46 protein-coding genes (1 of these 46 running past the window's edge) are annotated in these 57,671 nt (G+C 62.8%); 31 read left to right on the top strand and 15 right to left on the bottom strand.

Annotated elements, in window-relative coordinates; genetic code table 11:
• From AACY45_RS13730 to glnE, 6 genes are all read right to left on the bottom strand, one after another.
• Positions 1-42: the beginning of a lipopolysaccharide kinase InaA family protein gene (locus AACY45_RS13730; protein ID WP_339545984.1), read on the bottom strand. 711 nt of this gene lie to the left of the window's left edge; only the first 42 of its 753 coding nucleotides appear in the window; its start codon is at positions 40-42; its stop codon lies beyond the left edge, outside the window.
• Positions 42-848: a lipopolysaccharide core heptose(I) kinase RfaP gene (rfaP, locus tag AACY45_RS13725; protein WP_339545983.1), complete on the bottom strand. Its 807-nt coding sequence runs from the start codon at positions 846-848 to the stop codon at positions 42-44. The genes AACY45_RS13730 and rfaP overlap by 1 nt, the downstream gene beginning before the upstream one ends.
• The gene (locus AACY45_RS13720) at positions 848-1,969 is read right to left on the bottom strand and encodes a glycosyltransferase family 4 protein (RefSeq protein ID WP_339545982.1); all 1,122 of its coding nucleotides are present in this window, start codon (positions 1,967-1,969) and stop codon (positions 848-850) included. The genes rfaP and AACY45_RS13720 overlap by 1 nt, the downstream gene beginning before the upstream one ends.
• Positions 1,969-3,030 (bottom strand): lipopolysaccharide heptosyltransferase I, encoded by a 1,062-nt coding sequence (gene waaC, locus AACY45_RS13715; RefSeq protein WP_339545981.1) that lies wholly within the window; start codon positions 3,028-3,030, stop codon positions 1,969-1,971. The genes AACY45_RS13720 and waaC overlap by 1 nt, the downstream gene beginning before the upstream one ends.
• 1 nt (position 3,031) lies before the next feature.
• Entirely contained in the window at positions 3,032-4,066 is a 1,035-nt protein-coding gene (gene waaF, locus AACY45_RS13710; protein WP_339545980.1) for a lipopolysaccharide heptosyltransferase II, read from the bottom strand.
• 111 nt (positions 4,067-4,177) lie between these two features.
• Entirely contained in the window at positions 4,178-7,117 is a 2,940-nt protein-coding gene (gene glnE / locus AACY45_RS13705) for a bifunctional [glutamate--ammonia ligase]-adenylyl-L-tyrosine phosphorylase/[glutamate--ammonia-ligase] adenylyltransferase (RefSeq protein WP_339545979.1), read from the bottom strand.
• Between the two features lie 382 nt (positions 7,118-7,499).
• Here glnE and aceE point away from each other — a divergent pair, with 382 nt between their 5' ends.
• From aceE to msrA, 5 genes are all read left to right on the top strand, one after another.
• Positions 7,500-10,145 (top strand): pyruvate dehydrogenase (acetyl-transferring), homodimeric type, encoded by a 2,646-nt coding sequence (gene aceE, locus AACY45_RS13700; protein WP_339545978.1) that lies wholly within the window; start codon positions 7,500-7,502, stop codon positions 10,143-10,145.
• Positions 10,146-10,156: 11 nt separating this feature from the next.
• Entirely contained in the window at positions 10,157-11,800 is a 1,644-nt protein-coding gene (aceF, locus tag AACY45_RS13695; protein ID WP_339545977.1) for a dihydrolipoyllysine-residue acetyltransferase, read from the top strand.
• Between the two features lie 318 nt (positions 11,801-12,118).
• Positions 12,119-13,543, top strand: a complete 1,425-nt coding sequence (locus tag AACY45_RS13690) for an alkaline phosphatase D family protein (RefSeq protein WP_339545976.1) — start codon at positions 12,119-12,121, stop codon at positions 13,541-13,543.
• A gap of 191 nt (positions 13,544-13,734) precedes the next feature.
• Positions 13,735-16,428 (top strand): sensor domain-containing phosphodiesterase, encoded by a 2,694-nt coding sequence (locus AACY45_RS13685; RefSeq protein WP_339545975.1) that lies wholly within the window; start codon positions 13,735-13,737, stop codon positions 16,426-16,428.
• A 73-nt stretch (positions 16,429-16,501) separates the two neighbouring features.
• Positions 16,502-17,152: a peptide-methionine (S)-S-oxide reductase MsrA gene (msrA, locus tag AACY45_RS13680; RefSeq protein ID WP_339545974.1), complete on the top strand. Its 651-nt coding sequence runs from the start codon at positions 16,502-16,504 to the stop codon at positions 17,150-17,152.
• Between the two features lie 81 nt (positions 17,153-17,233).
• Here msrA and AACY45_RS13675 read toward each other — a convergent pair whose 3' ends face one another.
• Together AACY45_RS13675 and putP are read right to left on the bottom strand one after the other, a co-directional pair.
• The gene (locus AACY45_RS13675; RefSeq protein ID WP_339545973.1) at positions 17,234-18,073 is read right to left on the bottom strand and encodes a 23S rRNA (adenine(2030)-N(6))-methyltransferase RlmJ; all 840 of its coding nucleotides are present in this window, start codon (positions 18,071-18,073) and stop codon (positions 17,234-17,236) included.
• Positions 18,074-18,372: 299 nt separating this feature from the next.
• Positions 18,373-19,857 (bottom strand): sodium/proline symporter PutP, encoded by a 1,485-nt coding sequence (putP, locus tag AACY45_RS13670; RefSeq protein WP_339545972.1) that lies wholly within the window; start codon positions 19,855-19,857, stop codon positions 18,373-18,375.
• A 461-nt stretch (positions 19,858-20,318) separates the two neighbouring features.
• On the opposite strand from putP, the gene putA reads away from it, so the two are divergent.
• Positions 20,319-24,272, top strand: coding sequence for a trifunctional transcriptional regulator/proline dehydrogenase/L-glutamate gamma-semialdehyde dehydrogenase (putA, locus tag AACY45_RS13665; RefSeq protein WP_339545971.1), 3,954 nt, complete (start codon positions 20,319-20,321; stop codon positions 24,270-24,272).
• A gap of 180 nt (positions 24,273-24,452) precedes the next feature.
• The gene (locus tag AACY45_RS13660; protein WP_339545970.1) at positions 24,453-26,255 is read left to right on the top strand and encodes an acyl-CoA dehydrogenase; all 1,803 of its coding nucleotides are present in this window, start codon (positions 24,453-24,455) and stop codon (positions 26,253-26,255) included.
• A gap of 141 nt (positions 26,256-26,396) precedes the next feature.
• Here AACY45_RS13660 and AACY45_RS13655 read toward each other — a convergent pair whose 3' ends face one another.
• Together AACY45_RS13655 and AACY45_RS13650 are read right to left on the bottom strand one after the other, a co-directional pair.
• Positions 26,397-26,699, bottom strand: coding sequence for a cell division protein ZapA (locus AACY45_RS13655; RefSeq protein WP_339545969.1), 303 nt, complete (start codon positions 26,697-26,699; stop codon positions 26,397-26,399).
• Entirely contained in the window at positions 26,696-26,926 is a 231-nt protein-coding gene (locus tag AACY45_RS13650; RefSeq protein WP_095167165.1) for a hypothetical protein, read from the bottom strand. Before AACY45_RS13650 ends, AACY45_RS13655 begins: the two co-directional genes overlap by 4 nt.
• Positions 26,927-27,245: 319 nt before the next feature.
• Here AACY45_RS13650 and AACY45_RS13645 point away from each other — a divergent pair, with 319 nt between their 5' ends.
• The 3 genes from AACY45_RS13645 to selO are packed head-to-tail and all read left to right on the top strand — an operon-like array spanning position 27,246 to position 33,885.
• Complete coding sequence (locus AACY45_RS13645; protein ID WP_339545968.1) at positions 27,246-28,988, top strand: potassium/proton antiporter; 1,743 nt, start codon at positions 27,246-27,248, stop codon at positions 28,986-28,988.
• Between the two features lie 34 nt (positions 28,989-29,022).
• Positions 29,023-32,373: a mechanosensitive channel MscK gene (gene mscK, locus AACY45_RS13640; RefSeq protein ID WP_339545967.1), complete on the top strand. Its 3,351-nt coding sequence runs from the start codon at positions 29,023-29,025 to the stop codon at positions 32,371-32,373.
• 48 nt (positions 32,374-32,421) lie between these two features.
• Positions 32,422-33,885 (top strand): protein adenylyltransferase SelO, encoded by a 1,464-nt coding sequence (selO, locus tag AACY45_RS13635; RefSeq protein WP_339545966.1) that lies wholly within the window; start codon positions 32,422-32,424, stop codon positions 33,883-33,885.
• Positions 33,886-33,964: 79 nt separating this feature from the next.
• Here the strand turns inward: selO and AACY45_RS13630 are convergent, their stop codons facing one another.
• Complete coding sequence (locus AACY45_RS13630) at positions 33,965-34,399, bottom strand: hypothetical protein (RefSeq protein WP_143501166.1); 435 nt, start codon at positions 34,397-34,399, stop codon at positions 33,965-33,967.
• A gap of 214 nt (positions 34,400-34,613) precedes the next feature.
• On the opposite strand from AACY45_RS13630, the gene trxC reads away from it, so the two are divergent.
• The gene (gene trxC / locus AACY45_RS13625) at positions 34,614-35,048 is read left to right on the top strand and encodes a thioredoxin TrxC (RefSeq protein WP_339545965.1); all 435 of its coding nucleotides are present in this window, start codon (positions 34,614-34,616) and stop codon (positions 35,046-35,048) included.
• 15 nt (positions 35,049-35,063) lie between these two features.
• On the opposite strand, the gene AACY45_RS13620 is transcribed toward trxC, so the two are convergent.
• Positions 35,064-35,834 (bottom strand): ParA family protein, encoded by a 771-nt coding sequence (locus tag AACY45_RS13620; protein WP_166592758.1) that lies wholly within the window; start codon positions 35,832-35,834, stop codon positions 35,064-35,066.
• Between the two features lie 355 nt (positions 35,835-36,189).
• On the opposite strand from AACY45_RS13620, the gene AACY45_RS13615 reads away from it, so the two are divergent.
• Genes AACY45_RS13615 through AACY45_RS13525 form a run of 19 tightly spaced genes read left to right on the top strand, consistent with a single transcriptional unit; the run spans position 36,190 to position 53,532 of the window.
• Positions 36,190-36,909, top strand: a complete 720-nt coding sequence (locus AACY45_RS13615) for a beta-ketoacyl synthase chain length factor (protein WP_339545964.1) — start codon at positions 36,190-36,192, stop codon at positions 36,907-36,909.
• Positions 36,885-37,694 carry a lysophospholipid acyltransferase family protein gene (locus tag AACY45_RS13610; protein ID WP_339545963.1) on the top strand — a complete coding sequence of 270 codons (810 nt, stop codon included), beginning with the start codon at positions 36,885-36,887 and terminating at the stop codon, positions 37,692-37,694. Before AACY45_RS13615 ends, AACY45_RS13610 begins: the two co-directional genes overlap by 25 nt.
• Positions 37,675-37,935, top strand: a complete 261-nt coding sequence (locus tag AACY45_RS13605; RefSeq protein ID WP_095167183.1) for a phosphopantetheine-binding protein — start codon at positions 37,675-37,677, stop codon at positions 37,933-37,935. Before AACY45_RS13610 ends, AACY45_RS13605 begins: the two co-directional genes overlap by 20 nt.
• A gap of 9 nt (positions 37,936-37,944) precedes the next feature.
• Positions 37,945-38,199 (top strand): acyl carrier protein, encoded by a 255-nt coding sequence (locus tag AACY45_RS13600; protein WP_007947135.1) that lies wholly within the window; start codon positions 37,945-37,947, stop codon positions 38,197-38,199.
• Entirely contained in the window at positions 38,196-38,741 is a 546-nt protein-coding gene (locus AACY45_RS13595) for a hypothetical protein (protein WP_339545962.1), read from the top strand. Before AACY45_RS13600 ends, AACY45_RS13595 begins: the two co-directional genes overlap by 4 nt.
• On the top strand, positions 38,738-40,420 hold the full coding sequence (locus tag AACY45_RS13590) for an AMP-binding protein (protein ID WP_339545961.1): 1,683 nt from the start codon (positions 38,738-38,740) through the stop codon (positions 40,418-40,420). The genes AACY45_RS13595 and AACY45_RS13590 overlap by 4 nt, the downstream gene beginning before the upstream one ends.
• Entirely contained in the window at positions 40,413-41,147 is a 735-nt protein-coding gene (locus AACY45_RS13585) for a glycosyltransferase family 2 protein (RefSeq protein WP_339545960.1), read from the top strand. The genes AACY45_RS13590 and AACY45_RS13585 overlap by 8 nt, the downstream gene beginning before the upstream one ends.
• Positions 41,144-42,091 carry an LpxL/LpxP family acyltransferase gene (locus AACY45_RS13580; protein WP_339545959.1) on the top strand — a complete coding sequence of 316 codons (948 nt, stop codon included), beginning with the start codon at positions 41,144-41,146 and terminating at the stop codon, positions 42,089-42,091. The genes AACY45_RS13585 and AACY45_RS13580 overlap by 4 nt, the downstream gene beginning before the upstream one ends.
• Entirely contained in the window at positions 42,072-43,616 is a 1,545-nt protein-coding gene (locus AACY45_RS13575) for an HAL/PAL/TAL family ammonia-lyase (RefSeq protein ID WP_339545958.1), read from the top strand. The genes AACY45_RS13580 and AACY45_RS13575 overlap by 20 nt, the downstream gene beginning before the upstream one ends.
• Positions 43,609-44,034 (top strand): acyl-CoA thioesterase, encoded by a 426-nt coding sequence (locus AACY45_RS13570; RefSeq protein WP_339545957.1) that lies wholly within the window; start codon positions 43,609-43,611, stop codon positions 44,032-44,034. Before AACY45_RS13575 ends, AACY45_RS13570 begins: the two co-directional genes overlap by 8 nt.
• On the top strand, positions 44,034-44,720 hold the full coding sequence (locus AACY45_RS13565) for an outer membrane lipoprotein carrier protein LolA (protein WP_339546091.1): 687 nt from the start codon (positions 44,034-44,036) through the stop codon (positions 44,718-44,720). The genes AACY45_RS13570 and AACY45_RS13565 overlap by 1 nt, the downstream gene beginning before the upstream one ends.
• The gene (locus AACY45_RS13560) at positions 44,704-47,046 is read left to right on the top strand and encodes an MMPL family transporter (protein WP_339545956.1); all 2,343 of its coding nucleotides are present in this window, start codon (positions 44,704-44,706) and stop codon (positions 47,044-47,046) included. The genes AACY45_RS13565 and AACY45_RS13560 overlap by 17 nt, the downstream gene beginning before the upstream one ends.
• Positions 47,040-48,200 (top strand): sodium:proton antiporter, encoded by a 1,161-nt coding sequence (locus tag AACY45_RS13555; protein ID WP_339545955.1) that lies wholly within the window; start codon positions 47,040-47,042, stop codon positions 48,198-48,200. Before AACY45_RS13560 ends, AACY45_RS13555 begins: the two co-directional genes overlap by 7 nt.
• Entirely contained in the window at positions 48,187-49,434 is a 1,248-nt protein-coding gene (locus AACY45_RS13550) for an NAD(P)/FAD-dependent oxidoreductase (RefSeq protein ID WP_339545953.1), read from the top strand. The genes AACY45_RS13555 and AACY45_RS13550 overlap by 14 nt, the downstream gene beginning before the upstream one ends.
• On the top strand, positions 49,431-49,931 hold the full coding sequence (locus tag AACY45_RS13545) for a hypothetical protein (RefSeq protein WP_339545952.1): 501 nt from the start codon (positions 49,431-49,433) through the stop codon (positions 49,929-49,931). The genes AACY45_RS13550 and AACY45_RS13545 overlap by 4 nt, the downstream gene beginning before the upstream one ends.
• A complete protein-coding gene (locus AACY45_RS13540) occupies positions 49,928-51,124 on the top strand; it encodes a beta-ketoacyl-[acyl-carrier-protein] synthase family protein (RefSeq protein WP_339545951.1) in 1,197 nt (398 codons plus the stop codon). Before AACY45_RS13545 ends, AACY45_RS13540 begins: the two co-directional genes overlap by 4 nt.
• Entirely contained in the window at positions 51,121-51,585 is a 465-nt protein-coding gene (locus tag AACY45_RS13535; RefSeq protein WP_339545950.1) for a hotdog family protein, read from the top strand. Before AACY45_RS13540 ends, AACY45_RS13535 begins: the two co-directional genes overlap by 4 nt.
• Positions 51,578-52,306, top strand: coding sequence for a 3-oxoacyl-ACP reductase FabG (gene fabG / locus AACY45_RS13530; RefSeq protein WP_339545949.1), 729 nt, complete (start codon positions 51,578-51,580; stop codon positions 52,304-52,306). Before AACY45_RS13535 ends, fabG begins: the two co-directional genes overlap by 8 nt.
• Positions 52,306-53,532 (top strand): beta-ketoacyl-ACP synthase, encoded by a 1,227-nt coding sequence (locus AACY45_RS13525; protein WP_339545948.1) that lies wholly within the window; start codon positions 52,306-52,308, stop codon positions 53,530-53,532. The genes fabG and AACY45_RS13525 overlap by 1 nt, the downstream gene beginning before the upstream one ends.
• Positions 53,533-53,541: 9 nt before the next feature.
• On the opposite strand, the gene AACY45_RS13520 is transcribed toward AACY45_RS13525, so the two are convergent.
• The gene (locus tag AACY45_RS13520) at positions 53,542-54,441 is read right to left on the bottom strand and encodes a LysR family transcriptional regulator (protein ID WP_339545947.1); all 900 of its coding nucleotides are present in this window, start codon (positions 54,439-54,441) and stop codon (positions 53,542-53,544) included.
• Between the two features lie 119 nt (positions 54,442-54,560).
• On the opposite strand from AACY45_RS13520, the gene AACY45_RS13515 reads away from it, so the two are divergent.
• Positions 54,561-55,838, top strand: a complete 1,278-nt coding sequence (locus AACY45_RS13515) for an MFS transporter (RefSeq protein WP_339545946.1) — start codon at positions 54,561-54,563, stop codon at positions 55,836-55,838.
• Between the two features lie 44 nt (positions 55,839-55,882).
• On the opposite strand, the gene AACY45_RS13510 is transcribed toward AACY45_RS13515, so the two are convergent.
• Both AACY45_RS13510 and hemE read right to left on the bottom strand, forming a co-directional pair.
• Positions 55,883-56,230 carry a YgiW/YdeI family stress tolerance OB fold protein gene (locus AACY45_RS13510; RefSeq protein ID WP_339545945.1) on the bottom strand — a complete coding sequence of 116 codons (348 nt, stop codon included), beginning with the start codon at positions 56,228-56,230 and terminating at the stop codon, positions 55,883-55,885.
• Between the two features lie 118 nt (positions 56,231-56,348).
• Positions 56,349-57,416, bottom strand: a complete 1,068-nt coding sequence (gene hemE / locus AACY45_RS13505) for a uroporphyrinogen decarboxylase (protein ID WP_339545944.1) — start codon at positions 57,414-57,416, stop codon at positions 56,349-56,351.
• Between the last annotated feature and the right edge of the window lie 255 nt (positions 57,417-57,671).

The following is a 57,671-nucleotide window of genomic DNA, read 5'->3' as shown; positions in this document are numbered from 1 at the left end:
TTCGAACCGCTCGCGGTCCTCGGCGGCCAGAAAATCAGTCATCAGAGCGCATCCCCATAGCGCTGTTTGCGCTCGTACAGTTTGTTCGCCTTGCCCTCGAGCCAGGCCAGCAGCGAGGCTTCCTCGCGTAGAATCTGGCGCAGCGGCCGCAGGAAATAGCCCTTGAGGAAGCGCAGCTTGTCGCGGCGGGTCAGGCCAATGTCCAGCGCCGAGAAATACAACGCGGCCAGGTCCTTGTTGCGCCAGCGCCGGGTGATCGCCGGGCGGGTCTGGGCCCGGTGCAGGTCGATGATCGAGAGCTTGAAGTCCCCAGCGGTGACCGGCTTGTCGGTGTGCAGCAGGAAATGGCAGATGTAGCAGTCGCGATGATTGACCCCGGCGCGGTGCATCATGCCGGTCATGCGCGCCACTTCGGCGATCAGCGCACGCTTGAGCCGGGGCTCCGGCGCTTGCCTGGCCCAGTCGATGCTGAAGTCTTCCAGGCTGACGGTCGGCGCCAGCTCTTGGGTGATGATGAACGAATGCTGGTCCGCCGGATTGCTGCCTTTTTCGCCATAGGCCACGGCGGTCATGGTCGGCACTGCGGCCTCGTGCAAGCGCTGGATCGCCCGCCACTCCTGGCCCGCACCGAGCACTGGCAGCTTGGCCGTGAGCAGGTTCTTGAAGATCTCGCCCCAGCCAATGCCCCGGTGAATTTTCACGAAGTAGCCGTTGCCGGCGACTTCGGTACGCAGGGTACGACGCGCTTCGAGCTCACGGTAAACCTCGCCCTCCAGGCCTTCGACGGCGCTGAACGCATCGCGTCCGGCCCACAGGCTCTTGAACGGTTCGGCCAGAATCAACTTCATCAGTGCTGCTCCGCCAGAATCACATCCGCCGCGTGCTGCGGCATGCTGTAAAGGTCGGCCGTGTCGGCGAAGGCCAGGCCATTACGGCTCCAGGCCGCGCGTGCGGCATCATCGCTCAACATGGTCGTCAGGTACTGCGTGAGTTGCGCCTGCTCGAAGGGTTCGTCCAGCACCAGGCCACAGTCGGCCTCGGCGATGTAATGGGCGTAACCGCACACCGCGCTGACCAGCACCGGCAACCCGGCCACCAGCGCTTCGAGCAGTACCGTTCCGGTGTTTTCGTTGTACGCCGGGTGGATCAACAGGTCGGCGCCGAGCAGGAACCGCGGGATATCACTGCGGCCCTTGAGGAACTGCACGTTATCGCCCAGGCCCAGTGCGGCACTCTGCAACTGGAATACTTTGGGGTCATCCTGGCCAATTACAAATAGCCGCGTGCGTTTACGCAACTCGGCCGGCAGCGCGGCCAGGGCCTTGAGACTGCGGTCGACGCCCTTGGTCTTGAACCCGGAGCCGATCTGCACCAGCAGCAGCTCGTCGTCGGCCAGGGAGAACTCGCGGCGAAAATCCGCGCGAATCTCGGCGGCGTTCGGCGGTGCGCGCCGGTCCTGGGCAATGCCCGGCGGCAGCAGGTGGAAGCGTTCCAGCGGCGTGCCGTAATGCTTGATGAACAGCGGCTGCTGGACTTCGGAGATCATCAGCACTTCGGTTTTCGCGTCCGTGGCGAACACGGCGCGCTCGTACTCGGCGAAATGCCGGTAGCGGCCCCAGCGCCGGTACAACGAATTGCGCAGGTTCTGCGCCTTGTCCTCGAAGCAACCGTCAGCGGCATAGTAGACGTCCAGGCCCGGCATCTTGTTGAAACCGATCAGGCGGTCCACCGGGCGCTTGGCCAGGTCCTCGGCCATCCAGGCGCTGAGCTTTTCGTTGCGCCGATGATTGAAGATCGCCTTCACCGGCGCCACCAGCACTTCGAAGCCCGGCGGCACGTCGCCTTCCCAAATAAGCGTGTAAACGCGAATCTGGTGCCCGCGCTGCTGACATTCCAGGGCAATGCGCATGAAATCACGCTGCAGGCCGCCAAACGGGAAATATTTGTACAGTACAAAAGCCAATTGCATCAGCGCAGCTCCTCAGCCATTAACAACGTGCTCAGTCGGCTCGCGACACGCTCGGGGTTCAGGCGAGTGAAGCACAGTGGCCACTCGCGCTTGAGATCAAACCGACGCTGATCTTCAGCCGTCGGTTGGTAGGTACATTTCTTTTGCAGGCATGGCGCACAGGGGAAATCACTCGCCATGTGCACCTGGCTACGACCATAGGCGCCCGTCAGGCCCGGGTTGGTCGGGCCGAACAGCGACACCGTCGGCACGTCCAGCGCGGCAGCCAGATGCCCGAGGCCGGTATCCACCGCCACGCAGGCTTGCGCGCCGGCCAACACTTTGGCGACGCCCGCCAGGTTCAGCTTGGGCAGCACCTCGGCGTTGCGCAGGCCCTGGGCGATACGTTCGGCGCGCGCCTTCTCGGCCGGGTTACCCCACGGCAACTTCACCGCCATGCCCAAGTGCCCCATGCGCTCGGCCAGTTCGCGCCAATAGGCTTCCGGCCAGTGCTTGGTGTCCCAGGTGGTGCCATGCAGGAACAGCACGTACGGATTCTTGCGCGGCAGCTCCACCAGGCGTTCGACGTTCAGGCCGTAGTCGCCCAGGCCTTTGGGCAAGTCATAGCCCAGGGCCACGGCGAACAGCTGGCGCAAGCGCTCCACCGCATGTTGCCCACGGGCCACGGCCAGGCGCCGCGAGTAGAAACGCGACGCCAGGGGCTCGCGAGCCGAATGTTTGTCCAGGCCGGCCACCGGGGCCCGCACGTAACGGGTCAGCAAGGCGCTTTTGAGCAGGCCCTGGGCATCGATCACCAAATCGTATTTGGTCGCCTGCAGGTTTTGCTTGAAGCGCTTGAACTCACCGCTCTTGAAGGTCTGCCAGAGGTTCTTGCGCCAGCGACGGATCGCCACGGGAATCACCTTGCCCACCGCCGGATGCCAGGTGGGGATTTCGGCGAAGCCTTCTTCCACCACCCAGTCGAACTGGATGCCGGGGATCGCCCGCGCAGCGTCGGTCAGCGCGGGCAACGCATGAATCACATCGCCCAGCGAAGAGGTCTTGATCAACAGTACCCGCAACTTAACGAACCTCGACCACAGAGCCCTGCAACCGCTGCAAGGCGTCGTTCACCGCTTGCGGCATCAACTGGCGCAAGCAGTTGTAATGGCCGAAGCGGCAGGTGCGGTCAAAACACGGACTGCATTCGATGCCCAGGCGTACGATTTCGACGTGTTCGGCCAGCGGCGGCGTGAAGCCCGGCGAGGTCGAGCCGTAGACCGCCACCAGCGGACGGTTCAGCGCCGCGGCCACGTGCATCAGCCCGGAGTCGTTGGACACCACCGAATCGGCGCAGGACAGCAAGTCGATGGCCTCGGCCAGCGACGTGCCGCCACTGAGATTCATCGCTTCCTCACGCAACCCGGGAATCAACCGGGAACGGATCTCTTCGCCGACCGCGTGATCGTTCTTGGAGCCGAACAGCCAGACCTGCCAGCCCTCGCGAATCTTCGCTTCGGCGACCTTGGCGTAATGCTCGGAAGGCCAGCGCTTGGCCTCGCCGAACTCGGCCCCCGGACACAACGCCAGCACCGGGCGGTCGAGGGTCAGGCCGAACTTGGCCAAGGCCGCCTCGCGGGTTACAGGATCGATTTGCAGGCTCGGCCATGGATAAGGGGTCGGCAGCTCGGCAGCGGGTTCATAGGCCAACGCCATGAAACGCTCGATCATCAGCGGGTAGCGCTCTTTATCCAGCGTGCGCACATCGTTGAGCAGGCCGTAACGAAACTCGCCACGCCAGCCCGTGCGCTTCGGAATGCCGGCAAAAAACGGCACCAGCGCCGACTTCAACGAGTTGGGCAGCAGGATCGCCTGGTCGTACTGGCCGGCCAGGGACTTGCCGATCCGCCGCCGCGTTGCCAGTTCCAGCGCGCCGTGGCCGAGCGGAAAGCTCAAGGCCCGGCGCACCTGGGGCATGCGCTCAAGGATCGGCCGGCTCCACTCGGGGGCCAGCACGTCGATTTCGCACTGTGGATGACGCTGCTGCAGACACACGAACAGTGTCTGCGCCATCACCATGTCACCGACCCAACTGGGCCCAACGATCAGAATTTTCATAGTTATCCACAAACGAATAGGGGAGGCACGTGCCTCCCCCACTTCGGAAATTACTGTGGGAGCGAGCGAGCCCGCTCCCACAGGGGGTGTCAGGTGCTGCAAATTCCCGTGTCAGCTTAGCCCCAACTCGCGCCAGATTCGTACCACCTGCTGGCGTTCATCGACAAACTGGTTGCCTGCCACCACCCCGGCCTCGTTCTGCAACGCCTGGCGGTGAGCGGCGGCGCGGTAGGCCTTGTAGACCTCACGCATCAGGCTGGCATCGGCCGCAGGCATCAAGCCTTCGCGCTCCAACTCTTCCAGAATGCGGATGTTGTCTGTCCAGCGCAGCAACGGCGGGTGCGTCTGGGACCACGCCAAAGCCGCGTATTGCACCATAAATTCAATATCGACGATACCACCGGCGTCCTGCTTGAGGTCGAACGGCACCGTGGCTTCGAAGGCATTGGCCGCTGTCCCGGCACCGGTCATCCGGGTACCCAGGTTATCGCGCATCTTGGCGCGCATCTCGCTGACCTCCTGGCGCAACTTGGGCAAGTCGCGGGCTCGCCCCAGCACCTTGGCACGCACGTTTTCGAACGCCTGGCCGACATCCTGGCTGCCCACCAGCACACGGGCGCGCACCAGCGCCTGATGCTCCCAGGTCCAGGCTTCGTTCTCCTGGTAGCGCTCAAACGCCCCCAGAGAACTGACCAAAAGTCCCGAGGCACCGGAAGGCCGCAGGCGCATATCGACTTCATAGAGCTGGCCGGAGTTGGTCTGGGTGGTCAGCAAATGAATGATGCGCTGGCCCAGGCGAGTGAAGAACTGCGCACCATCGATCGGCTTGGGTCCGTCGGTTTCCGCCTGCGGGTCACCGTCGTGGATGAACACCAGGTCCAGGTCCGAGCCATGCCCGAGTTCCAGCCCGCCGACCTTGCCGTAGCCCACAATCACAAAGCCGGGGTCACACAAAGTACCGTCGGGACGCTGTGGCGAACCATACTTGGCGGCAGTCTGGCGCCAGGCCAGGGCCAGGACTTGTTCAAGGATCGCCTCGGCCAGCCAGGTCAGGTAGTCACTGACTTTCATCAAGGGCAGGCTGCCGGCGATTTCCGAGGCCGCAACCCGCAGGCGGTGCGCCAGCTTGAAATGCCGCAGGGCCTCCATCTGCTGTTCCAGGTCATCCTCGGGAATGCGCGTCAGACGCTCGCGCAACTCCGCCGCCAGCTCCGGCGCCAGGGGCGGCTTGAACAGGCGCCCCTCGTTGAGCAATTCATCGAGCAACAGCGGGAAGCGGGTGATCTGTTCGGCAATCCATGGGCTGGCCGCGCACAGGGTCAACAGGCGGCGCAGCGCTCCCGGGTTCTCCGTGAGCAACACCAGGTACGCCGAACGCCGCGCCACAGCCTCGACCAATGGCAGCACACGTTCCAGCACCAGGTCCGGGTTGGCGTGCTCGACGGCCTGGGCCAGCAACCGCGGGATAAAGGCGTCCAGGCGCTCGCGCCCCAGACGCTGCATCGCCCGCAACTGTGGACTGCCCCGCAGACCGGCCAGGGCCTTGAGGGCTTTCGGCGCATCGGCAAAGCCGCCCTCCTGCAACTGACGGCACGCGGCCTCTTCGTCCTGGGCCTCCTCCCACAGCGGCAACCATTCGCCCCCCACCACCACTTCGCTTTCCGCGCCCTCCTCCTCGTCGGGATCGGCGATCACTTGACGGAAATGCCAGTCGACCCGGCCCCGCCAATACATCAACTGCGCATGGAAGGCTGGCCAGTCGGCAAACCCCAACATAAAGGCGATGCGCGCCTGATCCTGCTCGTTGTCCGGGAGCATTTGCGTCTGCCGGTCGGCAATTGCCTGGATCGCGTGCTCGGTGTAACGCAGAAACTCATACCCCTCGCGCAGTTCGCCGACCACCGCCGGCGGCAGGTAACCCTGCCCCTCCAGCGTGCCGAGCACCTTTAATAGAGGGCGCTGCTGCAGGCTCAGGTCGCGACCGCCGTGAATCAGCTGGAAGGCCTGGGCGATAAACTCCACTTCGCGGATACCACCGGAACCCAGCTTGATGTTGTCGGCCATGCCCTTGCGCCGGACTTCCTGCTGGATCAACTGCTTCATGGTGCGCAGCGCTTCGATCGCCGAGAAATCCAGGTAGCGCCGATAGACGAACGGGCGCAGCAGGTCGAGCAATTGCGCCCCTGCCACCTGGTCGCCGGCCACCACCCGCGCCTTGATCATGGCGTAGCGTTCCCAGTCACGCCCCTGGTCCTGATAGTACTGCTCCAGGGCATTGAAGCTGAGCACCAGCGCGCCGGAGGAGCCATAAGGACGCAGACGCATGTCGACGCGGAACACAAAACCGTCGACGGTCATCGGGTCCAGCGCTTTGATCAGCCGCTGGCCCAGGCGGATGAAGAACTCCTGGTTATCCAGCGCACGCTTGACGCCGACGGTCTCACCGCCTTCGGGGTAGGCGAAGATCAGGTCGATGTCCGAGGACAGGTTGAGCTCCACCGCGCCGAGCTTGCCCATGCCGAGGATGACCATCTGCTGCGGCTCGCCACTGCGCCGCCCGGTGGGCGTGCCGAACTGCTGGCAATGGCGCAGGTACAACCACTGGTAGGCCTGGTCGATACTGGCATCGGCCATGTCCGAGAGATCGCGGCAGGTCTGGATCAAATCGGCCTGGCGGGTCAGGTCGCGCCAGATGATGCGCACCTGGTGACGGTTACGCTGGCGGCGCAGCGCCCGGGCCAGCTCGTCATCGGTGGTAGAAGCCTGCACTGCCGTGGCGATCTGCGCGCACAGCTCACCCGCAGCGAAGGGGCGGTCCAGCTCGCCAGACTGCACCAGCGCCAGCAACATCAAGGGATCACGTACGCATTGCTCAGCGACAAAGTCGCTGGCACCCGTCACACGGGCCCATTGCGCCCAGCGGTCGGGCGTCCAGGTGGACAGGCCATGATCATCGTCGAGGGCCGCCACGGCCGTGCGCAACGATTGTTCGGCATGGCTGACAAACGGCTGGAGAATGGCGGGCAGTTGGGCAAGCGAAGGCAGGCTCATGGTCTATCCTTGATCGGCGTAGAAAGGGCGGTCTGTAGTGAACGCATCAATTGCACTACGCAAAGGACTGTCGAACAAAAGTTAGAAATAGCTGAAATTTCATTTTTTTTGGTAGCCAGCATCACGCTTGACCCTATTCTGGTTGGCTAAAGACCAAGAGTAACGATTATTCTCACAACACAGCAGGAGGCCACAAGCCGTTCTTCTGTAGTTTTACTACTCGTATATACATTCGAAAGGCTGAAATGCCCGATGATTTGTAGTAAAACTACACGCCGCCGAATCAACCTCCGGCATTCCAAGAATTTATAACGTCTGCCCACAAGGCCAGTCGCTAACTCAGGCAACCGATTCTGGTAGCCTTTCCGCCCTGGAGCAAGCCATGCAAGACCTCGATCCCGTCGAAACCCAGGAATGGCTGGACGCCCTGGAATCGGTTCTCGACAAAGAAGGCGAAGACCGTGCTCACTATCTGATGACCCGTATGGGCGAACTCGCAACCCGTAGCGGTTCGCAACTGCCTTACGCCATCACCACGCCGTACCGCAACACGATCCCCGTTACCCACGAAGCACGCATGCCTGGCGACCTGTTCATGGAACGCCGCATTCGCTCGCTGGTACGCTGGAACGCGATGGCCATGGTGATGCGTACGAACCTGAAAGACTCTGACCTGGGCGGTCACATCTCCAGCTTCGCCTCCAGCGCTACCCTGTACGACATCGGCTTCAACTATTTCTTCCAGGCCCCGACCGACGAACACGGCGGCGACCTGATCTACTTCCAGGGCCACACCTCGCCAGGCGTCTACGCCCGTGCGTTCATGGAAGGCCGCATCACCGAAGAACAAATGAACAACTTCCGCCAGGAAGTCGACGGTCAGGGCCTGTCGTCCTATCCGCACCCTTGGCTGATGCCTGACTTCTGGCAGTTCCCGACCGTATCCATGGGTCTGGGTCCGATCCAGGCGATCTACCAGGCACGTTTCATGAAGTACCTGGAAGCCCGTGGTTTCATCCCCGAAGGCAAGCAGAAAGTCTGGTGTTTCCTGGGCGACGGCGAGTGCGACGAGCCGGAATCCCTGGGCGCGATCTCCCTGGCTGGCCGCGAGAAGCTGGACAACCTGATCTTCGTCATCAACTGCAACCTGCAGCGCCTCGACGGCCCGGTTCGCGGCAACGGCAAGATCATCCAGGAACTCGAAGGCGTGTTCCGTGGTGCCCAGTGGAACGTGACCAAAGTCATCTGGGGCCGTTTCTGGGACCCACTGCTGGCCAAGGACGTCGACGGCATCCTGCAACGCCGCATGGACGAAGTCATCGACGGCGAGTACCAGAACTACAAGGCCAAGGACGGCGCGTTCGTCCGTGAGCACTTCTTCAACACGCCAGAACTCAAGGCGATCGTTGCCGATCTGTCCGACGACGAGATCTGGAAGCTCAACCGCGGCGGCCACGACCCGTACAAGGTCTACGCGGCGTACCACGAAGCGGTCAACCACAAAGAACAACCGACCGTCATCCTGGCCAAGACCATCAAGGGTTATGGCACCGGTGCCGGCGAAGCGAAAAACACCGCGCACAACACCAAGAAGGTTGATGTTGAAAGCCTGAAGCTGTTCCGCGATCGTTTCGACATCCCGGTCAAGGACGAAGAGCTGGAGAACCTGCCGTTCTTCAAGCCTGAGCCAAACAGCGCTGAAGCCCGCTACCTGAGCGAGCGTCGTACTGCCCTGGGCGGTTTCGTGCCACAGCGCCGCGCCCAGAGCGTGAGCATTCCGACCCCGCCACTCGATACCCTCAAGGCGATCCTGGACGGCTCGGGCGACCGCGAAATCTCCACCACCATGGCCTTCGTGCGGATCCTCGCGCAACTGGTCAAGGACAAGGAAATCGGTTCGCGCATCGTGCCGATCATCCCGGACGAAGCCCGTACCTTCGGTATGGAAGGCATGTTCCGTCAGTTGGGCATCTACTCCTCCGTCGGCCAGCTCTACGAGCCAGTCGATAAAGACCAGGTGATGTTCTACAAGGAAGACAAGAAGGGCCAGATCCTCGAAGAAGGGATCAACGAAGCAGGTGCCATGAGCTCCTTCATCGCGGCCGGTACTTCGTACTCCAACCACAACCAGCCAATGCTGCCGTTCTACATCTTCTACTCGATGTTCGGCTTCCAGCGGATCGGCGACCTGGCCTGGGCGGCCGGCGACAGCCGTACCCGTGGCTTCCTGATCGGCGGTACCGCTGGGCGGACCACGCTGAACGGCGAAGGCCTGCAACACGAAGACGGTCACAGCCACATCCTGGCTGCCACCATCCCGAACTGCCGCACCTTTGATCCAACCTACGGCTACGAGCTGGCGGTGATCATCCAGGACGGCATGAAGAAGATGACCGAAGAGCAGCAGGACGTTTTCTACTACATCACCGTGATGAACGAGTCCTACCAGCAGCCAGCCATGCCGGCCGGCGTGGAAGAAGGCATCATCAAGGGCATGTACCTGCTCGAAGAAGACAACCGCGAAGCGGCGCACCACGTACAGCTGATGGGCTCCGGCACCATCCTGCGTGAAGTCCGTGAAGCGGCGAAGATTCTGCGTGAAGAGTTCAACGTCGGCGCTGACGTATGGAGCGTTACCAGCTTCAACGAACTGCGTCGCGATGGCCTGGCCGTGGAGCGCAGCAACCGTCTGCACCCAGGCCAGAAGCCTAAGCTGAGCTACGTCGAAGAGTGCCTGAACGGCCGTAAAGGTCCGGTGATTGCCTCTACCGACTACATGAAACTGTTCGCCGAGCAGATCCGTCAGTGGGTACCGTCCAAGGAATTCAAAGTCCTGGGCACCGACGGTTTCGGCCGCAGCGACAGCCGCAAGAAACTGCGTCATTTCTTCGAAGTTGACCGTCATTTCGTGGTGTTGGCAGCCCTGGAAGCACTGGCTGACCGTGGTGACATCGAACCTAAGGTTGTGGCTGAAGCCATCGCCAAGTTCGGTATCAACCCGGAAAAACGCAACCCACTGGACTGCTGAGGAGATTTTCCGTGAGCGAACTCATTCGCGTACCTGACATCGGCAGCGGTGAAGGTGAAGTAATTGAACTGTTTGTAAAGGTCGGCGACAAAGTCGAAGCCGACCAGAGCATCCTGACCCTGGAATCGGACAAGGCGAGCATGGAAATTCCTGCTCCCAAGGCCGGCGTGGTCAAGAGCCTGAAAGTGAAGCTGGGCGACCGCCTGAAAGAAGGCGACGAACTGCTGGAGCTGGAAATCGAAGGTGCCGCTGATGCGGCCCCTGCGCCAGCCGCTGCTGCACCTGCACCGGCTGCTGAAAAGCCTGCCGCTGCTGCCCAGGCCCCTGCGGCCCCGGCTGCTGCACCTGCCGCCGCCACCGTTCAGGACATTCATGTTCCGGATATCGGCTCGTCGGGCAAGGCCAAGATCATCGAACTGCTGGTCAAGGTCGGCGACACCGTCGAGGCTGATCAGTCGCTGATCACCCTGGAATCCGACAAGGCCAGCATGGAAATCCCATCGCCGGCTGCCGGCGTCGTAGAAAGCATCGCAGTCAAACTCGAAGACGAAGTCGGCACTGGCGACTTTATCCTCAAGCTCAAAGTCCAGGGCGCAGCAGCAGCGGCCCCTGCACCTGCGGCGGCTCCAGCTCCAGCTGCGGCGGCCAAGGCTGAAGCGGCACCTGCCGCTGCTGCCCCTGCGCCGGCTGCACCAGCTACGGCCGCACCAGCCCCGGCTGCTGCGCCCGCGCCAAGCGGTGCCAAGGTTCACGCCGGTCCTGCCGTCCGCCAACTGGCCCGTGAATTCGGTGTCGAGCTGAATGCGGTGAGCCCTAGCGGCCCGCACGGTCGCGTGCTCAAGGAAGACGTACAGGTTTACGTCAAGGCCATGATGCAGAAGGCCAAGGAAGCCCCGGCCGCCGGTGCTACTGGCGGCGCCGGTATCCCACCGATTCCAGTCGTGGACTTCAGCCGCTTCGGTGAAACCGAAGAAGTGCCGATGACCCGCCTGATGCAAATCGGCGCGTCGAGCCTGCACCGCAGCTGGCTGAACATTCCGCACGTGACCCAATTCGACTCGGCGGATATCACCGAGCTGGAAGCGTTCCGCATTGCCCAGAAAGCTGTGGCCGAGAAGGCTGGCGTCAAGCTGACCATCCTGCCGCTGCTGCTCAAGTCTTGCGCACACCTGCTCAAGGAACTGCCGGACTTCAACAGCTCCCTGGCGCCAAGCGGTAAAGCGATCATCCGCAAGAAATACGTGAACATCGGTTTTGCGGTCGATACCCCGGACGGCCTGCTGGTTCCTGTGATCAAGAACGTTGATCAGAAGAGCTTGCTGCAATTGGCTGGCGAAGCCGCTGCGCTGGCGGCCAAAGCCCGCGACAAAAAGCTCACGGCCGACGACATGCAGGGCGCCTGCTTCACCATCTCCAGTCTCGGCCACATTGGCGGCACCGGCTTCACGCCGATCGTCAATGCTCCGGAAGTGGCGATCCTCGGCGTGTCCAAGGCAACCATCCAGCCAGTCTGGGACGGCAAAGCCTTCCAGCCGAAACTGATGCTGCCGCTGTCGCTGTCCTACGACCACCGGGTGATCAACGGCGCCGCTGCGGCCCGTTTCACCAAGCGTCTGAGCGACCTGCTGGGCGACATCCGCACCATCCTGCTGTAAGACCGCCGGGCCCTTCTTCAACGAAGGGCCCCGCGTGCTCCACGTTTTCCGAGCGCCACGCTCGTACCTCAACCCCGCCAATTGGCGGGGCTTTTTTTGCCTGTAAAACAGCCCCTATCCCGACAGGCCTTGAGGAAAATCCAGTAAGTATTCCTACCCCCGCCAGCCCTCAAGACCACGCCAACAGTTGACCAGGACCACATCCAGGGTCCGCTTCCCCCTCAATATTTAAATGACCTCCAGTCCTACGATGACTCGGGCAGCGCACACACCGTGCTTGCCGCGCCCTCCCTCGCCGCACCTCGAATGGATTCGAATATGCTCAAGCCTACTGTCGGCCCGATTGTTGGCCACACCACCTTTCAACACACCCGCGTGTTTCTGCGAGGCGCCCCAGTCGCCAACGCATGGGTATTTGCCGGGTTGCGTTATCGCCGCACCGGCGCTTCCGACTGGTCCAGCGGACGCTTTGCCGAACTCACGGCGGCTCGCGACATGTCAGCCGTCATCGCGCTGCATGACCTCGACAGCGATACCGAGTATGAGTACCAAGCCGGCTGGTTCAACACGGGCGATACCCGACCGGCCGTGGAAATCCTTGACCAGTTGCAACTGCAATGGCCCCAGAAAAACTACCGCTTTCGCACCACCTCCAGCAAAACCTGCACACCCCGCAGCTACATCGTCGGCTCGTGCCGCTACCTGCGCATGACCCTGGGCATCCCCTCATTGCCCTCCAAGGGCGACCGGATCTTTGCGGCGATCAAGCGGCTCGCAGGCACTTCCTCGCCAGCGATCAGCGCCCTGCTGATGACCGGCGACCAGGTGTATGTAGACGACATGAACGTCGTCGTCCCGGACCGCGATTACCCGGATATTCTCGCCAAGTACCGTGCGGCCTTTTCTCAACCCCACATTCAGTCGCTAATGGCCTCACTGCCGACCTACATGATTCTCGACGACCATGAAATAGAAGATAACTGGCCCGCCAACGCCAGCCGCGACGACAATGTTCTTTATCGCAACGCAATGGCCGCGTACGAAATCTATCAAGCCAGTCATGGCCCGGCGTATCAACTGGCGCCTGGCGAGCAGCCCACCGGCCAACCACCCCATTACTGGTACCAGTTTGCTCAAGGGGATATCGAATGGTTTGTCATGGACACCCGTACCCGGCGCAACCTCTCGGCCGATGATCGGCGAATTATTGATGCCGACCAGGAGCAAGCGCTGCTCAAGTGGCTGGTCAACAGCCCGGCGCGGGTCAAAATGCTGGTCACCGGCGTCATGCTGTTCCCCGACAGTAAAAGCACTGACGCTGACACCTGGAAAGCCTTCCCCGAACAGCGCCTGCGCATCCTCGAAAGTATCCGCCTGCACAAGATCAGGAATGTCGTGATCATCTCGGGGGACGTCCACGGCTCACTTACCTCGCGCCTGCGCCACACAGCAGACCCGGACTTCGAGGTACAGACCATCGTCTCGTCACCGTTTTGCAACAGCGCCTGGCTGCCCTATGCCAAGGCCTCGTCGTTCATCCATGACCAGCCACTGGCGAAAACCGCGGCCGGCGACTATTACCTCGAATGGACAAGCAAGGTGATCAGCCAGGACAACTTCGCCCACCTGACGGTTCACACCGAGCATATTCGTGTGGAGTACCGTGATCCGAATGGCGATTACCTGTATTCGGCCAACCTGCCACTGCACCCTCCCCAGCCGTCTTTGCCATCTGCTGTGTAGGTGCTTTCTTGCGAAATCCCACAAATTACGCACAGTTTTCCTACAGAAATCCATGTTTCGGCCGATAAACACCTATAGCGCTAAGCCTTCATCCTCTATTGTCAGCCAGGGCGGCATCATGCAACCTTGCCGCTGGCTACACAGAGGGCGTGAGCACGTCGCGTTCAGCATTTTCGAAGCGAGTTTCTTCCATGAAAAGCCATCCCGATGCCGCCAGCCGAATGGTGGCCGAGGTAGTGACGCAATTGCCTGTGCCCTCGCGGCTCGGCATGCTGCGTTTCGAGCGGCTGAATGAAGCAAGCTGGGCCCTGCTGTTTCTCGACCCTAACTGCGAACGCCAGTTCGGCCTGCCGGCGGTAGAGCTCTGCGCCCTGGTCGGCTCGCCCTACGCCAGCCTGATGGAGCCCGAGGCGCGCTATCAACTGCACGATACGATCCAGCAGCAACTGCGCCACAGCCCCCATTACCTGATCCGCTACACCCTGCACACTGCCCGGGGCTCCCTGAGCCTGCTGGAAATGGGCGAAGCCTATAAACAACACAATCGGCACCTGCTGCGCGGTTATCTGCTGGTGGTCGACGGCCTGTTCGAAGACGATCCCCTGCTGCCGGCGCTCGACCTGGAAACCCAGAATTCACGCCTGCAGATTGCCCTGGAGTTGAACCAGCGGGCCCAGCGGGAACAACTGCAGCACCTGGAGCGCGTGCGTGCCCAGCAAGACCTGATCCTGCTGCTCACGCGCCAGCGCTACAGCTCCGGCAATTCGTTGCGGGAGGCGGCCGAGCTGATTACCCGCAGTGCCTGTGATATCTACCAGATCGACAGCGCCAGCCTGTGGAACCTGGAAAATCGGCAACTGCTGCCAATCTCCGCCTACCATCGCCCTTCGCAGGAACACCGGTTACCCGAAGTAATCGACGCCAGCGGCTTCCCCGATTACCTGGAAGCCCTGCACTCGAGCCGGGCCATCGATGCCCACAACGCCATGCATGATCCGCGCACCCGGGAAATGGCCGAGAGCCTGCGCCCACGGGACGTCAACGCCATGCTCGATGCCAGCATCCGCGTGGACGGCCAGGTGGTCGGCGTCCTGTGCCTGGAACAGACCGGCGTGACCCGCGCCTGGCAGTCGGACGAAATCGCCTTCGCGGGCGAGCTGGCCGATCAGTTTGCCCAGGTCATCAACAACCACAACCGACGCACCGCCACCAGCGCCCTGCACCTGTTCCAGCGCGCGGTGGAGCAAAGTGCCAACGCCTTTTTGCTGGTCAATTGCGACGGCGTGGTCGAGTACGTCAACCCCAGCTTCACGGCGATCACCCAGTACAGCACCGAAGAAGTCCACGGCCAGCGCCTGTCGGAACTGCCGGCCCTGGAAAACCTCAGTGAACTGCTGTTCGACGCCCCCTCGAGCCTGGTCAAGAGCAACAGCTGGCAAGGTGAGTTCAAGAGCCGGCGTAAAAACCTGGAGCCCTACTGGGGCCAGCTGTCGATCTCCAAGGTGTATGGCGACAACCGCGAACTGACCCACTACATCGGCATCTACGAAGACATCACCCAGACCAAGCTCGCCCAGCAACGCATCGAACGCCTGGCCTACACCGACAACCTGACCAACCTGGGCAATCGCCCGGCATTCATCCGCAACCTCGACGAACGTTTTTCCCGCGACAGCGACAGCCCGATCTGCCTGCTGCTGGTGGACATCGACAATTTCAAGCGGATCAACGACAGCCTCGGCCACCAGACCGGCGACAAGCTGCTGATCAGCCTGGCCCGCCGCCTGCGCAACAGCCTGAGCCCGAGCGGCAGCCTGGCGCGTTTTGCCAGCAACGAATTTGCAGTGCTGCTGGATGACGCCAGCCTGCACACCGGCCAGCAAATGGCCAGCCAACTGCTGATGACGCTGGACAAGCCGATGTTCGTCGATAACCAACTGATCAGCGTCACCGCCTCCGTCGGCGTGGCTTGCGCGCCGCTGCACGGGCGCGACCCGCAAACATTGATGCGCAACGCCGGGCTGGCCCTGCACAAAGCCAAGGCCAATGGCAAACACCAGGTCCAGGTGTTCACCGAGGCCTTGAACGCCGAGGCCAGCTACAAGCTGTTCGTAGAGAACAACCTGCGCCGCGCCCTGACCCAGAACGAGCTGGACGTGTTCTACCAGCCCAAGCTGTGCCTGCGCTCCGGCCGCCTGCTGGGCATGGAAGCACTGCTGCGCTGGAACCACCCGGAAAAAGGCATGATCCGCCCCGACCAGTTCATCAGCGTCGCCGAAGAGACCGGGCTGATCATCCCCATCGGCAAATGGATCGCCCGCCAGGCCTGTCGCATGAGCATCGAACTGAGCGCTGCCGGGCTGGGCAACCTGCAGGTGGCGATCAACCTGTCGCCCAAACAGTTCTCCGACCCGGACCTGGTGTCCTCGATTGCCAACATCCTCAAGGAAGAGAAGCTGCCCGCCCACCTGCTGGAGCTCGAACTGACCGAAGGCCTGTTGCTGGAGGCCACCGAAGACACCCACCTGCAGCTTGATCAGCTCAAGCGCCTGGGCCTGACCCTGGCCATGGACGATTTCGGCACCGGTTACTCATCCCTCAGCTACCTGAAGAAATTCCCGATCGACATCATCAAGATCGATCGCAGCTTCATTCATGAGATCCCGGACAACCAGGACGACATGGAAATCACCTCGGCCGTGATCGCCATGGCCCACAACCTCAAGCTCAAAGTGGTGGCCGAGGGCATCGAGACCGCCGAACAGCTGGCGTTCCTGCGTCGCCATCGCTGCGACGTCGGCCAGGGCTACCTGTTCGACCGGCCGATCCCGGGCGCCGAGCTGATCGACAAGCTCAAACGCTACCCACGCGGCCCAATTGCCTGACAGCGCCGCAACACTCGGGCAAACTGCGGGTCTGACTCCTTACTGACTCCCCAACCTGACTGGAGGACTGATCATGGTCTTGCGCTCGGAAATTCTGGTGAACAAAAACGTGCTCCCAACTAAAGAACAAGCCCTGCCTGGCCGCGAAACGCCGATCACCGTGCCGGAGAAACACTTCGTCAACAAGGACCAGTACATGCTCGGTCCCTTCATCGGCAATGTGGAGTTCGCGATCTTCGGCCTGGGCTGCTTCTGGGGCGCGGAACGCAAGTTCTGGCAGCGTGAAGGCGTGGTGAGCACGGCGGTGGGTTATGCCGGCGGCTTCACCCCCAACCCGACCTATGAGGAAGTCTGCTCGGGCCTGACCGGCCACACCGAAGTGGTGCTGGTGGTGTATGACCAGGACAAGGTCAGCTACAAAGAACTGCTGGCGATGTTCTGGGAGCTGCATAACCCAACCCAGGGCATGCGCCAGGGCAACGACATCGGCACCCAGTACCGTTCGGTGATCTACGCGGTCAAACCTGAACAACTGGAAGAAGCCAAGGCCAGCGAGCAGACGTTCCAGGCAGAACTGACCAAGGCCGGACTGGGCAGCATCACCACCGAAATCGAACAGGCCCCAACCTTCTATTACGCCGAGGCCTATCACCAGCAGTACCTGGCGAAGAACCCGGAAGGCTACTGCGGGATTGGCGGCACCGGCGTCACCTGCCCGATCTGATTTTCAGACCGTCAAAAGCATCGCGGGCAAGCGGAACGCCGCCCGCGATGGCGTCCGATCAGACGCCCATGAAGAGACAGATCAACTCTCGGCGATCAACCAATCCATCTGCCACCCACCCTGGGTCTGGCCAAGTTTCTGCGCCAGCCACGGCAGCAGCTCACGCAACTCCTCTTCCAGCCCCCACGGCGGATTGGCAATCGCCAGCCCGGAGCCGTTCAAGCTGTTGGGCGTATCCAGCGGATGCACCAGCAATTCCACACGCAACAACTTCGGCGCACCGGTGCCGGCCAAGTCCTGATAGAAGCGGCGCAACAGGCGCTGGTCCTTCACCGGGTACCAGATCGCCGCCACGGTTTGGCGCATCCGGCCAATCGCCTCTTTCAACGAAGCCGCGCAACGCTGCATCTCGTCGAGCTTCTCGAACGGCGGATCGATCAGCATCAAGCCACGTTTCTCGGGCACCGGCAGCATCGCCCGGGGCACATGCCAGCCTTCGCCCAGGTGCACCTTGACCCGGCGATCGCCCTTCATGTTGTCCTTGAGCAGCAGGCCGTCCTCCGGGTGCTTTTCGTTGAGCAGCACCCGATCCTGCGGTCGGGTCAGGCGCCGCGCCAGCTCCGGCGAGCCCGGGTAGTAGCGCAACTGGCCATCCGGGTTCATCGCGTGCAGCACCTGCATGTAATCGGCCGTCAGCAGCGGCAGATCCGGCTCGCCCCACAAGCGCGCGATGCCTTCCAGGTACTCACCGGTCCGGCTGGCCTGGTCACCCTGAAGGTCATACAGACCGATGCCGGCGTGGGTATCGAGATAGGCAAACGGCTGCTCCTTGCGCGACATCAGGGCGATGAGGCGGGTCAAGGTCAGGTGTTTGAACACATCGGCGTGATTGCCGGCATGGAAGGCGTGACGATAATTCATGATTGCTCCTGCGCAGGCCGGGAAGTTTACCTTTTACCGGCCGGCAAGTCAGGGGTTCGCGGCCGAGCGGGCAGCTTCCAGCCTGCTCAGTCGGTGGATAGCCATGCCTTGATCTCCCTCTGTGATGACCTCCTGACCGTGGGAAGCCCGCGCAAAACAAGAAACCTCCCACGAGCGCGGCAGAAAAAAGCGACAGCGTGGGAGATCAGGGTCAATGCACGCACAAAAAAACGGCCCGCATCCAATAGGCTGCGGGCCGTTCTTTGATCAGTAATTGATCAGGGCAGTCGCCCTGGCAATTACTTGTTCAGGTGGAAATCTTTCTCTGCCGCGGCAAAACGCTGCAGCATGCCGGCCGATGGTTCGCCCATCTTGCTGACCAGGAAGATCGCCAGGCTGGCGAAGATGAAGCCCGGGATGATCTCGTACAGGCCCAGCAGTTCGAAATGCTTCCAGACGATCACGGTGACCGCACCCACCACGATACCGGCCAGTGCGCCGTTACGGGTCATGCCTTTCCACAGTACCGAAATCAGCACCACCGGACCAAAGGCGGCACCGAAGCCGGCCCAGGCGTAGCTCACCAGACCCAGTACGCGGTTTTCCGGGTTGGCCGCCATCGCGATGGCCACCAGTGCAACGGCCAGAACCATGGCGCGACCGACCCAGACCAGCTCGACCTGGGAAGCGTTCTTGCGCAGGAAGGACTTGTAGAAGTCTTCGGTCAGGGCACTCGAGCACACCAGCAGTTGGCAGCTCAGGGTACTCATGACGGCCGCCAGAATAGCCGACAGCAGAATGCCAGCGATCCATGGGTTGAACAGCAGCTTGGCCAGTTCGATGAACACACGCTCAGGGTTCTCGGTCACAGGACCTGCCACTTCCGGGTGCGCCGAGAAGTAGGCGATGCCGAAGAAGCCCACCGCCACAGTGCCGCCCAGGCACAGGATCATCCAGGCCATGGAGATGCGACGAGCCTTGGCGATCGATTTCACCGAATCCGCCGCCATGAAGCGCGCCAGGATATGCGGCTGGCCAAAGTAGCCCAGGCCCCAGCCCATCAGCGAAATGATGCCGATGAAGGTGGTGTTTTTCAGCATGTCGAAGTTGCTTGGATCTTGTGCTTCGATGGCCAGGAAGGTGGTGTCGACGCCGCCAGTGGCCAGCAGCACGATGATCGGCGTCAGCAACAGGGCGAAGATCATCAGCGTGGCTTGTACGGTGTCAGTCCAGCTGACCGCCAGGAAACCACCAACGAAGGTGTAGGCAATGGTCGCCGCAGCACCGGCCCACAGTGCAGTCTCGTAGGACATGCCGAAGGTGCTTTCGAACAGACGGGCGCCAGCCACGATGCCGGACGCGCAATAGATGGTGAAGAACACCAGGATCACGACCGCAGAAATGATGCGCAGCAGGCCGCTCTTGTCTTCGAAGCGACTGGAAAAGTAGTCCGGCAGCGTCAGCGCATCACCGTTGTGCTCGGTCTGTACCCGCAGGCGACCGGCCACGAACAACCAGTTCAGATAGGCACCGATGATCAGGCCGATGGCGATCCAGCTCTCCGACAGGCCCGACATATAGATGGCACCCGGCAGGCCCATCAACAACCAGCCACTCATGTCCGAGGCGCCAGCGGAAAGCGCCGTCACGACACTGCCCAGGCTACGGCCACCGAGAATGTAGTCAGAAAGGTTGTTGGTGGAGCGATAGGCCATGAAGCCGATCAGCACCATTACTGCGATGTAGATCACGAACGTGATCAGGGTTGGATTGCTTGCACTCATTGAGTTACGCCCTGGCTTTGTTTTTATGTAGCGGCGGTCAACTGAACCGCCGCCAAACGATTACGTTTGAAAGACGATTGGATATTCCGCGCATTTATGACTGATGTTTCCCCAGGAAAGCCATCAGCCGATGAACCCTCTCGTGGACGGTTGCACCTTGGTGCGCGAATGCTATTCAACAAAGCAAATGAGGTGCAACCTGTTTCGTCCGAATAAGTTGCACCCAGTCGGAAATTTATTTTAGAGGACAGTTTTTGCTCCTTTTCGGAGCAAGAAACTCAATGGACTGGGACAAAAAGCACCAAGCAGGAGCGGCCGGCACTTGCTTGAATTTATTTCCTGACGAACTGCCTATTATTCCGGCAAAAAAAGGGTTGCACCCGGTTGCACCTCCTTCGGCGCGCGGCTAATCTTGCCGCCAGCTGATGCCACGCGGTCGTGGCAAACATGAGGATAAAAATATGGCTACCACCACCCTTGGGGTCAAACTCGACGACCCGACCCGCGAGCGCCTCAAAGCCGCCGCGACCTCGATTGATCGCACGCCACACTGGCTGATCAAGCAGGCGATTTTCAATTACCTGGAAAGACTCGAGGGTGGTGCAACCCTGACCGAGCTCAACGGTTTGACCCGTGCCGAGACCGACGACAGTGCCGAGGTGCATGTCGACCACGCGCACCAGTGCTTCCTAGAGTTCGCTGAAAGCATCCTGCCGCAATCGGTCCTGCGCGCCTCGATCACCGCCGCCTACCGTCGCCCTGAGCCGGAAGTGGTGCCGATGCTGCTGGAGCAGGCGCGCCTGCCAGCACCGATGGGCGAGGCCACCAACAAGCTGGCCGCCTCGATTGCGGAAAAACTGCGTAACCAGAAGAGCGCCGGTGGCCGTGCAGGCATCGTCCAGGGTCTGCTGCAGGAATTCTCCCTGTCGTCCCAGGAAGGCGTGGCCCTGATGTGCCTGGCCGAAGCGCTGCTGCGCATTCCCGACAAAGGTACCCGTGACGCCCTGATCCGCGACAAGATCAGCACCGGTAACTGGCATCCGCATTTGGGCAACAGCCCTTCGCTGTTCGTCAACGCCGCCACCTGGGGCCTGCTGCTGACCGGCAAACTGGTCTCCACCCATAACGAAGCCGGCCTGACTTCGTCCCTGAGCCGCATCATCGGCAAAAGCGGCGAGCCGATGATCCGCAAGGGCGTCGACATGGCCATGCGCCTGATGGGCGAACAGTTCGTGACCGGCGAAACCATCGCCGAAGCCCTGGCCAATGCGAGCAAGTTCGAAGCCAAGGGCTTCCGTTATTCCTACGACATGCTGGGTGAAGCCGCACTCACCGAGCACGACGCGCAGAAGTACCTGGCCTCGTACGAACAAGCCATCCACTCGATCGGCAAAGCTTCCCACGGTCGCGGGATTTATGAAGGCCCGGGCATTTCGATCAAGCTGTCCGCCCTGCACCCGCGTTACAGCCGCGCCCAGTACGAGCGCGTGATGGACGAGCTGTACCCGCGCCTGCTGTCGCTGACCCTGCTGGCCAAGCAATACGACATCGGCCTGAACATCGACGCCGAAGAAGCCGACCGCCTGGAGCTGTCGCTGGATCTGCTCGAGCGCCTGTGCTTCGAACCACAACTGACGGGCTGGAACGGCATCGGCTTTGTGATCCAGGCCTACCAGAAGCGTTGCCCGTACGTGATCGACTACGTGATCGACCTGGCTCGCCGCAGCCGTCATCGCCTGATGATCCGCCTGGTAAAAGGCGCGTACTGGGACAGCGAAATCAAGCGCGCCCAGGTCGAAGGCCTGGAAGGTTATCCGGTCTACACCCGCAAGGTGTACACCGACGTTTCCTACATCGCTTGCGCACGAAAACTGCTGTCGGTACCGGAAGTCATCTACCCACAGTTCGCGACCCACAACGCCCACACGCTGTCGGCCATCTACCATATCGCCGGTCAGAACTACTACCCGGGCCAGTACGAGTTCCAGTGCCTGCACGGCATGGGTGAACCCCTGTACGAACAAGTCGTGGGCAAGGTTTCCGAAGGCAAGCTGAACCGTCCGTGCCGCGTGTACGCACCGGTCGGCACCCACGAAACCCTGCTGGCGTACCTGGTGCGTCGCCTGCTGGAAAACGGCGCGAACACCTCGTTCGTCAACCGTATCGCCGACCAGTCGATCTCCATCCAGGAGCTGGTGGCCGATCCAGTGAACCAAATCGAGCAGATGGCGACGCTGGAAGGCGGCTTCGGCCTGCCGCACCCGCGCATCCCGCTGCCGCGTGACCTGTATGGCAGCGAGCGCGCCAACTCCAGCGGCATCGACATGGCCAACGAACATCGCCTGGCTTCGCTGTCGTGCGCCCTGCTGGCGACGGCCCATAACAACTGGAAAGCCGCGCCGATGCTTGGTTGCGCCTCCAGCAGCGAAACCCCGGCACCGGTCCTGAACCCGTCGGATCATCGCGACGTGGTCGGCCATGTCCAGCAAGCCACTGTCGAAGACGTCGACAACGCGATCCAATGCGCCCTCAATGCCGCACCGATCTGGCAGGCCACCCCGCCCGCCGAGCGTGCAGCGATCCTGGAACGTGCCGCCGACCTGATGGAAGGCGAGATCCAGCCGCTGATGGGCCTGCTGGCCCGCGAAGCCGGCAAGACCTTCGCCAACGCCATCGCCGAAGTGCGCGAAGCCGTGGACTTCCTGCGTTACTACGCGGTGCAGGCACGCAACGATTTCAGCAACGACGCCCACCGCCCACTGGGTCCGGTGGTGTGCATCAGCCCGTGGAACTTCCCACTGGCAATCTTCAGTGGCCAGGTTGCCGCCGCACTGGCCGCCGGTAACCCGGTGCTGGCCAAGCCGGCCGAACAGACCCCGCTGGTCGCAGCCCAAGCCGTGCGCTTGCTGCTCGAAGCCGGGATTCCGCAAGGCGTGCTGCAACTGCTGCCGGGCCGTGGCGAAACCGTCGGTGCCGGCCTGGTCGGCGATGATCGGGTCAAAGGCGTGATGTTCACTGGCTCCACCGAAGTGGCGCGCCTGCTGCAACGCAACATCGCCGGTCGCCTGGACTCCCAGGGCCGTCCGATTCCGCTGATCGCCGAAACCGGTGGCCAGAACGCCATGATCGTCGACTCCTCGGCCCTCACCGAACAGGTGGTGATCGATGTGGTTTCCTCGGCCTTCGACAGCGCCGGCCAGCGTTGCTCGGCACTGCGTGTGCTGTGCCTGCAGGAAGATTCGGCAGACCGTGTGATCGAAATGCTCAAGGGCGCCATGGCTGAATGCCGCCTGGGCAACCCGGAGCGCCTGTCCGTGGACATCGGCCCGGTGATCGACGCCGAAGCCAAGGCGGGCATCGAGAAGCACATCCAGGGCATGCGCGACAAAGGTCGCAACGTGTACCAGGTGGCAATTGCCGATGGCGAGGAAGTCAAACGCGGCACCTTCGTCATGCCGACCCTGATCGAGCTGGAAAGCTTCGACGAGCTGCAACGCGAAATCTTCGGCCCGGTCCTGCACGTGGTGCGCTACAAGCGTAAAGACATCGACCTGCTGATCGAGCAGATCAACGCTTCCGGCTACGGCCTGACCCTGGGCGTGCACACTCGCATCGACGAGACCATCGCCAAAGTGATCGACAACGTCAATGCCGGTAACGTCTACGTCAACCGCAACATCGTGGGCGCCGTGGTCGGCGTACAACCGTTCGGCGGCGAAGGCCTGTCGGGCACCGGCCCGAAAGCCGGTGGCCCGCTGTACCTGTACCGCCTGCTGTCGACTCGCCCAAGCGACGCGATCGAGCAATCCTTCGCCCGCGCCGATGCCGAGACAGCGCCGGATGTACGTCTGCGTGATGCCATGCGCAAACCGCTGACCGCCCTGCAAGCCTGGGCCGACAGCCACAAGCTCAGCGACCTCAGCGCCCTGTGCGCGACGTTCGCCGAGCAATCGCAAAGCGGTATCACCCGCGTCCTGGCCGGCCCGACCGGCGAGCGCAACAGCTATGCGATCCTGCCGCGCGAACACGTACTGTGCCTGGCAGACAGCGAAAGCGACCTGCTCACGCAACTGGCTGCGGTGTTGGCCGTGGGCGGCTCGGCAGTGATGCCGGAGAACGAGCTGAGCAAGGCACTGCTGGCCCGTCTGCCAAAAGAAGTGCAGGCGCGTATTCAGCGGGTCGCCGACTGGACCAAGGATGAAGTGGTGATTGATGCCGTGCTGCATCACGGTCATTCCGACCAGTTGCGTGCGGTCTGCCAGCAAGTGGCAACCCGTGCCGGCGCCATCGTCGGGGTCCACGGCCAGGCGCCGGGGGAAACCGCGATTGCCCTGGAACGCCTGGTGATCGAGCGCGCTCTGAGCGTCAACACCGCTGCGGCGGGTGGTAACGCAAGCTTGATGACTATTGGCTAAGCCGTAAAAAACCGGGCGCCTGCAATGGGCGCCCGGATTGCAATATCCCTTGTGGGGGCAAGCCCGCTCCCACATTTGATTAGCACTACCCGCACTGCACCATCACGCTCATCAATCTTACTGTTCACCCCGCCCCCGCCACCTCTAGACTCGGCCCATCCCCAAAAAAGGTAGGCCGCCATGTCCGAGACGCTGCTCAGTTCCCGCAATCTGGCTTTCGAGCTGTATGAAGTCCTTGATGCCGAGGGCCTGACCCAGCGCGAGCGTTTTGCCGAGCACAACCGCGAGACCTTTGACGCAGCCATTGGCACCGCTCGCAGCATCGCCGAAAAGTACTTTGCCCCCCATAACCGCAAGGGCGACGAGAACGAGCCGCGCTATGAAGACGGCCAGGCGATCCTGATCCCGGAAGTCAAACCCGCCGTGGACGCCTTCCTCGAAGCCGGCTTTCTCAACGCCGCCCGCAGTTTCGAGGCCGGTGGCATGCAGTTGCCGACCCTGCTGTCGCAAGCCTGCTTTGCCCACTTTCAAGCAGCCAACGCGGCAACCACCTCCTACCCGTTCCTGACCATGGGCGCGGCCAACCTGATCGAGAGTTTCGGCACCGACGAACAGAAGCAACGCTTCCTGCAGCCCATGATCGACGGCCGGTTTTTCGGCACCATGGCCCTCACCGAACCCCACGCCGGCTCATCGCTGTCGGACATCCGCACCCGCGCCGAACCGGCGGCGGACGGCAGCTATCGACTCAAGGGCAACAAAATCTTCATCTCCGGCGGCGACCACCCGCTGGCGGAAAACATCGTACACATGGTGCTGGCCAAGCTGCCGGATGCTCCGGCCGGGGTAAAGGGCATCTCGCTGTTTATCGTGCCCAAGTTCCTGGTCAACGACGATGGCAGCCTGGGCCCACGCAACGACGTCTTGCTGGCGGGCCTGTTCCACAAGATGGGCTGGCGCGGCACCACGTCGACGGCGTTGAACTTCGGCGATAACGGGGAGTGCGTCGGCTATCTGGTGGGCCAGCCGCACCAAGGCCTGAGTTGCATGTTCCAGATGATGAACGAGGCGCGGATCGGCGTCGGCATGGGCGCGGTGATGCTGGGGTATGCCGGCTACCTGTACTCCCTGGAATACGCCCGCGAACGCCCGCAAGGTCGCCTGCCGGACAGCAAGGACCCGAACACCGCCCCGGTCTCGATCATCCAGCATGCCGACGTCAAGCGCATGCTGCTGACCCAGAAAGCCTACGTGGAAGGCGCATTTGACCTGGGCCTGTATGCCGCGCGGCTGTTCGATGACACCACCACCCTGCCCAGCGAGGTCGAACGCAAGCACGCCCATGAACTGCTGGACCTGCTGACGCCCATCGTCAAATCCTGGCCATCGGAGTTCTGCCTCAAGGCCAACGAACTGGCGATCCAGATTCTCGGCGGCCACGGCTACACCCGCGAGTACCCGGTGGAACAGTATTACCGCGACAACCGCCTGAACCCGATCCACGAGGGCACCCACGGCATTCAGTCGCTGGACCTGCTGGGGCGTAAATTGGCGCAAAACGGCGGCGCGGGCCTGAAACAGTTGATCCGCCTGATCGCCGACACGGCCGAGCGCGCGCAAGGCTTCGCGTCATTGACGCCGCTGCGTGAGCCCCTGGAAAAACTGGTGGCGCGCCTGCAAACCGTGACCATCGGCCTGCTCACCGACCTGGGCCAAGGCAAGGTCAACAGCAGCCTGGCCAATTCGGCGCTGTACCTCAAGGCGTTCGGTCACACCGTAATCGGCTGGCGCTGGCTGGAACAGGCAATCCGTGCCGAAGAAGGGCTGGCCAAGGGCAATGCCGCGGATGTCGGCTTCTATAAAGGCAAGCTGCAAGCGGCGCGCTACTTCCTGACCTGGGAAGTGCCGGGTTGCCACCATGAGTTGGCGATTCTTGAGGCGCGGGATGATGTGTGCCTGGGCATGCAGGATGAGTGGTTTTGATCACTGCGTTGTGCTGCTGAAATCCAATCGTCGGATCGCCGCCCGGAGCAAGCCCGCTCCCACAAGGTTCTCTGTTGTTCACAGATAAGTGGGAGCGGGGCTTGCCCGCGATAGCGCCAGTTGGGCCGACGCTATTTTCAGTCAGGCCTGACTGATGGTCTTGGCAATCACTTCAACCGTGGCGCTGACTTGCTCTTGGTAACGGTCGAGTTCCTGTTGGTGACGTTTCTGCATTTCCAACTGCTTTGAACACAGGTTCATCGCCGTCAGCACCAACAGTTTGTCCCCGATCAGGGTCGGGTATTTCTTTTTGGTTTCAGCCAGCACCGCCTTGAGCATGAGCGCGGCGTCGAGCAGCGTCTGCTCTTCCCCGGCTGGCGCCTTGATCGAATAGTCTTCTCCAAGAATGGAAACGACTTTTACCCCATCGGCACCGTGGCTCATGCGTTCACAGGACCTGCGCTCACACGCTCAACCAGGGCTTGAATGCGGGCCACGGTGGCGCCCTGCTTTTCTTCCTGTTCCATCAGGCTCAGTTGCAGGCTTTCGTTTTCGTCCTTGGCCTGGGCCAGCTCGGCGCTCAGGGTCTGGTTAGTGCCGAGCAGTTCCTGGTTCTGTTGCACCAGTTCGCTGACCAGTTGTTCCAATTGGCTTAGGGTTGCTTCCAACATTGTGATATTCCGGGCATTTTCAAAGGGCGCGTACGATAAAGAAAAGTCACCACAGGCGCCAGGGTTATTGCGGCGCAGAGCCTTGATTTTGCTGGCGGCGAACTTTCCTGCGAGTGTTAAAGACTGCAATAGGCCCATCTGGTTCCTGCAGCTCGTCAGGGGCAGGCAATTGTTTCCCGCGCCCCCCTTGATTGCACGGGCGTAAGCCAGGCCACTCAAAAGCTTTTTGACAGCATCACATTTCGACAGGTTAGAATCGCTGGCACGCAGACTGCATGGTCAGTTTGTGCCCGCCTTTCAGCTTTCCGGAGTACTGCCTTTGAATGCGACGACCATCAACAGCCTGTTCTTGATCGGCGCGTTGCTGGTAGGTGCGAGCATTCTGGTGAGTTCACTGTCCTCACGCCTGGGCATCCCGATCCTGGTGATCATCCTGGCCGTGGGCATGGCCGCCGGCGTCGACGGTGGCGGCATCATCTTCGACAACTACCCCACCGCGTACCTGGTCGGCAACCTGGCCCTGGCCGTGATCCTGCTCGACGGTGGCTTGCGCACCAGGGTCTCGAGCTTTCGGGTGGCGTTATGGCCAGCGTTGTCGCTGGCCACCGTCGGGGTGCTGATCACCACCGGGCTGACCGGCATGGCGGCGGCCTGGCTGTTCGACCTGAACCTGATCCAGGGCCTGTTGATCGGCGCCATTGTCGGCTCCACCGATGCCGCGGCGGTGTTCTCCCTGCTGGGCGGCAAGGGCCTCAACGAACGGGTCACGGCCACCCTGGAAATCGAGTCCGGCAGCAACGACCCGATGGCGGTGTTCCTCACCGTGACCCTGATCGACATGCTCGCCAGCGGCCAGACCGGCCTGCACTGGAGCCTGCTGACCCACCTGATCCGCGAGTTCGGCATCGGTGGCCTCATTGGCCTGGGCGGTGGCTGGCTGATGCTGCAAATGGTCAACCGCATCAACCTGGCCACCGGCCTGTACCCGATCCTGGTGATCGCCGGCGGCCTGGTGGTCTTCGCCCTGACCAACGCCCTGCACGGCAGTGGCTTCCTCGCGGTGTACCTGTGCGGCCTGGTGATCGGCAACCGCCCGGTGCGCAGCCGTCACGGGATTCTGCACATGCTCGATGGCATGGCGTGGCTGGCGCAGATCGGCATGTTCCTGGTGCTGGGCCTGCTGGTGACGCCTCACGACTTGCTGCCCATCGCCTTGCCGGCCCTGGCACTGGCGCTGTGGATGATTCTGTTTGCCCGGCCACTGTCGGTAGTGGTTGGCCTGCTGCCGTTCAAGGCGTTCCATGGCCGGGAAAAGGTGTTCATTTCCTGGGTCGGCCTGCGCGGCGCGGTACCGATCATTCTCGCGGTGTTCCCGCTGATGGCCGGCCTGCCCAACGCCCAACTGTATTTCAACCTGGCGTTCTTCATCGTGCTGGTGTCGCTGCTGCTCCAGGGCACCAGCCTGCCGTGGGTGGCCAAGCTGCTGAAGGTGACGGTGCCGCCCGAGCCCGCGCCAATCTCCCGGGCGGCCCTGGAAGTGCACGTGACCAGCGAGTGGGAACTGTTCGTTTACCGCCTCGGTGCGGAAAAGTGGTGCATCGGCGCAGCGCTGCGCGAGCTGAAAATGCCCGAAGGCACCCGCATCGCCGCACTGTTTCGTGGCCAGCAACTGCTCCATCCGTCGGGTAGTACGGTGCTGGAAGTCGATGATTTGCTCTGTGTCATCGGCCACGAACACAACCTCCCGGCCCTGGGAAAACTGTTCAGCCAGGCCCCGCAACGAGGCCTCGATCTGCGCTTTTTCGGCGACTTCGTTCTCGAAGGCGACGCCCAGCTGGGCGCGGTTTCCGCGCTGTACGGGCTGCAACTCGAAGGGGTCGATCCGGACATGCCGCTGGGTCGCTTCATTACCCAGAAAGTCGGTGGCGCTCCGGTGGTGGGTGACCAGGTGGAATGGAACAACACCATCTGGACGGTCGCCGTCATGGACGGGAACAAGATTGCCAAAGTGGGCGTCAGATTCCCCGAAGGAAGTCGCCCGGGCCCCGGGTTGTTCCTCTAAACTCCCTTTTCCGCCACGTTTTCGATCGGTCTCTATGCCAACCCTGCGCACATTTTTAGCTATAGCCCTGCTGGGGCTGAGTCTTTCCGTCGGCACCCTGCAGGCGGCCGAACCCCCTTCCGCTGACGCCGTACAGAAGAGCCTGGACAAGATTGCCGAGCGCAAACTGCCCGAGGCCGATCAGAAAGCCCTGCAAGCGGTGCTGCAACAGACCCTGGCCCAGCTGTCGAGCAAGGCCGATTACGACAAGCGCCTCAACGACCTCAAGCAACAGCTGAGCACCGCGCCCAAGCAGAACATCGAGAACCAGCGCGAGCTGGAACGCCTCAAGGCGACCAAGGTCATCCCGGTTGCCCAGCGCTATGCCAGCCTGAGCGTGCCGCAGTTGGAGCAGATGCTCACCGATCGCAGTACCCAGCAAAGCGACCTGCAAAAGGCCCTGGCCGATGCCAACAGCCTGATCATCACGGCCCAGACCCGCCCCGAGCGCGCCCAGGCCGAAATCAGCAGCAGCCAGACTCGCATCCTGCAGATCAACAACATCCTCAAGACCGGCAAAGACAACGGCAAGACCCTCTCCAACGAGCAACGCGACCAGCTCAACGCCGAGCTCGCCGCCTTGAATGCGCTGATTCCGCTGCGCCGCCAGGAACTGGCCGGCAACAGCCAACTGCAGGACCTGGGCAACAGCCAGCACGACCTGCTGACCGAACACTCTGCGCGCATGGAGCAGGAGATCCAGGACCTGCAGACCCTGATCAACCAGAAGCGCCTGGCGCAGTCCCAGGAAACGGTCACCCAGCAATCGATCGAAGCCCAGAAAGCCGGTGGCAGCAGCCTGCTCGCCACTGAAAGCACAGCCAACCTGAAGCTGTCCGACTACCTGCTCAAAAGCACCGACCGCCTCAACGAACTGACCCAGCAGAACCTGCAAACCAAGCAGCAGCTCGATACCGTGACCCAGAGCGACGCGGCCCTGGACGAACAGATCAGCGTACTCAAGGGCAGCCTGTTGCTGTCCAAGATCCTCTACAAGCAAAAGCAGGCCTTGCCCCGCTTGCGCCTGGACCGCGACCTGGCCGACCAGATTGCCGACATCCGCCTGTACCAGTTCGAAGTCAATCAGCAACGCGAGCTGATCAGCAATCCCACGACCTATGTGGATAACTTGCTGGCCACCCAACCGCCGGACCAGGTCACCCCGCAACTGCGCAAGAACCTGCTGGAACTGGCGCTGACCCGGGCCGACCTGCTGGAGCGCCTGAACCGTGAGCTCAGCGCCCTGCTCAACGAATCCATCACCCTGCAGTTGAACCAGAAGCAACTGCTGACCACCGCCCAGAACCTGCGCTCGACCCTCGACGAACAGATGTTCTGGATCCCCAGCAACAAGCCGCTGGACCTGGAATGGCTGCGGACCGTACCGACACGCCTGGAAAAACAGATCAACACCCTGCCCTGGACCTCGACCCTGTCCGAGCTCAGTGACGGCCTGATCCAGCGACCGCTACTGTTCACCCCGCTGGCGCTGCTGATCGGCTTTTTGCTGTGGCGCCGCAAGTACCTGTATGAGCGCCTGAACAAGGTCCACCAGGACATCGGGCACTTCAAGCGCGACAGCCAGTGGCACACGCCCCAGGCGATCCTGATCAATGTGCTGCTGGCGATGCCGGTGTCCCTGGCGCTGGCGTTGTGTGGCTACGCCTTGCAGATCGACGCCCGCGGGCAGAACACCAACCTCGGTGCGGCCCTGCTGCAGGTGTCCCAGGCCTGGCTGGTGTTCTACACCGCCTACCGGATCCTGGCGCCCGGCGGCGTGGCGCAGTTGCATTTCCGCTGGGAAAAACCCCAGGTCGAGTTCCTTCGCGGCTGGATCCGGCGCCTGGGGGTGGTGGTGATCGCGCTGGTCGCCGTGGTCGCGGTGGCCGAGTTGCAACCGGCGGCGCTGGCCGATGACGTACTCGGCATCGGCGTGGTGCTGACCTGCTATGCGCTGATGGCCTGGCTGCTCAGTCGCCTGTTGCTCCACAGCCCGAACCACAACAACGCGTCGCTGTTCCGCAAGGCGGTTGGGGTGATGTTCACCGCCCTGCCCGTGGCCTTGTTCATCGCCGTGTGCTTCGGCTACTTCTACACCGCCTTGAAACTCAGCGACCGACTGATCAACACCCTGTACCTGCTGATGTTCTGGCTGGTGATCGAGGCCACTTTCGTGCGCGGCCTGTCCGTGGCGGCTCGGCGCCTGGCCTACCAGCGGGCGCTGACCAAGCGCCTGGCGGCCAAGGAGGCCGGTGATGGCGAAGTGCTGGTCGAAGAGCCGACACTGGACATCGAAAAGGTCAACGAGCAATCCCTACGCCTGATCCGCCTGGCCCTGTTGGGTGGTTTCATTGCCGCCCTGTATTGGGTCTGGGCCGACCTGATCACAGTGTTCTCGTACCTGGACAACATCACCCTCTACGAATACACCAGCGGCACCGGCGCCAACATGAGCATGGTGCCGATCAGCATCGGCGACATGCTCGGGGCACTGATCATCATCGGCATCACCCTGGCCCTGGCGCGCAACCTGCCCGGCCTGCTGGAAGTGCTGGTGCTGTCCAAGCTCGACCTGGCCCAGGGCAGCGCCTACGCCACCACCACCTTGCTGACCTACGTGATTGCCGGCATCGGCTTCGTGACCACGCTGTCGACCCTCGGGGTCAGCTGGGACAAGTTGCAATGGCTGGTGGCGGCACTCTCGGTCGGCCTGGGTTTCGGCATGCAGGAAATCTTCGCCAACTTCATCTCCGGGATCATGATCCTGTTCGAGCGCCCGGTTCGGATCGGCGACACCATCACCATCGGCAACCTGTCGGGCACGGTGAGCAAGATCCGCATCCGTGCCACCACCATCACCGACTTCGACCGCAAGGACATCATCGTCCCGAACAAGACGTTCATCACCGGGCAATTGATCAACTGGTCGCTGACCGACACCGTCACCCGCGTGACGCTCAAGCTTGGCGTGGACTATGGCTCGGACCTGGACCTGGTCAAGGAGCTGCTGCTCAAGGCCGCCCGCGAGAACCCGCGGGTGCTCAAGGAGCCGGAGCCCCTCGTGTACTTCCTGAGTTTCGGCGAAAGCACCCTGGATCACGAACTGCGCGTGCATGTGCGTGACCTGGGTGACCGCAACCCGGTCCTCGACGAAATCAACCGGTTCATCAACCGCGAATTCAAGAAGCAGCACATCAACATCTCGTTCCGGCAAATGGAGGTTTACCTGAAGAACCTCCACGGCCAGGAGTACAAGTTGGTGCCTATCGAACCGGAACCGAAAACCATCGTTCCGGCAAAGGAGCGCCTTGCCGAGCAACCGCCGCCCGCGCCGAAACTCGACTAACCGGGCAATCCCCAGCAGAATGCTCGGACATTCTGCTGGAGATGGCCGTTGAAAGCCCTCGACGAACTGACCTTCGACAACCGCTTCGCTCGCCTGGGCGACGCGTTCTCAACCCATGTCCTGCCCGAGCCCATCAGCGAGCCGCGCCTGGTGGTGGCCAGCCCCGCCGCCATGGCCCTGCTGGACCTCGACCCGGCGGTGACCGAGACCCCAGTGTTTGCCGAGCTGTTCGGCGGCCACAAACTCTGGGCCGAAGCCGAACCCCGGGCCATGGTCTACTCCGGGCACCAGTTCGGTTCCTATAACCCGCAACTGGGCGATGGCCGCGGGCTATTGCTGGGCGAGGTCTACAACCAGGCCGGCGAGCACTGGGACCTGCACCTCAAGGGGGCCGGGCAGACGCCCTACTCACGCATGGGCGATGGTCGCGCCGTGCTGCGCTCCTCGATCCGCGAGTTCCTCGCCTCGGAAGCCCTGCACGCATTGGGCATCCCGAGCAGCCGCGCGCTGTGCGTGATCGGCTCCAGCACACCCGTGTGGCGCGAGAAACAGGAACGGGCGGCGATGGTCCTGCGCCTGGCCCCGAGCCACGTGCGCTTCGGCCATTTCGAATACTTCTATTACACCAAGCGTCCCGAGCAGCAGAAGGCTCTCGGCGAACACGTCCTGGCGCTGCACTTCCCCGAGTGCCTGGAACAGCCGGAACCCTACCTGGCGATGTTCCGGGAAATCGTCGAGCGCAACGCCGAACTGATTGCCAAGTGGCAGGCCTATGGGTTCTGCCATGGGGTGATGAACACTGACAACATGTCGATCCTGGGGATCACATTCGACTTCGGACCGTTCGCTTTTCTCGACGACTTCGATGCCCACTTCATCTGCAACCACTCCGACGACCAGGGCCGCTACTCGTTCAGCAACCAGGTGCCGATCGGCCAGTGGAACCTCAGTGCCCTGGCGCAAGCCCTGACGCCATTCATCAGCGTCGAAGCTCTGCGCGAGGCCCTGAGCCTGTACCTGCCGCTGTTCCAGGCTCACTACCTGGACCTGATGCGCCGTCGCCTGGGCCTGACCACCGGTGAAGACAATGACCAGGCACTGGTCGAGCAGTTACTGCAATTGATGCAAAACAGCGCCGTCGACTACAGCCTGTTTTTCCGTCGCCTCGGTGATGAGGCACCCGAACAGGCCCTCGCCCGCTTGCGCGATGACTTTGTCGACATCCAGGGTTTCGATGCGTGGGGCGAGCGCTACAGGACCCGGGTGGCCCGTGAAGGGGTGGTCGACCAGGAACAGCGCCGCACGCGGATGCACGCGGTCAACCCGCTGTACATCCTGCGCAACTATCTGGCGCAAAAAGCCATCGATGCAGCAGAGAACGGCGACTATTCCGAAGTCCGGCGCCTGCACGCGGTGCTGAGCAAGCCGTTCGAGCAACAACCGGGAATGGACAGTTACGCCGAACGGCCGCCGGAATGGGGCAAACACCTGGAGATCAGTTGTTCGTCTTGAGGTGATATTCAGATAAACATCTAGGCAAAATGCTAAAGCAATCTTCCAAGCTCGGAATGCGAGCCAAAAACTCGTTGCATCAATCGGCCTGAGCCGGCTCAGGCCGCTTACCGTGCTTGAAAAGCACAAAGTCGCGATCAATATTAACCGTAGCGGCACTCTTGATAATGAACGCTAATCCAAAGCCGATCGCCACAAACAAACCTGAAACTTCAGGGTCTGCCGCGTAGAGGCTTGCAACCATACCGATCAAGAAATAAGGCAACATAATCAGCAAGGCCATCTTTCCCACGCGGGCGGCTGTTTGTAGCTTCTTGTCCAGCACCTGACGGTCACCTTCCTCAAGCAGAAGTTCCGAACCGCATTGATCGCAAGAGATCGGGTGTAGCTCGATCAGTTCAAACGCCTGCTGATACGAAGGTGTCAACAACGAACTGCAATGCCCGCAACTCATGTTTACATCATTGTAAGTAGTTGACTCGGCGACCGAAGCCGACTCATTTGTGTTACTCATGATTGTTAGATCCCTTCAGTTTGAAACGCTGACCACAGAGCCGCACGCAAAGCGTCAGACTAACAGCCTGATATTGAGCGGGAAGTCAGCTCATACGCCAATGCATGTAGGGTTTATCTTTATCTGAAGAAGGTAATGCCCTACAAACTGCCTTCTTGATAAACCAGATTCCGCCACCAGATCTTCTTCATAGATTGCCTTCCGAGAACTAATCATGACGTCCCCAAGCCTCATTCCCTGCCCTGCTTGCAACGGCCTCAACCGCATCCCTGCCGAGCGCCTGGGCGACCAGCCCAAATGCGGGCGCTGCAAGGCTGCGGTACTGTTGAACCAGCCGTTCGAGTTGAAACAGGCGGACTATGCCAGCCAGATCAAGGGTGACCTGCCGTTACTGGTGGATGTGTGGGCGGATTGGTGCGGGCCATGCAAGTCCTTTGCGCCGGTGTTCGCCCAGGCCGCCGGGCAGTTGCAGGGCAAATGCCGCCTGGCCAAGCTGGACAGCGAGGCCAATCAGCAACTGTCGGCACAGTTGGCGATTCGCTCGATTCCCAGCCTGATCCTGTTCAAGAACGGTCGGGAAGTGGCGCGCCAGAGCGGGGCCATGCCATTACCGCAATTGCTCGGCTGGTTGCGCGCCCAAGGCGTCTGATCGGCGCGTGAGGGGTCAGGAGTGTTCCAGCAGATTGTGCAGGTCGACGAACTGCTGGGTCAGTTTATGCCGAGGGTCGAGGTGGATCAGCGGCATGTTGGCCTGATGCGACTCACGCATACGCACTGAACTGCCCAGGTACACCGGCAACACGGGCAGGCCTTCGGCAATCAACTCATCGAGCATCTGCTGCGGCAGGCTGGCCCGAGCCTGGAATTGGTTGACCACAATGCCCTCGACCTCCAGGCCTTCGTTGTGGTCTTCCTTCAACTCTTCGATCTCTGCCAGCAGGCCGTACAGCGCCTGCCGGGAGAAGCTGTCGCAATCAAAGGGAATCAGCACGCGATCGGCGGCAATCAATGCAGAAACCGCATAAAAGTTCAGGGCCGGCGGGGTGTCGAGGTAGATCCGGTCGTAGTCTTCGGCCAGTTCGTCGAGCAATTTGCGCAGCTTGTTGATCTTGTGCTTGGCCTCCAGCTTGGGCTGCAGGTCGGCCAGTTCAGCCGTGGCGGTGATCACGTGCAGGTTGTCGAACGGGGTTTCATAGATATCCACCCGGTTCTTCTTGGAAAACGGCCCGGACGACAGGGTCTGCTTGAAGAAGTCGGCAATCCCCATCGGAATGTCATCGCCGGTCAGGCCGGTGAGGTATTGAGTGGAGTTGGCCTGGGCATCGAGATCCACCAGCAAGGTGCGATAGCCCTCGCTGGCGCTGACCGCCGCCAGATTGCAGGCAATACTGGATTTGCCCACGCCACCTTTCTGATTGAACACCACGCGCCGCATTGCAAAACCTCCATGTATCAAAGAATGACCGAGTGTAGTTGGCCTCGATGCCGCTTAGCTACCTTGACGGCAAACGGACTACAGAGTCAGCTGCAATCTATTCAAGATAACCGCCGTATTCCTCCGTTGACTGAAGAAATGGCTGGCAGATTATCCTGACGAAAACCGCAGAATTGCGCCGCTGCCCATTACTTGAGAACGCTCACCCTCTACCGAACAAAATGTAACCAGCATTTGCTACAAGCCAACAGCACCGGGATAATGCGCGACACTCGGCCGCCGTGCCACGCCAGGTCAGTCGCCGATCGAAACGACTCACCGCGTCAACGAAGCCCGCAGGGGCGGGAAGAATTCAGTGATCACATTCAGCATCGCCCAATGGCGCGCCTGGGCCCCTGGGCTCGTAAGCGTGGACGACTGGCAAGCCTGGAGCCGCCAACCGGTGGTACTCCCGGACAGCGCTGATGCCCCCGACGTGTCCTTTCTACCGGCCATGCAGCGCCGCCGCCTGAGCCGTCTGGCCCGAATGGCCTTCAGCGTCGGCTGGCCACTGGCCGAAGGGCGCGAGCAACTGCCTCTGGTGTTCGTGTCCCGTCACGGCGAAACCCCGCGCACCTTCGAGATCCTCAGCGACCTGGCGGCCGAGCAGCCGCTATCTCCTACCCAATTCAGCCTGTCGGTACACAATGCGATCATCGGACTGTGGTCGATCATGCGCGGTGAAACCAGCGAAATGACCGCCCTGGCCGCCGCCGGCGACGGCCTCGAACACGGCGTACTGGAAGCCGCGGCCCTGCTCGACGAAGGCGCACCGGCAGTGCTGCTGGTGGTGACCGAAGATCAGCCCCCCCAGGTCTACTCGCCGTGGATCGACGACGTGCCGTTCCCCTACGCCGTCGGCTTGCTGCTGACCCCCGGTAAAGACTGGCAGCTGTCCCTGAACAGCGCAGCGGATCCGTTGTCCAAAGCCCACTGGCCCCACGCGCTGAATCTGTTACCTGTGCTGCTCGGCCAGGAGACTTCTTGCCAACATGCCTGGAAAAATCGTGTATGGACCTGGCAACGCAATCCGTGACCGAAAAAAACCGCGACGCCTACTACTGGCGCCTGCTGGCGACGGCTGCCAGCTTTGCCCTGTTCGGGCTGGGCGGGCTGTGCCTGCGACTGCTGGTTATCCCGGTACTCGGTTGCTTGCCCGGGGATGCCCAGACCCACAGGCGGCGGGCACGCGCGATGGTGAGCCGGCTGTTCTGGTTGTTTGTGCGGTTCATGACCCGTACCGGCGTGCTGACCTACGACATCCAGGGTGCTGAACGCCTCGGACGTCCGGGTCAGATGATCATGGCCAATCACCCGTCGCTGATCGACGTGGTGTTTCTGATCGGCCTGGTGCGCCACGCCAATTGTGTGGTCAAGCAAAGCCTTTGGGAGAACCCCTTTACCCGCAGTCCGCTACGCTGCACTGAATACATCAGCAACGACGGCAGCATGGACATGCTCGATGCCGCCGCCGACGCACTCAGGAGCGGGCAAACCCTGATTATCTTCCCAGAAGGCACACGCACCCAGCCCGGCCAGCCACCGGCCTTCCATCGTGGAGGGGCGGCCATTGCCCTGCGAGGCGCGAGCATCCTCACCCCGGTGATAATCAAGGTCAGCCCGACTACCCTGACTAAAGCCGAACCCTGGTACCGGATCCCCAAGCGCCGCGTGCACTTCAGTTTCCGCGTGGGGGCCGATATAGACCCACAAGCCTTCGCCGCGATGGGGCCAGCGCCGCAGGCCTCGCGCAAGCTCAACGACTACTTGCATCACTACTTTATTAAGGAGCTCGCCGAAGATGAGCGAACTGCACCGTGAGATAAAACTGCTGATCATCGATTCCCTGGGCCTGGAGGATATCGGTGTCGATGACATTGGCGATGAACAGACGCTCTTCGGCGAAGGCCTGGGCCTGGACTCCGTGGATGCCCTGGAGCTGGGCCTGGCCATCCAGAAAAAGTACGGCATCAAGATCGACGCCGACGCCAAGGACACCCGCAACCACTTCATCAATGTGGCGAGCCTTGCGGCGTTCGTCACGGCAAAACAGGCAGCTTGAGACCGGACCATGCAAACTCGTGACGATATTTTCAACACCTTGCGCGATGCCCTGGTCGAACTCTTTGAGCTGGATCCGGCGCGCGTGAGTCTTGAATCCAACCTGTACCAGGACCTGGAGATCGACAGCATCGATGCCGTCGACCTGATCGACCACATCAAGCGCCAGACCGGCAAGAAAATCGCCGCCGAAGAGTTCAAGTCGGTGCGTACTGTCAGCGATGTGGTCGAGGCGGTCTATCGACTGGTTCAACCGGCAGCATGAGCCCAGTGATCGGCCTTGGCCTGTTGCTCACGGGCCTGCTGTACCCCTTTGCGGTGTATTACGGCATGGCGCACTTCGCCCCATGGCAATTCGCCTTGCTGCTGGGCAGCCTGTGGCTGGCCAGGGCCGTGACGGGTAAACGACGCCCCGGCGACGTGCTGATGGCCAGTGCGGTCCTGCTGTTTTGCCTGTTGCTGGTGTTGTTCGACAGCCCGGACCTGCTGCGCTGGTACCCGGTGCTGATCAGCGGCCTGTTGCTGGGGCTGTTCGGTACGAGCCTGAAGTACGGCCCGTCGATGGTCGAGCGCCTGGCACGCCTGCGCGAGCCGCAGTTGCCGCAAAAGGCCATTCGCTATACCCGCCATGTGACGGTTGCCTGGTGCCTGTTTTTCTTGTGCAACGGCTTGTGTGCTGCCGCCCTGACCCTCTGGGCACCGCTGAGTTGGTGGGCGCTGTACACCGGGCTGATTTCCTACGTTTTGATCGGTCTAATGTTTGCCATCGAGTGGCTCATACGACAACGGGTACGAGGCCACCCATGAACTGGATAAAACTTGAGCACCTGTTGCTCAAGACTCAAACACAACGGGCCGTGACCACCTGCCCGGCGCTCGACCATGCGCGCCTGTGCGAGCAGGCGCTGAGCTTGGCTGCCGGCCTGCAGGCCCGCGGCGTGCAGCACATCGCCGTGCACCTGGAAGACGCCGCCGACCTCGCCATCGCCCTGCTCGGCGCCTGGCGTGCCGGGGTCAGCGTCTTGCTGCCCGCCGACCTGCAAGCCCACACCCGTCAACGCTGGAGCCGCGAAGTCACGCTGTGGCTGAGCGACCAGCCGGATGATGCCTGCCTGGCCGATTTCCGCGACCCGCCACTGGCACCCGCCGCCCTGGACCTCGATCGCGGCCAACTGAGCCTGTGCACCTCCGGCTCCAGCGGCGAACCCAAGCGCATCGACAAGTCCCTGCGCCAACTGGCCAACGAAGTCCAAGCCCTGGAGCAACTGTGGGGCGCGGACCTGGGCGACGCCTGCCTGATTGGCAGCGTCGCCACCCAGCACATCTACGGCCTGTTGTTTCGCGTGCTCTGGCCGCTGTGTGCCGGGCGCCCGTTCGTGCGCAAGCAACTGGCATTCCCCGAAGACCTGCAGCGCGCCAGCCGCGAACACCCGGCCTTTGCCTGGGTCGCCAGCCCGGCCCTGCTCAAGCGCATGGGCGACAACCTCGACTGGCCGGCGCTGAGTGCCGTACGCCGGGTGTTTTCTTCCGGCGGCGCGCTACCGGCCGAAGCCGCGCAACGCCTGCACGACCGGCTGCAGCAATGGCCGACGGAAATCCTCGGCAGCTCGGAAACCGGTGGCATTGCCTGGCGTCAGGGGCACGAACCCTGGCAGCCCTTTGCCGGCGTCCAGTTGCACCAGGACAGCGACGGCGCCTTGCTGATCGCCTCGCCCTACCTGCCGCCCGGTCATGTCGAACACACTGCCGATGCCGCCCGCATCGGCGCGGACGGGCGCTTCGAACTGCTGGGGCGCCTGGACCGGATCGTCAAGCTGGAAGAAAAACGCATTTCCCTGCCCATGCTCGAACAGGCCCTGGTGACCCACGACTGGGTCGCCGAAGCCCGCCTGGGCGTGGTCCAGGAAAACCGTGCCTCGCTCGGTGCGGTGCTGGTCCTCAGCGAAACGGGCCTGCATGCCTTGCGCAACATCGGTCGGCGCAACCTGACCCAGGCCCTGCGCGAACACCTCAACCAACATTGCGAAGCCCTGGCACTGCCCCGCCGCTGGCGCTTGTTGCGGCAGCTGCCGATGAATGCCCAGGGCAAACTCCCACAGAAAACCATTGATGCCCTGCTGCTGGCGCCGCGCCCCAAGACCCCGGAGGTGCTGGAGCAGAGTGAAGACGAGGGTCAGTGGAGCCTGCAACTGGCCGTGCCGCCGGACCTGGCCTACTTCAGCGGTCACTTCCCCCTGGCGCCAGTGCTGCCGGGCGTGGTGCAGGTGGACTGGGCCTTGAAACTGGGCCAGCAGTTGATGAACCTGCCGCCACAGTTCGCCGGCATGGAAGTGCTCAAGTTCCAGCAACTGGTGCGCCCCGGCGATGAAATCCAGTTGCACCTGCGCTTCGACGCCACACGCGGCAAGCTGTACTTCACTTACCGCAATGCCACCGCCACCTGCTCCAGTGGGCGGATCCTGCTCGAGACCGCAATTGATGCATAACCCTTGCGCGGTGATCCCGGTCTACAACCACGAAACCGCCATCACCCGGGTGGTCGAGGCCCTGCTGGCTGCCGATTTGCCGTGCATCCTGGTGGACGATGCCAGCAGCCCGGCCTGCGCCGCAGTACTGGATACCCTGGGCCAACGACACCAGGTGTTTGTGTTGCGCCTGAGCGTCAATCAAGGCAAAGGCGGCGCGGTGATGCACGGTCTGCGCGAAGCTGCGCGCCTGGGCTTCAGCCACGCCCTGCAGGTGGACGCCGACGGCCAGCACGACCTGCAGGACGCCGCACGCTTTATCGCCTGCTCCAAAGCCCACCCCGAGGCGCTGGTCTGCGGCTACCCGCTGTACGACGCCAGCGTGCCAAAAAGTCGCCTGTACGCCCGCTACCTGACGCACGTGATGGTCTGGATCAACACCCTGTCGTTGCAGATCCGCGACTCCATGTGTGGCTATCGGGTTTATCCGCTGCCACCGACCCTGGCCCTGATCGACTCGGCCCACATCGGCCAGCGCATGGACTTCGACTCCGACATCCTGGTGCGCCTGGCCTGGCGCAACCAGCCCATGCTGTGGCTGCAAACCCGGGTGCACTACCCGCTGGACGGCGTGTCGCACTTTCGCCTGTTCCACGACAACGTACTGATCACGCGCATGCACACCCGGCTGTTCTTCGGCATGCTGCTGCGCTCGCCCGCACTGCTCTGGCGGCGGTGGCGCCCATGAGCGGCAACGCCGATAACACGCACTGGGCGGACCGCGAAGAGCGCGGCAGTTTCTGGCTGATGAAATTCACCGCCAGCGCTGTCCGCTTGCTCGGGCGACGTGCATTGAGCCCGCTGCTGTATGGCATCGTCCTGTACTTTTTCCTGTTTGGCCGCAATGCCCGCCAGAGCGCCTGGCAGTACCAGCAGCGCCTGGCCGACTGGAGCGGTCGCGACGACTTGCGTCCCAGCCATTGGCGGGTGTTCGGCCAGTTCATGGCCTTTGCCGACTCGATGCTCGACAAGCTCGACGTCTGGAACGGCAAGCTGAGCATCGAGCAGATCGAGATCAACGACCCGGCCCTGCTGCGCAATCAACTGCGCGGTACCCGCGGGCAACTGCTGGTGGGCGCCCACCTGGGCAATCTCGAGGTGTGCCGCGCACTGGCGGAGATCGGCGAGCGGGTCACCATGAACGTGCTGGTGCACACCAAGCACGCCGAGCAGTTCAACCGCTTGCTGGGGGAAGCCGGGGCTACCAACCTGCGGCTGATCCAGGTCAGCGAGCTGGACCCGCTGACCATGCTGCAGCTGCATGAGCGCCTGGAGCGTGGCGAATGGTTGGCGATTGCCGGTGATCGCGTGCCCCTGCACGGTGGGCGCAGCGTGACCGTGGACTTCCTCGGCCATCCGGCGGCGTTCCCGCAAGGCCCGTGGTTGCTGGCCGGCTTGCTGAAATGCCCAGTCAATCTTCTGCTGTGCCTGAAACAACCCGCGGGCCACTACCGACTGACCCTCGAACCCTTCGCCGAGGCGATACGGTGGAAACGCAGCGAACGCGAGCAAGTCATTCATCAGTGGGCTTCCCGGTATGCCGACCGCCTGAGTCACTATTGCCTGCAAGCGCCCCAACAATGGTTCAACTTTTACCCTTTCTGGAAAGCCGATGACGACGCCCACGCTTGAGCCGGTAACCTTCGGCGAACTCCCCTTGCGCATCGAGGACGTGCTGGCCCTGGCCAACCGCCAGGCCCCCGCGCGGCTGCAAAGCGACAGCGCCTACCGCGAGCGCATCGCCAAGGGCGCCCGGTTTCTCGATTCGTTGCTGGACAAGGAAGGCGTGATCTACGGCGTGACCACCGGGTACGGCGACTCCTGCGTGGTGGCGGTACCGCTGCACCACGTCGAGGCCCTGCCCCGTCACCTGTACACCTTTCACGGCTGCGGCCTGGGCCAGTTGCTAGATGCCCAGGCCACCCGCGCCGTACTTGCCGCACGCCTGCAGTCGCTGTGCCACGGTGTCTCCGGGGTTCGGGTGGAGTTGCTGGAACGCCTGCAGGCCTTTCTCGACCAGGACATCCTGCCGCTGATTCCCCAGGAGGGCTCGGTGGGCGCCAGCGGTGACCTGACGCCGCTGTCCTACGTGGCCGCGACCCTGTCCGGCGAGCGTGAGGTGCTGTGGCGCGGTGAGCGCCGCACCTCGGCCGAGGTCCACCGCGAACTCGGCTGGTTACCGCTGGTGCTGCGTCCCAAGGAAGCCCTGGCGCTGATGAACGGCACTGCCGTGATGACCGGCCTGGCCTGCCTGGCCTTCGCCCGCGCCGACTACCTGCTGCACCTGGCCACGCGCATCACCGCGCTGAATGTGGTCGCCCTGCAAGGCAACCCGGAGCACTTCGACGAGCGCCTGTTCGCCGCCAAGCCTCACCCAGGGCAGATGCAGGTCGCCGCCTGGTTGCGCCAGGACCTGGCGATCGATGCGCCCACTGCGCCCCTGCATCGCCTGCAAGACCGTTACTCCCTGCGCTGCGCGCCCCATGTGCTGGGCGTGCTGGCGGACAGCCTGAACTGGCTGCGCTCATTCATCGAGATTGAACTCAACAGCGCCAACGACAATCCGATCATCGATGCCGAAGCCGAGCGCGTGCTGCACGGCGGGCACTTCTACGGCGGGCATATCGCCTTCGCCATGGACAGCCTGAAGAACCTGGTGGCCAACGTCGCCGACCTGCTGGACCGCCAGCTCGCCTTGCTGGTGGACGAACGCTACAACCATGGCCTGCCGAGCAACCTGTCGGGCGCCAGCGCCGAGCGGGCCATGCTCAACCATGGCTTCAAGGCGGTACAGATCGGCACCAGTGCCTGGACCGCCGAAGCGCTGAAAAACACCATGCCGGCCAGCGTGTTCTCACGCTCCACCGAATGCCACAACCAGGACAAAGTGAGCATGGGTACCATTGCCGCCCGCGACGCGATCCGCGTGCTGGAACTGACCGAGCAGGTCGCTGCCGCCACCTTGCTGGCTGCCCAGCAAGGGGTATGGCTACGTAGCCAGGCAGCCGATGCCCGGCCCTTGCCGCCGGCACTGGCGGCCATGCACGCGGAACTGGCCAAGGACTTTGCCCCGGTCATCGAAGACCGCGCCCTGGAAGGCGAATTGCGCCTGTGCCTGCAACGAATCGGCGAACAACACTGGAGGCTGCATGCGTAGCAAAGGAGTGCTGCACCACGACACGCAGATCCGCGTGCCATTCTTTGACGTCGACAGCATGCAGGTGGTCTGGCATGGCCATTACGTGAAGTACCTGGAGATCGCCCGCTGCGCCCTGCTCGACAGTCTGGGCCACAACTACAACGCCATGCAGAGTTCCGGCTACGCCTGGCCGGTGATCGACCTGCAGTTGCGCTACGTGCGCGGCGCGGTATTCGGCCAGACGCTCAACGTGCGGGCCAGCCTGGTGGAGTGGGAAAACCGCCTGAAGATCAACTACCTGATCAGCGATCTCGCCAGCGGCGAGCGCCTGACCCGAGCCTGCACAGTGCAGGTCGCGGTCGACCTGGCCAGCCGCGAGATGCAGTTGGCTTCGCCGAAAGTGTTCACCGATGCCGTCACGAGAGCCCTCGAATGATGCACACCCCCCCTGTAGGAGCGAGCTCGCTCGCGAAGGTCGTCAACGATAACGCTGCACGCCTGGTATTGCGACGCGTCCTCAGGTTCTTCGCGAGCAAGCTCGCTCCTACCGGAATGGGGGTATTACTGAGCTTCAGCGCACAGGCATTCGACCTGCAACAGCTCAGCACTCAACTGGCCAAGCCCGCGGTGATCCACGGCCAGTTCATTCAGGAGAAACACCTGCGCGCCCTGCCCCAACCGTTGACCAGCCAAGGCACCTTCGTGCTGGCCAGGGATCACGGCTTGCTCTGGTTGCTCAAGACGCCACTGCAGCAGGACTACCGCATCACCACCCAAGGCATCGCCCGGCGTGACGCCAACGGCTGGCAGATGCTGCCGGGCAAAAGCGCCGGCGCCGAGCAAAACCGTTTATTCCTCGCCGTGCTGCAAGGCGACAGCAGCGGCCTTCAGCGCGATTTCGACCTGGCGCTCAGTGGCGATGCCCAACGCTGGCACCTGACCCTGACCCCACGCTCGCTGCTGCTCAAGCAAGTGTTCCAGCAGATCAACATCGACGGCGGCGAACTGGTGCAGCGCATCGAACTGCTGGAAACCCAGGGCGACAGCACCCTGCTGCGGATGCAGGACAGCACGGCCGAGCAACCACTCAGTGACGCGGAGCAACATGACTTTGCTCAGTGAACGCAGGCTGCCCTGGCTGTTCCTGGGCCTGCTGCTGGTGGTGCTCGCGCTCGGCGCCTGGCAATGGCGTGACGGCGCCCCCTTATCGGCCAACCTCATGGAGCTGGCACCCGGCACCACCCCTGACGCGCTGGAACTGCGCGCCGAACAGCGTATGCAAGAACCGCTGAACCGGGAAATGTTGGTGCTGGTCGGCCATTCGCAGCGCAGTCAGGCCATCCTCATGGCACAGGCCCTCGGTGCTCAATGGCAGGCCAGCGGCCTGTTCGAAAAGGTCCAGTGGGATTTGCAGGCCGATCTGCCGGCCCTGCGCAACCAACTGCTGCAAGGTCGCCTGGCGATGCTGGCGAAGACCGACCGGCAACAATTGGTGGACCAGCCCGACGCCTTTATCCAGCAACGCCTGCAAGCCCTGTTCGACCCCTTCAGCGGCTTCAGCCTGGTGCCCAGCCAGGACGATTGGCTGGGCCTGACCGGGCGCATCCAGAACAGCCAGCCGCAACGCGGCGTGGTGCAACTGGACATCGGCAGCGGCACATTGATTGCCGACGCCGACGGCAAGAGCTGGGTCCTGCTGCGGGCCCGCACCACCGGCAATGCCTTCGACATGCAACTGCCGCTGCAAGTGGCCGGGCTGCTCGAACGCAGCCGCGAACAGGCCGCCCAGGCTGACGTGCAACTGCTCGCGGCCAGCGGCCTGCTGTATGCCGCTGCCGGTCAACAGCAAGCGACCCGGGAAATGACCTGGGTGGGCGGCGGTGCCACCCTGGGGATCCTGCTCCTGCTGTTGCTGGCTTTCCGCCGCTGGCGGGTGCTGCTGGCGTTCGTCCCGGTGCTGGTGGGCATGCTGTTTGGCGCGGTGGCCTGTGTCGCGCTGTTTGGGCATATGCACGTGATGACCCTGGTCCTGGGTTCCAGCCTGATCGGCGTGGCGGTGGATTACCCGCTGCATTACCTGTCCAAGAGCTGGAGCCTGAAACCCTGGCGCAGTTGGCCGGCCTTGCGCCTGACCTTGCCGGGGCTGACCCTGAGCCTGATCACCAGTTGCATCGGCTACCTGGCTCTGGCCTGGACCCCCTTCCCGGCCCTGACTCAGATCGCCGTGTTCTCGGCCGCCGGACTGCTCGGCGCCTACCTGTCGGCGGTGTGCCTGCTGCCGGCGCTGCTCAAGGGCCTGGAGCTGAACCCGGCGCAGTGGCCGCTGCGGATCTGCGAAGGATTACTCAGCCTGCGCGAAGCCCTGCTCAAACACCTTCGCACCCCCGTATTGCTCGCACTGTTGCTCGCCTTCTGTGCCGGTGGCCTGTTGCAACTGCACAGTCGCAACGACATCCGCCAATGGGTCGGAGCGCCCGCGCAGCTCACCGAAGAAGCGCGGGCCATCGCACGGATTACCGGGTATCAGCCCACCAGTCAGTTTTTCCTGGTGCGGGCCGCCAACCAGGAGCAATTGCTGGAGCGCCAGAGCGCCTTGAGCGAACGCCTGGAGCAACTGGTCAACCTGGACAAACTCGAAGGTTTCCTGGCGCTCGATCAACTGGTCAGTGCTCCCAGCATCCAGCAGCAAGTACGCGAAGCATTGGCCAAACTCCCCCAACACTGGCAACCCCTGCAGGCCCTCGGCGTCTCGAACGAGGCTCTGCAGGCGGAATTGGCGGCGTTGCAGGCGCTGCCGGTGCAGGATATCGACGCCGCCTTGCTCGGGCCGCTGGCAGAACCCTACCTCGCCCTCTGGCTGGGCCCGAACGCCGAGGGTGTGGCGGCCAAGGTCAGCCTGCAAGGCTTGAATGACCCCGCGTTGCTGCGGGTGCAAACCCAGGATTTGCCCGGTGTGGTGCTGGTGGACCGCCTCGGCGACCTGAACCGGATGTTCGCGGCCACGCAAATCAGCGCCGCCGAATTGAAACTCGCGTCCTGCGTGTTGATCGTGCTGGTGCTGATCCTGCCCTTTGGCCTGGGCGGTGCCCTGCGCATCGTCCTCCTGCCCTTGCTGGCCGCCTTGTGTAGCCTGGCCAGCCTGGGCTGGCTGGGGCAACCCCTGACCCTGTTCAGCCTGTTCGGCCTGCTGCTGGTCACGGCGATCAGCGTCGATTACGCGATCCTGATGCGCGAACAGGTGGGGGGCGCGGCGGTGAGCCTGCTCGGCACCCTGCTGGCGGCGCTGACCACCTGGCTGTCGTTCGGCCTGCTGGCGGTGTCCAGCACCCCGGCGGTCAGCAACTTCGGCCTGGCGGTCAGCCTGGGCCTGGTGTTCAGCTTCATCCTCGCGCCGTGGGCGGGAAGCCAGGCCCACACCGCGCCACGCCGGGAGCTGGGAGCATGCTGATTGTCCTGTTCTGGCTCCTGGCCCTGGCGCTGTTCGCCGCGGCCACCTACGTCGGCCGACACCTGGGCCTGATTCCGATTGTCAGCCAATTGCTGCTGGCCACCTTCGGCCTGCCGTTGCTGATGTACTTCTGGATCGAGCCGGGCTGGCAGCTCACGGGCGCCGAACTGATTGCCCCGGGGTGGCTGAAAAACCTCTACAGCCTGGGTTTTGCCTTGCTGCTGGGGCATATCCTCAGCGACGTGATCGACCTGCGCCTGGACCGCCAGAGCCTGAAGATCGCCCTGCCGAGTTTTTGCCTGCCCTTCGCCTGCGGCCTGGCCACGGCCTTCTGGCTATTGCCGGCGCAACCCTGGATCAGTTCCCTGGCGGTCGGCCTGCTGTTCGCCATCACCGCGATCCCGGTGTTGTACCTGTACCTGCGCCACATCGGCTATCCCGCGGCCGCGACCCGGCGCCTGGTGCAAACGGCAATCCTCATCGACCTGACCTGCTGGACCCTGTTCGCCGTGGCCCAGGGCAGCCTGCACCTGAGCAGCCTGTTACTGCCGCTGGCCGGTGCATGCACGCCGCTGCTCCTGCGCTTGCTCGGGCTGCGCCAGCCGCTGATCTACAGCGCCGGGTTTTTCCTGTTGCTGGTGGCGGCCGAGCACTACAGGCTCAATGCGCTGATCCTCGGCATCGGCTACCTGCTGTTGATGGCCGCCTTGAAGGTCGCGCTGGTACTGCCCTTGCCGGCGGTGTGGATGAACTGGGTGCAGACCTGGGTCGCCATCCCGCTGATCCTGACTTTCGGCATTGTGCAGATCGACGTGCACAGCGCCCTCGACAGCCTGGGCTGGCATCAGTTGCTGGCCCTGCTGCTGTTGCCGATCGCCAGCAAGTTGCTCGGCAACTGGCTGGGCCTGGGCTGGGCTGGACTCTCGTTCGAAGGCGCCAGTCGCTGGCGCGAGAGTGTCCTGCTGAATATTCGCGGGTTGAGCGAGATCGTCTTTCTCAACCTGTTGCTGCAACAACAGCTCATCAGTGGCGCGCTGTACTTCGCGCTGATGCTGATGGGGCTCGTCGCGACGCTGCTGCCGGCCTTGCTCGGCATGCACCGCGCACCCGGAAACAGCGCCGCTACGGCAAGGAGTCCACGTGCCAACCGTTGAAATCGAACAGCGTCAGGTAGTGATCATCGGTGCCGGCCCCTCGGGGGCAATTGCCGCCGCGTTGCTCAAGCGCAAGGGCCACGATGTGCTGGTCATCGAACGCCAGCATTTCCCGCGCTTTTCCATCGGCGAGAGCCTGCTGTGTCACTGCCTGGACTTCGTCGAGGAAGCCGGCATGCTCGACGCCGTCAACGCCGCCGGGTTCCAGTTGAAGAACGGTGCCGCCTTCGCCTGGGGCGAGCACTACAGCGCCTTCGACTTTGGCGACACCTTCAGCGCCGGCAAACCGACCACCTTTCAAGTGCAGCGCGCCGATTTCGACAAGCTGCTGGCCGACCAGGCCGCCTTGCAGGGGGTGGAAATCCGCTACGGCGAGGCCATCGTCAGCGTCGATGTCGAGCGCCCGCAACCGCACCTGCTGGTGCAGCGCGAGGACGGCAGCCAGTACCCGGTGCAAGCCGCCTTCATTCTCGACGCCAGTGGCTACGGCCGCGTCCTGCCGCGCTTGCTCGACCTCGAAGTGGCGTCGAATTTTCCGCTGCGCCAGGCGGTGTTCACCCACGTGCAGGACCGGATCGACAGCCCGGCGTTCGAGCGCGAAAAAATCCTCATCACCACCCACCCGACCCAACGCGACATCTGGTTCTGGACCATCCCGTTCAGCAACGGCCGCTGCTCGGTGGGCGTGGTCGCGGCCGCCGAGCATTTCGCCGGGCGCAGCGCCGATCTGGATGCTTGTCTGCGCGGCTTTATCGCCGAAACACCGAGCCTGGCCGGGGTCCTGGAAAACGCCGTGTGGGACACCGAGGCCAGGACCATCGGCGGCTACTCGGCCAACGTCAAGACCCTGCACGGGCCGGGGTTTGCCTTGCTGGGCAACGCCGCGGAGTTTCTCGACCCGGTGTTTTCCTCCGGCGTGACCATCGCCATGCGCTCGGCGAGCATGGCCGCCGCCGTCCTGGATCGCCAACTGCAAGGGCACCGCGTCGATTGGCAGCGCGAGTTCGCCGAGCCCCTCAAGCGCGGGGTCGACACCTTCCGTTGCTATGTCGAAGGCTGGTACGACGGCACCTTCCAGGATGTGATCTACCACCAGGGCGGCACCGCGGAGATCCGCCGCATGATCAGCGCGATCCTCGCCGGCTACGCCTGGGACGAACGCAATCCGTTTGTCAGCGAGTCCCGGCGCCGGCTGAACATGATCTCGCAGCTCTGTGCCCGGGATGCCACATGAGCCAGCGTGATCGTATCGCGCGCCTGATGCTGCTGGGCGCTGCCTTGCTGCTCAGTGCATGCGCCGGCCAGCCCCCCCTGCCCGCAGGGCAACCGGTGTTGGCGCTGCCGCTGCAACTGCACGTGCAACAATCCCAGGACCAGCAACGCCAGGACTGGGTGCTGGTGATCCAGCGTGAAGAACCCGGGATTCGCTGGTCGATGATGGACTTGCTGGGTATTCCCCAGGCGCGCCAGAAACTGGTGGATGGCCAGTGGCAGGCGGACGGCCTGCTGCCGCCCAACCCACAGGCCCGGGAACTGTTCGCTGCAATACTGTTTGCCCTGACGCCGCCCGACCAGTTGCAGGCCAACTACCCCAGCGCCTGGCAGCATGGCGCGCAACGCTCGCTGCCCACGCACTGGGACGTACGTTATGCCCAGCCCCTGAACTTTCAGCTCAGCCTGCCCCAGGGTCCGACCTATCAGGTCACGCCACTTCGCGGGGACACCCCATGACCGCCTACCTCAACGCCCTCGGGCTGGTCTGCAGCCTCGGCCGCGGCCAGCAGGAGGTCGCGCGCAATCTGTTCGCCGGGGACGGCTCGGGGATGCGGGTCGAGTCGGGCTGGGTGCCACAACGCGCCCTGCCGGTGGCGGCGGTCCAGGGCGAACTGGCAGCGATTCCCGGCCATCTGCGCCAGCACGCCAGTCGCAACAACCAGTTGTTGCTGGAAGCGGCCCTGCAGATCCGCGCCGACATCGACCAGGCGCTCCTGCGCTACGGAGCGCAGCGTATCGCTGTGGTGCTGGGCACCAGCACCTCGGGGATCGACGAAGCCAGCCAGGGCCTGGCCACCTATCTGCGAGACCAGCAGTTCCCCGCGGAATATGACTATCGGCAGCAGGAACTGGGCGCCCCGGCGGACTTTCTCGCCGACTGGCTACACCTCAGCGGTCCGGCTTATGTGATTTCCACCGCCTGCACCTCCAGTGCCCGCGCCCTGATGAGCGCCCAGCGCCTGCTCGACCTAGGGTTGTGCGACGCGGTGCTGTGCGGTGGCGTCGACAGCCTGTGCAAGCTGACGCTCAACGGTTTTTCGGCCCTGGAAGCGGTGTCCGAGCAACGCTGCAATCCATTTTCCGTGAACCGCAATGGCATCAACATCGGCGAGGCGGCGGTGCTGTTCCTGATGACCCGTTGTGCCAACGACCAACCGACGCTGGCCCTGCTCGGCAGCGGCGCCAGTTCCGATGCCCACCATATTTCCGCCCCCGAGCCCTCCGGTCGCGGCGCCCGGCAAGCGATGCACAAGGCCCTCGCCCGTGCCGGCCTGCAACCCGGGCAGATCAGCTACCTGAACCTGCACGGCACCGCCACCCAGCACAACGACGCGATGGAAAGCCAGGCCGTGGCCAGCCTGTTCCCGGCCGGCGTGCCGTGCTCCTCGACCAAACCCCTGACCGGCCACACCCTGGGTGCCGCCGGGGCCCTGGAAGCGGCGTTCTGCTGGTTGAGCCTGGGCGCGGACAACCCCGCCCACGCCCTGCCTCCCCACCTCTGGGACGGCCAGCCGGACCCAGGGCTGCCCGCGCTGCAGTGGGTGACCCCGGCCGATCGCCTGGCGTCCATTGGTCCGCGCTACCTGATGAGCAATTCCTTCGCCTTCGGTGGCAATAATGTCAGCCTGATTATCGGAGACGCACCATGATTGACTGGCCGCTCGCCGAACTGCTGCCCCACGCTGGCGACATGATCCTCATCGACCGGGTCCTGGGGTTCGACGAAGAACAGATTCACACCCAACTGACGGTCAAGCCCGACGGCCTGTTCAACCACCCGGACGGCAGCCTGCCGGCCTGGGTCGGCATCGAATTGATGGCCCAGAGCGTTGCCGCCTTTGCCGGTTGCCATGCCCGACGCCGCGGCAATGCTGTGGAGCTGGGGTTCCTGCTCGGCACCCGCAAGTTCGAATGCAACGTGGAGCACTTCCCGGCCGGCGCCGAGCTGACCATCCACGGGATCCGCTCCCTGGAAGACGACAACGGCATGGGCGTGTTCGAATGCCATATCCATGGCGCGGGCATTCACGCCAGCGCTCGCCTGAACGTGTTCCGCCCGCCCAAGGCAGCTCAATATCTCGATCAATCCAAGGAGTCCAGTGATGACTGAATTCGTACTGGTCACCGGCTCCAGCCGTGGCATCGGCCGTGCCATTGCTTTGCGCCTGGCCCAGGCCGGGCATGACATCGTGGTCCACTGCCGCAGCGGCCGGGCCGAGGCCGACGCGGTCCAGGCCGAGATCGAGGCCCTGGGCCGGCTCGCCCGGGTCCTGCAATTCGATGTCGCCGACCGCGCCCGTTGCAAAGCCGTGCTGGAGGCCGATGTCGAGGCCCATGGCGCCTATTACGGCGTGGTGCTCAACGCCGGCCTGACCCGCGACGGTGCATTTCCCGCCCTGAGCGAAGAGGATTGGGACCAGGTCATGCGCACCAACCTCGACGGCTTCTACAACGTGCTGCACCCGGTGATGATGCCGATGATCCGCCGCCGCGCCGCCGGCCGGATTGTCTGCATCACCTCGGTGTCGGGCCTGATCGGCAATCGCGGGCAGGTCAACTACAGTGCGTCCAAGGCCGGCCTGATCGGTGCGGCAAAGGCATTGGCGATTGAGCTGGGCAAGCGCAAAATCACCGTCAACTGTGTCGCACCCGGCCTGATCGACACCGCCATGCTCGATGACCACGTGCCGGTGGAAGAACTGATGAAAATGATCCCCGCACAACGCCTGGGCACCCCGCAAGAGGTGGCTGGCGCGGTGAATTTCCTGATGTCGGCGGAAGCCGCGTACATCACCCGCCAGGTACTGGCCGTCAATGGAGGCCTGTGTTGATGAAGCGCGTCGTTGTCACCGGCATGGCCGGCATCACCTCCCTGGGTAACGACTGGGCAACCATCGCCGGGCACTTCAAGGCCAACCACAGCGGCATCCGGCGCATGCACGAGTGGGATCGGTTCACGGAGCTGAACACCCGGCTGGCCGGCCCCATCGATGACTTCAAGGTGCCGGCCCACTGGACCCGCAAACAGCTGCGCAGCATGGGGCGGGTGTCCCGGCTGGCGGTCGGCGCGGCCGAGCGGGCCCTGGCCGATGCCGGCCTGCTGGGTGACGAGTCAATCAAGGACGGGCGCATGGGCGTGGCCTGCGGCTCATCCACCGGCAGCACCGACGAGATCAAGGCCTTCGGCAACATGCTGCTCAACTCGGTGGCCGAAGGGCTCAACGCCAACTCCTACGTGCGCATGATGCCCCACACCACGGCGGCCAATATCAGCATCTTTTTCGGCCTTACCGGACGCCTGATTCCCACCTCGAGCGCCTGCACAAGCGGTAGCCAGGGCATCGGCTACGCCTATGAGGCGATCAAGTTCGGACGCTTGCCGTTGATGCTCGCTGGCGGTGCCGAAGAGCTGTGCCCGACCGAGGCCATGGTGTTCGACGCGCTCTACGCCACCAGCCTGAAAAACGATGCCCCGCAATCCAGCCCACGGCCTTACGACACTGCGCGCGACGGCCTGGTGATCGGTGAGGGCGGTGGCATGCTGGTACTCGAAGAGCTCGAGCATGCCTTGGCCCGTGGTGCGCATATCCACGCTGAAGTCGTCGGTTTTGGCAGCAACGCCGACGGTCAGCACACCACCCGTCCGGAACAGAGCACCATGCGCCGGGCGATGGAGCTGGCGCTGGAAGACGCCGGCCTGGAGCCTTCAGCCATCGGCTACGTCAACGGCCACGGCACCGCGACCGAACAGGGCGACATCGCCGAAACCCTGGCCACCAGCAGCCTGTTTGGCAGCCGCATGCCCATCAGCTCGCAAAAGAGCTTCCTGGGCCACACCCTGGGCGCCTGCGGTGCCCTGGAGTCCTGGTTCAGCATCGAAATGCTCAACAGCGACGAATACGCCCACACCTTCAACCTCGACCACGTCGACCCCCAGTGCGGCGCGCTGGACTACCTGCGTGGCGAGTTCCGGCAGATGTGCAATCAGTACGTGATGAACAACAACTTTGCCTTTGGTGGGGTAAACACTTCGTTGATATTCAAGCGCTGGGCCTAGGTACTGCGCCTAGAGTATGGGGTCGGTCTTGAGGGTGAGGAGGTCGACAAACGCCTTGGCCATCGGCGACTTCTGGTCTTTGCGCTGGACCAGCCACACCGCCGACATGGCCAGCGGATCGAGCAGCGGACGGTAGACCACGCCGTCGATGCGCATCCGCTGGTAGGACGCCGGCAATACCGAGACGCCCAGCCCCGCCGCCACGAGGCCGATGATGGTCATGGCCTCGCCGGCTTCCTGGGCAAAATGTGGGCTGAATCCGGCGTCGCGCGCCAGGCTCAACAACTGGGCGTACAGGCCGCTGCCATAGCTGCGCGGAAAGAACACGAACGGCTCATGGGCCAGCGCTGACAGAAACAGGCCGTCCTCACTGCCCACCGACAGCGGGTCCTTGGCGCTGAGCACCGCCACCAGCGGCTCGCGGGTCAGTTCGACCACGTCCAGCGAGTCCGGCAGCGGCAAAGGCCGCATGATGCCGACCTGGATCGATTCGTCCACCAGGGCATCGGCGACCTGGGTGCTGCTCATTTCCCGCAGGTTCAGGTGCACGGCCGGGAAGCGCTGGCGAAAGGCAAAAATGGCTTGGGGAATGGTGGAGTTGAACGGTGCCGATGAGGTGAAACCGATCTTCAGTTCGCCCAGTTCGCCGAGCTGGGCCCGACGCGCCACATCCGCCGCCTTGTCGACCTGGGCCAGCACCAGGCGAGCCTCTTCGAGAAACAGGCGGCCGGCCTCACTGAGCTCGACCCGACGATTGGTACGCTCGAACAGGCGCGCCCCGACTTCCTGTTCCAGCACCTGGATCTGCTGGCTCAGCGGCGGCTGGGAGATGCCCAACACCTGTGCCGCGCGGCCGAAATGCAGTTCTTCGGCGACGGCGATGAAGTAGCGCAGGTGGCGCAATTCCATGAAAACTCCATTAGGTCGTAAAACCTCTTAAACAGGTCGAACAATATATTGGATAGAAACATTAGCCGGCTATATGCTTTTTTCATTGCCTGCCCGGCCGTGCACTCCTGAGGTCCCCCGTGAAAACTGCTGTTGCGCCACTCGTCCATGATCTTCCGCCTGCCGCACAGGATAGTGGGGGGGCCCAACTGCAGGAGGTGTACATCGAAAAAGGTACGCCGATGTTCCTGCGCACGGTGCTGGCACTGTTCAGCGGCGGCTTCGCCACCTTTGCCCTGCTGTACTGCGTGCAGCCGATGATGCCGCTGTTCTCCCAAGAGTTCTCGATCAATGCCGCGCAGAGCAGCCTGATCCTCTCGGTGTCCACCGGCATGCTCGCCATCGGCCTGTTGATCACCGGTCCCCTTTCCGACCGCATCGGCCGTAAACCGGTGATGGTCGCGGCGCTGTTCGCCGCCGCGCTGTGCACCCTGGGCAGTGCCATGATGCCGACCTGGGAAGGCATCCTGCTGATGCGCGCGCTGACCGGCCTGGCCCTCAGCGGCCTGGCGGCGGTGGCCATGACCTACCTCAGTGAAGAGATCCATCCCCAGCACATCGGCCTGGCGATGGGCCTGTACATCGGCGGCAACGCCATTGGCGGCATGTGCGGCCGGCTGATTGTCGGGGTGCTGATCGACTTCGTCAGCTGGCACACGGCAATGCTGGTGATTGGCGGGCTGGCGCTGATCGCCGCGGCGGTGTTCTGGAAGATCCTCCCCGAATCGCGCAACTTCCGCGCACGCTCGCTGCACCCGCGCAGCCTGCTCGATGGCTTCATGCTGCATTTTCGCGATGCCGGCCTGCCGCTGCTGTTCCTCGAAGCCTTTGTGCTGATGGGCGCCTTCGTCACGCTGTTCAACTACATCGGCTATCGCCTGCTGGCCGCGCCGTACCACATGGACCAGGCCTTGGTCGGCCTGCTGTCGGTGGTGTACCTGTCGGGTATCTACAGTTCGGCGAAGATTGGCTCCCTGGCCGACCGCCTGGGCCGGCGCAAGGTGCTCTGGGGCACCATCGTGCTGATGCTTGGCGGTCTGGCCGTGACCATGCTCAGTCCCTTGCCGCTGGTGATCATCGGCATGCTGATCTTCACCTTTGGCTTCTTCGCCGCGCATTCGGTGGCCAGCAGTTGGATCGGCCGCCGCGCCACCAAGGCCAAGGGCCAGGCATCGTCGCTGTACCTGTTCAGCTACTACGCTGGCTCGAGCATCGCCGGCACCGCTGGCGGCGTGTTCTGGCACATGGCCGGCTGGAACGGCATCGGCCTGTTCATCGGCGGCCTGCTGTTGATTGCGCTGCTGGTAGCGTTGAAGCTGGCGAAGTTGCCGACCCTGGCCGAGAGCGCCAAACCCTGACGCAAAAAAGGGCCGCATGGCGGCCCTTGGGGAGAAACACGGTCTTAGTTGAGGATTTCCACCAGGTCGACATCGATCTCACGCTTGATCAGGCCCTTTTCCACTTCACCGGTCAGCTTGACCTTGGTTTTGTCGTTGAAGGCCACAGCCGGTAGATCTTCATCATCGATTTCAACGGTGACGGTACCGCTGGAATCCTTGAACTCGTACTTGTCGTCGTTGTTCAGCTTCTTCATCACAAAGCCCTGCAGGACGACAGGTGTGTCGTCCGCCGCTTCGTTGGCGGCGGCCACCGTGGTGACGGGCTCGGCGCCCGGCCCGGTGTAACCGGCAGCCAGGACCGCGGTGCTGAACAGGGGGGCAACGAGCAGAGCGAGGTAGCGTGCTTTCATGGTGATGACTCCATCTGGATTTCGATGGACCCAGCGTAAACAGGCTCGCTGAATTAAAACTTAATCTGCGCGCAAAAAAATGCCCGGCAAGCGCCGGGCGTTTTTTATCGGGTCACGATCACTCGTGATACTGCGCCGACAACTCGTGCACCGCACGCAGGAAGGCACCGGCGTGTTCCGGATCGACTTCCGGGGTGATGCCGTGGCCGAGGTTGAACACGTGGCCGCTGCCTTTGCCGTAGCTGGCGAGGATCCGCCCGACTTCGCTGCGAATGGCTTCAGGCTTGGCGTACAGGACGGTCGGGTCCATGTTGCCTTGCAGGGCCACCTTGCTGCCGACGCGGTCACGGGCGCTGCCGATGTCGCAGGTCCAGTCCAGGCCCAAGGCATCAGCGCCCGTGTCGGCGATGCTTTCCAGCCACAGGCCGCCGCTCTTGGTGAACAGGATCACCGGCACTTTACGGCCTTCGTGCTCACGGATCAGGCCGCTGACGATCTTGCGCATGTAGGCCAGGGAGAATTCCTGGTACGCCGCCGCCGAGAGGGCGCCGCCCCAGCTGTCGAAGATCTGCACCGCTTGCGCACCGGCCATGATCTGGCCGTTGAGGTAGCTGGTGACCGTCTGCGCGAGCTTGTCCAGCAGCAGGTGCAGGGCTTGCGGGTTGTCATAGAGCATGGTTTTAGTCTTGCGGTAGTCTTTCGACGAGCCGCCTTCAACCATGTAGGTCGCCAGGGTCCATGGGCTGCCGGCAAAGCCGATCAACGGCACGCGGCCGTTGAGCTCGCGACGGATGGTGCTGACCGCGTCCATCACGTAGCCGAGGTCTTTGTGCGGATCAGGAATCGGCAGGGCTTCGATGTCGGCCAGGGTGCTGACGACTTTCTTGAAGCGCGGACCTTCGCCGGTTTCGAAGTACAGGCCTTGGCCCATGGCATCGGGGATGGTCAGGATGTCGGAAAACAGGATCGCCGCGTCCAGTTGCGGATAGCGGTCGAGCGGCTGCATCGTGACTTCGCAAGCGAACTCCGGGTTCATGCACAGGCTCATGAAGTCGCCGGCCTTGGCGCGGCTGGCGCGGTATTCAGGCAGGTAGCGACCGGCCTGACGCATCATCCACACGGGCGTGACGTCTACGGGTTGCTTGAGCAGGGCGCGAAGGAAACGGTCGTTCTTCAGGGCAGTCATGTCGGCATCCGGAAAAAAAGTGCGGGCATTTTCTCAGAGCCGGACACAAAAGGCACGGATGCAGGTCAGCCTTTTGTCTATCGGGTCAATTTGTCGCGCTGAAATGCAGGCTTTGCAGCAGCACAAAACACTAATGAAATGGTTACCCCCACCGCCCCTTGCGATAGCTCACTAAGCTTTCGCAAGGGGCCCATCGGAGACCATTCTCATGAACAACGTAGCTATCGCCGCCATCGACCTGGGTAAAAACTCCTT

This window comes from Pseudomonas sp. RA_35y_Pfl2_P32, assembly GCF_963970735.1.
Lineage (GTDB): Bacteria > Pseudomonadota > Gammaproteobacteria > Pseudomonadales > Pseudomonadaceae > Aquipseudomonas.
This window is presented reverse-complemented; position numbering and strand designations above follow the sequence as displayed.

Coding starts and splice junctions, on each gene's coding strand:
- rfaP (WP_339545983.1), bottom strand. CDS start 848: ATGAAGTTGATTCTGGCCGAACCGTTCAAGAGCCTGTGGGCCGGACGC.
- AACY45_RS13720 (WP_339545982.1), bottom strand. CDS start 1,969: ATGCAATTGGCTTTTGTACTGTACAAATATTTCCCGTTTGGCGGCCTG.
- waaF (WP_339545980.1), bottom strand. CDS start 4,066: ATGAAAATTCTGATCGTTGGGCCCAGTTGGGTCGGTGACATGGTGATG.
- glnE (WP_339545979.1), bottom strand. CDS start 7,117: ATGAGCCTGCCTTCGCTTGCCCAACTGCCCGCCATTCTCCAGCCGTTT.
- aceE (WP_339545978.1), top strand. CDS start 7,500: ATGCAAGACCTCGATCCCGTCGAAACCCAGGAATGGCTGGACGCCCTG.
- AACY45_RS13690 (WP_339545976.1), top strand. CDS start 12,119: ATGCTCAAGCCTACTGTCGGCCCGATTGTTGGCCACACCACCTTTCAA.
- AACY45_RS13685 (WP_339545975.1), top strand. CDS start 13,735: ATGAAAAGCCATCCCGATGCCGCCAGCCGAATGGTGGCCGAGGTAGTG.
- msrA (WP_339545974.1), top strand. CDS start 16,502: ATGGTCTTGCGCTCGGAAATTCTGGTGAACAAAAACGTGCTCCCAACT.
- AACY45_RS13675 (WP_339545973.1), bottom strand. CDS start 18,073: ATGAATTATCGTCACGCCTTCCATGCCGGCAATCACGCCGATGTGTTC.
- putP (WP_339545972.1), bottom strand. CDS start 19,857: ATGAGTGCAAGCAATCCAACCCTGATCACGTTCGTGATCTACATCGCA.
- putA (WP_339545971.1), top strand. CDS start 20,319: ATGGCTACCACCACCCTTGGGGTCAAACTCGACGACCCGACCCGCGAG.
- AACY45_RS13660 (WP_339545970.1), top strand. CDS start 24,453: ATGTCCGAGACGCTGCTCAGTTCCCGCAATCTGGCTTTCGAGCTGTAT.
- AACY45_RS13655 (WP_339545969.1), bottom strand. CDS start 26,699: ATGAGCCACGGTGCCGATGGGGTAAAAGTCGTTTCCATTCTTGGAGAA.
- AACY45_RS13650 (WP_095167165.1), bottom strand. CDS start 26,926: ATGTTGGAAGCAACCCTAAGCCAATTGGAACAACTGGTCAGCGAACTG.
- mscK (WP_339545967.1), top strand. CDS start 29,023: ATGCCAACCCTGCGCACATTTTTAGCTATAGCCCTGCTGGGGCTGAGT.
- AACY45_RS13630 (WP_143501166.1), bottom strand. CDS start 34,399: ATGAGTAACACAAATGAGTCGGCTTCGGTCGCCGAGTCAACTACTTAC.
- trxC (WP_339545965.1), top strand. CDS start 34,614: ATGACGTCCCCAAGCCTCATTCCCTGCCCTGCTTGCAACGGCCTCAAC.
- AACY45_RS13620 (WP_166592758.1), bottom strand. CDS start 35,834: ATGCGGCGCGTGGTGTTCAATCAGAAAGGTGGCGTGGGCAAATCCAGT.
- AACY45_RS13610 (WP_339545963.1), top strand. CDS start 36,885: ATGGACCTGGCAACGCAATCCGTGACCGAAAAAAACCGCGACGCCTAC.
- AACY45_RS13605 (WP_095167183.1), top strand. CDS start 37,675: ATGAGCGAACTGCACCGTGAGATAAAACTGCTGATCATCGATTCCCTG.
- AACY45_RS13600 (WP_007947135.1), top strand. CDS start 37,945: ATGCAAACTCGTGACGATATTTTCAACACCTTGCGCGATGCCCTGGTC.
- AACY45_RS13595 (WP_339545962.1), top strand. CDS start 38,196: ATGAGCCCAGTGATCGGCCTTGGCCTGTTGCTCACGGGCCTGCTGTAC.
- AACY45_RS13590 (WP_339545961.1), top strand. CDS start 38,738: ATGAACTGGATAAAACTTGAGCACCTGTTGCTCAAGACTCAAACACAA.
- AACY45_RS13585 (WP_339545960.1), top strand. CDS start 40,413: ATGCATAACCCTTGCGCGGTGATCCCGGTCTACAACCACGAAACCGCC.
- AACY45_RS13580 (WP_339545959.1), top strand. CDS start 41,144: ATGAGCGGCAACGCCGATAACACGCACTGGGCGGACCGCGAAGAGCGC.
- AACY45_RS13575 (WP_339545958.1), top strand. CDS start 42,072: ATGACGACGCCCACGCTTGAGCCGGTAACCTTCGGCGAACTCCCCTTG.
- AACY45_RS13570 (WP_339545957.1), top strand. CDS start 43,609: ATGCGTAGCAAAGGAGTGCTGCACCACGACACGCAGATCCGCGTGCCA.
- AACY45_RS13565 (WP_339546091.1), top strand. CDS start 44,034: ATGCACACCCCCCCTGTAGGAGCGAGCTCGCTCGCGAAGGTCGTCAAC.
- AACY45_RS13560 (WP_339545956.1), top strand. CDS start 44,704: ATGACTTTGCTCAGTGAACGCAGGCTGCCCTGGCTGTTCCTGGGCCTG.
- AACY45_RS13555 (WP_339545955.1), top strand. CDS start 47,040: ATGCTGATTGTCCTGTTCTGGCTCCTGGCCCTGGCGCTGTTCGCCGCG.
- AACY45_RS13545 (WP_339545952.1), top strand. CDS start 49,431: ATGAGCCAGCGTGATCGTATCGCGCGCCTGATGCTGCTGGGCGCTGCC.
- AACY45_RS13540 (WP_339545951.1), top strand. CDS start 49,928: ATGACCGCCTACCTCAACGCCCTCGGGCTGGTCTGCAGCCTCGGCCGC.
- AACY45_RS13535 (WP_339545950.1), top strand. CDS start 51,121: ATGATTGACTGGCCGCTCGCCGAACTGCTGCCCCACGCTGGCGACATG.
- fabG (WP_339545949.1), top strand. CDS start 51,578: ATGACTGAATTCGTACTGGTCACCGGCTCCAGCCGTGGCATCGGCCGT.
- AACY45_RS13525 (WP_339545948.1), top strand. CDS start 52,306: ATGAAGCGCGTCGTTGTCACCGGCATGGCCGGCATCACCTCCCTGGGT.
- AACY45_RS13520 (WP_339545947.1), bottom strand. CDS start 54,441: ATGGAATTGCGCCACCTGCGCTACTTCATCGCCGTCGCCGAAGAACTG.
- AACY45_RS13510 (WP_339545945.1), bottom strand. CDS start 56,230: ATGAAAGCACGCTACCTCGCTCTGCTCGTTGCCCCCCTGTTCAGCACC.
- hemE (WP_339545944.1), bottom strand. CDS start 57,416: ATGACTGCCCTGAAGAACGACCGTTTCCTTCGCGCCCTGCTCAAGCAA.